The 56,819-nt window shown below is 64.6% G+C and carries 54 protein-coding genes (1 of these 54 running past the window's edge); 24 read left to right on the top strand and 30 right to left on the bottom strand.

Annotated elements, in window-relative coordinates:
• Together DID98_RS30670 and DID98_RS30665 are read right to left on the bottom strand one after the other, a co-directional pair.
• On the bottom strand, window positions 1–876 hold the 5' portion of the coding sequence (locus DID98_RS30670) for a GH3 auxin-responsive promoter family protein (protein ID WP_124524081.1). 705 nt of this gene lie to the left of the window's left edge; the window shows 876 of its 1,581 coding nt (coding positions 1–876); it begins with the start codon at window positions 874–876; its stop codon lies off the left edge, out of view.
• 13 nt (window positions 877–889) lie between these two features.
• Window positions 890–1,825, bottom strand: a complete 936-nt coding sequence (locus DID98_RS30665; protein WP_044846489.1) for a fatty acid desaturase — start codon at window positions 1,823–1,825, stop codon at window positions 890–892.
• Window positions 1,826–1,938: 113 nt separating this feature from the next.
• Between DID98_RS30665 and DID98_RS30660 the strand changes: the two genes are divergently transcribed.
• Together DID98_RS30660 and DID98_RS30655 are read left to right on the top strand one after the other, a co-directional pair.
• Window positions 1,939–2,823: a metal-dependent hydrolase gene (locus DID98_RS30660; protein WP_124524083.1), complete on the top strand. Its 885-nt coding sequence runs from the start codon at window positions 1,939–1,941 to the stop codon at window positions 2,821–2,823.
• On the top strand, window positions 2,820–3,740 hold the full coding sequence (locus tag DID98_RS30655) for a hypothetical protein (protein WP_124488991.1): 921 nt from the start codon (window positions 2,820–2,822) through the stop codon (window positions 3,738–3,740). The genes DID98_RS30660 and DID98_RS30655 overlap by 4 nt, the downstream gene beginning before the upstream one ends.
• Here the strand turns inward: DID98_RS30655 and DID98_RS30650 are convergent.
• Together DID98_RS30650 and DID98_RS30645 are read right to left on the bottom strand one after the other, a co-directional pair.
• Window positions 3,728–4,846, bottom strand: coding sequence for a hypothetical protein (locus DID98_RS30650; RefSeq protein ID WP_260426310.1), 1,119 nt, complete (start codon window positions 4,844–4,846; stop codon window positions 3,728–3,730). The two genes, DID98_RS30655 and DID98_RS30650, sit on opposite strands and share 13 nt — an antisense overlap.
• Window positions 4,839–5,528: a hypothetical protein gene (locus DID98_RS30645; RefSeq protein ID WP_235879180.1), complete on the bottom strand. Its 690-nt coding sequence runs from the start codon at window positions 5,526–5,528 to the stop codon at window positions 4,839–4,841. The genes DID98_RS30650 and DID98_RS30645 overlap by 8 nt, the downstream gene beginning before the upstream one ends.
• Between DID98_RS30645 and DID98_RS30640 the strand changes: the two genes are divergently transcribed.
• A complete protein-coding gene (locus DID98_RS30640; RefSeq protein WP_260426311.1) occupies window positions 5,527–7,086 on the top strand; it encodes a fatty acid desaturase family protein in 1,560 nt (519 codons plus the stop codon). The two genes, DID98_RS30645 and DID98_RS30640, sit on opposite strands and share 2 nt — an antisense overlap.
• A gap of 291 nt (window positions 7,087–7,377) precedes the next feature.
• Entirely contained in the window at window positions 7,378–7,782 is a 405-nt protein-coding gene (locus tag DID98_RS30635; RefSeq protein ID WP_260428124.1) for a cobalamin-dependent protein, read from the top strand.
• Window positions 7,783–7,947: 165 nt separating this feature from the next.
• Here the strand turns inward: DID98_RS30635 and DID98_RS30630 are convergent, their stop codons facing one another.
• The gene (locus DID98_RS30630) at window positions 7,948–8,895 is read right to left on the bottom strand and encodes a ketopantoate reductase family protein (protein WP_124488992.1); all 948 of its coding nucleotides are present in this window, start codon (window positions 8,893–8,895) and stop codon (window positions 7,948–7,950) included.
• Window positions 8,896–8,905: 10 nt separating this feature from the next.
• The gene (locus DID98_RS30625; protein WP_124488993.1) at window positions 8,906–9,151 is read right to left on the bottom strand and encodes a hypothetical protein; all 246 of its coding nucleotides are present in this window, start codon (window positions 9,149–9,151) and stop codon (window positions 8,906–8,908) included.
• Between the two features lie 264 nt (window positions 9,152–9,415).
• On the opposite strand from DID98_RS30625, the gene DID98_RS30620 reads away from it, so the two are divergent.
• The 3 genes from DID98_RS30620 (at window position 9,416) to DID98_RS30610 (ending at window position 12,382) form a co-directional block, all read left to right on the top strand.
• The gene (locus tag DID98_RS30620) at window positions 9,416–10,324 is read left to right on the top strand and encodes a LysR family transcriptional regulator (protein WP_124489030.1); all 909 of its coding nucleotides are present in this window, start codon (window positions 9,416–9,418) and stop codon (window positions 10,322–10,324) included.
• Between the two features lie 352 nt (window positions 10,325–10,676).
• Window positions 10,677–11,609 (top strand): MBL fold metallo-hydrolase, encoded by a 933-nt coding sequence (locus tag DID98_RS30615; protein ID WP_124524085.1) that lies wholly within the window; start codon window positions 10,677–10,679, stop codon window positions 11,607–11,609.
• Window positions 11,610–11,851: 242 nt separating this feature from the next.
• On the top strand, window positions 11,852–12,382 hold the full coding sequence (locus tag DID98_RS30610; protein WP_124489031.1) for a YbhB/YbcL family Raf kinase inhibitor-like protein: 531 nt from the start codon (window positions 11,852–11,854) through the stop codon (window positions 12,380–12,382).
• A gap of 16 nt (window positions 12,383–12,398) precedes the next feature.
• Here DID98_RS30610 and DID98_RS30605 read toward each other — a convergent pair whose 3' ends face one another.
• Window positions 12,399–13,148 carry an SDR family NAD(P)-dependent oxidoreductase gene (locus DID98_RS30605; protein ID WP_124524087.1) on the bottom strand — a complete coding sequence of 250 codons (750 nt, stop codon included), beginning with the start codon at window positions 13,146–13,148 and terminating at the stop codon, window positions 12,399–12,401.
• Window positions 13,149–13,258: 110 nt separating this feature from the next.
• Here DID98_RS30605 and DID98_RS30600 point away from each other — a divergent pair, with 110 nt between their 5' ends.
• Together DID98_RS30600 and DID98_RS30595 are read left to right on the top strand one after the other, a co-directional pair.
• Complete coding sequence (locus DID98_RS30600) at window positions 13,259–14,143, top strand: LysR family transcriptional regulator (RefSeq protein WP_124524089.1); 885 nt, start codon at window positions 13,259–13,261, stop codon at window positions 14,141–14,143.
• Window positions 14,144–14,578: 435 nt separating this feature from the next.
• Window positions 14,579–15,574 (top strand): alpha/beta fold hydrolase, encoded by a 996-nt coding sequence (locus tag DID98_RS30595; RefSeq protein ID WP_124524091.1) that lies wholly within the window; start codon window positions 14,579–14,581, stop codon window positions 15,572–15,574.
• Between the two features lie 224 nt (window positions 15,575–15,798).
• Here DID98_RS30595 and DID98_RS30590 read toward each other — a convergent pair whose 3' ends face one another.
• Window positions 15,799–17,523 (bottom strand): ATP-binding protein, encoded by a 1,725-nt coding sequence (locus DID98_RS30590; RefSeq protein WP_185500429.1) that lies wholly within the window; start codon window positions 17,521–17,523, stop codon window positions 15,799–15,801.
• Window positions 17,524–18,231: 708 nt separating this feature from the next.
• Window positions 18,232–19,182 carry a helix-turn-helix domain-containing protein gene (locus tag DID98_RS30585; protein ID WP_124524093.1) on the bottom strand — a complete coding sequence of 317 codons (951 nt, stop codon included), beginning with the start codon at window positions 19,180–19,182 and terminating at the stop codon, window positions 18,232–18,234.
• Window positions 19,183–19,447: 265 nt separating this feature from the next.
• Here DID98_RS30585 and DID98_RS30580 point away from each other — a divergent pair, with 265 nt between their 5' ends.
• Window positions 19,448–20,935, top strand: a complete 1,488-nt coding sequence (locus DID98_RS30580) for an NAD-dependent phenylacetaldehyde dehydrogenase (RefSeq protein WP_124524095.1) — start codon at window positions 19,448–19,450, stop codon at window positions 20,933–20,935.
• Between the two features lie 87 nt (window positions 20,936–21,022).
• Here the strand turns inward: DID98_RS30580 and DID98_RS30575 are convergent, their stop codons facing one another.
• The 5 genes from DID98_RS30575 to DID98_RS30555 form a co-directional block, all read right to left on the bottom strand.
• On the bottom strand, window positions 21,023–22,114 hold the full coding sequence (locus DID98_RS30575) for a porin (RefSeq protein ID WP_124524097.1): 1,092 nt from the start codon (window positions 22,112–22,114) through the stop codon (window positions 21,023–21,025).
• 220 nt (window positions 22,115–22,334) lie between these two features.
• Window positions 22,335–23,057: an SDR family NAD(P)-dependent oxidoreductase gene (locus DID98_RS30570; protein WP_124524098.1), complete on the bottom strand. Its 723-nt coding sequence runs from the start codon at window positions 23,055–23,057 to the stop codon at window positions 22,335–22,337.
• Window positions 23,035–24,156: a 2,3-butanediol dehydrogenase gene (locus DID98_RS30565; protein WP_124524100.1), complete on the bottom strand. Its 1,122-nt coding sequence runs from the start codon at window positions 24,154–24,156 to the stop codon at window positions 23,035–23,037. Before DID98_RS30565 ends, DID98_RS30570 begins: the two co-directional genes overlap by 23 nt.
• Window position 24,157: 1 nt before the next feature.
• Entirely contained in the window at window positions 24,158–25,468 is a 1,311-nt protein-coding gene (locus DID98_RS30560; RefSeq protein WP_124524102.1) for an MFS transporter, read from the bottom strand.
• A gap of 18 nt (window positions 25,469–25,486) precedes the next feature.
• On the bottom strand, window positions 25,487–26,020 hold the full coding sequence (locus DID98_RS30555) for a 2,4'-dihydroxyacetophenone dioxygenase family protein (RefSeq protein ID WP_124524104.1): 534 nt from the start codon (window positions 26,018–26,020) through the stop codon (window positions 25,487–25,489).
• Between the two features lie 177 nt (window positions 26,021–26,197).
• Between DID98_RS30555 and DID98_RS30550 the strand changes: the two genes are divergently transcribed.
• Complete coding sequence (locus tag DID98_RS30550) at window positions 26,198–27,160, top strand: helix-turn-helix domain-containing protein (RefSeq protein ID WP_124524106.1); 963 nt, start codon at window positions 26,198–26,200, stop codon at window positions 27,158–27,160.
• Window positions 27,161–27,252: 92 nt separating this feature from the next.
• On the opposite strand, the gene DID98_RS30545 is transcribed toward DID98_RS30550, so the two are convergent.
• From DID98_RS30545 to DID98_RS30530, 4 genes are all read right to left on the bottom strand, one after another.
• The gene (locus tag DID98_RS30545; protein WP_409333461.1) at window positions 27,253–28,842 is read right to left on the bottom strand and encodes a GMC family oxidoreductase; all 1,590 of its coding nucleotides are present in this window, start codon (window positions 28,840–28,842) and stop codon (window positions 27,253–27,255) included.
• A gap of 187 nt (window positions 28,843–29,029) precedes the next feature.
• Complete coding sequence (locus DID98_RS30540; protein ID WP_124524110.1) at window positions 29,030–29,998, bottom strand: helix-turn-helix domain-containing protein; 969 nt, start codon at window positions 29,996–29,998, stop codon at window positions 29,030–29,032.
• Between the two features lie 588 nt (window positions 29,999–30,586).
• Entirely contained in the window at window positions 30,587–31,534 is a 948-nt protein-coding gene (locus DID98_RS30535; protein ID WP_124489009.1) for an aldo/keto reductase, read from the bottom strand.
• A 359-nt stretch (window positions 31,535–31,893) separates the two neighbouring features.
• Window positions 31,894–32,514 carry a LysE/ArgO family amino acid transporter gene (locus tag DID98_RS30530; protein ID WP_124489010.1) on the bottom strand — a complete coding sequence of 207 codons (621 nt, stop codon included), beginning with the start codon at window positions 32,512–32,514 and terminating at the stop codon, window positions 31,894–31,896.
• A gap of 106 nt (window positions 32,515–32,620) precedes the next feature.
• Here DID98_RS30530 and DID98_RS30525 point away from each other — a divergent pair, with 106 nt between their 5' ends.
• Window positions 32,621–33,514, top strand: a complete 894-nt coding sequence (locus DID98_RS30525) for a LysR family transcriptional regulator ArgP (protein WP_124524112.1) — start codon at window positions 32,621–32,623, stop codon at window positions 33,512–33,514.
• A gap of 60 nt (window positions 33,515–33,574) precedes the next feature.
• Here the strand turns inward: DID98_RS30525 and fnr are convergent, their stop codons facing one another.
• The 3 genes from fnr to DID98_RS30510 all read right to left on the bottom strand — a co-directional run bounded on the left by fnr (window position 33,575) and on the right by DID98_RS30510 (window position 35,746).
• Entirely contained in the window at window positions 33,575–34,321 is a 747-nt protein-coding gene (fnr, locus tag DID98_RS30520) for a fumarate/nitrate reduction transcriptional regulator Fnr (protein ID WP_044846467.1), read from the bottom strand.
• A 178-nt stretch (window positions 34,322–34,499) separates the two neighbouring features.
• A complete protein-coding gene (locus DID98_RS30515; RefSeq protein WP_124524114.1) occupies window positions 34,500–34,967 on the bottom strand; it encodes a universal stress protein in 468 nt (155 codons plus the stop codon).
• 368 nt (window positions 34,968–35,335) lie between these two features.
• On the bottom strand, window positions 35,336–35,746 hold the full coding sequence (locus DID98_RS30510) for a DUF3005 domain-containing protein (protein WP_124524116.1): 411 nt from the start codon (window positions 35,744–35,746) through the stop codon (window positions 35,336–35,338).
• 279 nt (window positions 35,747–36,025) lie between these two features.
• Here DID98_RS30510 and DID98_RS30505 point away from each other — a divergent pair, with 279 nt between their 5' ends.
• Both DID98_RS30505 and epsC read left to right on the top strand, forming a co-directional pair.
• The gene (locus DID98_RS30505) at window positions 36,026–36,259 is read left to right on the top strand and encodes a hypothetical protein (RefSeq protein WP_044846464.1); all 234 of its coding nucleotides are present in this window, start codon (window positions 36,026–36,028) and stop codon (window positions 36,257–36,259) included.
• 137 nt (window positions 36,260–36,396) lie between these two features.
• The gene (gene epsC, locus DID98_RS30500) at window positions 36,397–37,317 is read left to right on the top strand and encodes a serine O-acetyltransferase EpsC (protein WP_124524118.1); all 921 of its coding nucleotides are present in this window, start codon (window positions 36,397–36,399) and stop codon (window positions 37,315–37,317) included.
• 131 nt (window positions 37,318–37,448) lie between these two features.
• On the opposite strand, the gene DID98_RS30495 is transcribed toward epsC, so the two are convergent.
• The 3 genes from DID98_RS30495 to DID98_RS30485 form a co-directional block, all read right to left on the bottom strand.
• Window positions 37,449–38,252: an SDR family oxidoreductase gene (locus DID98_RS30495; protein ID WP_124524120.1), complete on the bottom strand. Its 804-nt coding sequence runs from the start codon at window positions 38,250–38,252 to the stop codon at window positions 37,449–37,451.
• Entirely contained in the window at window positions 38,252–38,881 is a 630-nt protein-coding gene (gene folE / locus DID98_RS30490) for a GTP cyclohydrolase I FolE (RefSeq protein ID WP_044846461.1), read from the bottom strand. Before folE ends, DID98_RS30495 begins: the two co-directional genes overlap by 1 nt.
• Window positions 38,882–38,982: 101 nt before the next feature.
• On the bottom strand, window positions 38,983–39,909 hold the full coding sequence (locus tag DID98_RS30485; protein WP_044846460.1) for a LysR family transcriptional regulator: 927 nt from the start codon (window positions 39,907–39,909) through the stop codon (window positions 38,983–38,985).
• Window positions 39,910–40,026: 117 nt separating this feature from the next.
• Between DID98_RS30485 and pobA the strand changes: the two genes are divergently transcribed.
• From pobA to DID98_RS30450, 7 genes are all read left to right on the top strand, one after another.
• The gene (gene pobA, locus DID98_RS30480; protein ID WP_044846459.1) at window positions 40,027–41,259 is read left to right on the top strand and encodes a 4-hydroxybenzoate 3-monooxygenase; all 1,233 of its coding nucleotides are present in this window, start codon (window positions 40,027–40,029) and stop codon (window positions 41,257–41,259) included.
• A gap of 145 nt (window positions 41,260–41,404) precedes the next feature.
• Window positions 41,405–42,121 carry a 3-oxoacid CoA-transferase subunit A gene (locus DID98_RS30475; protein ID WP_124489018.1) on the top strand — a complete coding sequence of 239 codons (717 nt, stop codon included), beginning with the start codon at window positions 41,405–41,407 and terminating at the stop codon, window positions 42,119–42,121.
• A gap of 15 nt (window positions 42,122–42,136) precedes the next feature.
• Window positions 42,137–42,793, top strand: coding sequence for a CoA transferase subunit B (locus DID98_RS30470; RefSeq protein ID WP_012365076.1), 657 nt, complete (start codon window positions 42,137–42,139; stop codon window positions 42,791–42,793).
• Window positions 42,794–42,881: 88 nt separating this feature from the next.
• Window positions 42,882–44,255, top strand: a complete 1,374-nt coding sequence (locus DID98_RS30465) for a 3-carboxy-cis,cis-muconate cycloisomerase (RefSeq protein WP_124540754.1) — start codon at window positions 42,882–42,884, stop codon at window positions 44,253–44,255.
• Window positions 44,255–45,040, top strand: coding sequence for a 3-oxoadipate enol-lactonase (gene pcaD / locus DID98_RS30460; RefSeq protein ID WP_124489020.1), 786 nt, complete (start codon window positions 44,255–44,257; stop codon window positions 45,038–45,040). Before DID98_RS30465 ends, pcaD begins: the two co-directional genes overlap by 1 nt.
• Before the next feature lie 10 nt (window positions 45,041–45,050).
• Window positions 45,051–45,437, top strand: coding sequence for a 4-carboxymuconolactone decarboxylase (gene pcaC, locus DID98_RS30455; RefSeq protein WP_044846455.1), 387 nt, complete (start codon window positions 45,051–45,053; stop codon window positions 45,435–45,437).
• Between the two features lie 163 nt (window positions 45,438–45,600).
• Window positions 45,601–46,959: an MFS transporter gene (locus tag DID98_RS30450; RefSeq protein WP_044846454.1), complete on the top strand. Its 1,359-nt coding sequence runs from the start codon at window positions 45,601–45,603 to the stop codon at window positions 46,957–46,959.
• Between the two features lie 132 nt (window positions 46,960–47,091).
• On the opposite strand, the gene DID98_RS30445 is transcribed toward DID98_RS30450, so the two are convergent.
• The 6 genes from DID98_RS30445 to DID98_RS30420 all read right to left on the bottom strand — a co-directional run bounded on the left by DID98_RS30445 (window position 47,092) and on the right by DID98_RS30420 (window position 54,190).
• Window positions 47,092–47,340 (bottom strand): hypothetical protein, encoded by a 249-nt coding sequence (locus DID98_RS30445; RefSeq protein ID WP_124524124.1) that lies wholly within the window; start codon window positions 47,338–47,340, stop codon window positions 47,092–47,094.
• 108 nt (window positions 47,341–47,448) lie between these two features.
• A complete protein-coding gene (locus DID98_RS30440; RefSeq protein ID WP_124524126.1) occupies window positions 47,449–48,066 on the bottom strand; it encodes a LysE family translocator in 618 nt (205 codons plus the stop codon).
• A 597-nt stretch (window positions 48,067–48,663) separates the two neighbouring features.
• The gene (locus tag DID98_RS30435) at window positions 48,664–49,782 is read right to left on the bottom strand and encodes a tyramine oxidase subunit B (protein WP_124524128.1); all 1,119 of its coding nucleotides are present in this window, start codon (window positions 49,780–49,782) and stop codon (window positions 48,664–48,666) included.
• Window positions 49,783–49,843: 61 nt separating this feature from the next.
• A complete protein-coding gene (locus DID98_RS30430) occupies window positions 49,844–51,118 on the bottom strand; it encodes a phosphopyruvate hydratase (RefSeq protein ID WP_124524130.1) in 1,275 nt (424 codons plus the stop codon).
• Between the two features lies 1 nt (window position 51,119).
• Entirely contained in the window at window positions 51,120–52,529 is a 1,410-nt protein-coding gene (locus DID98_RS30425) for a glycerate kinase (RefSeq protein WP_124524132.1), read from the bottom strand.
• A 257-nt stretch (window positions 52,530–52,786) separates the two neighbouring features.
• Window positions 52,787–54,190 carry a PLP-dependent aminotransferase family protein gene (locus DID98_RS30420; RefSeq protein ID WP_042972937.1) on the bottom strand — a complete coding sequence of 468 codons (1,404 nt, stop codon included), beginning with the start codon at window positions 54,188–54,190 and terminating at the stop codon, window positions 52,787–52,789.
• A gap of 161 nt (window positions 54,191–54,351) precedes the next feature.
• Between DID98_RS30420 and DID98_RS30415 the strand changes: the two genes are divergently transcribed.
• From DID98_RS30415 to DID98_RS30405, 3 genes are all read left to right on the top strand, one after another.
• Window positions 54,352–55,125, top strand: a complete 774-nt coding sequence (locus DID98_RS30415) for an aldolase (protein WP_124524134.1) — start codon at window positions 54,352–54,354, stop codon at window positions 55,123–55,125.
• A 97-nt stretch (window positions 55,126–55,222) separates the two neighbouring features.
• Entirely contained in the window at window positions 55,223–56,359 is a 1,137-nt protein-coding gene (locus tag DID98_RS30410) for a branched-chain amino acid ABC transporter substrate-binding protein (protein WP_059620791.1), read from the top strand.
• A gap of 74 nt (window positions 56,360–56,433) precedes the next feature.
• The coding region (locus DID98_RS30405; RefSeq protein WP_148093546.1) for a branched-chain amino acid ABC transporter permease at window positions 56,434–56,819 on the top strand (386 nt) is incomplete at its 3' end.

Below are 56,819 nucleotides of genomic sequence, written 5' to 3'. Positions count from 1 at the left end.
GGTGCGGGCATGTGCGGCGTAGTGTTTGCTCGGACCGTCCATCCAGCAACTCACTGCCGCGAGCTGCGGCCACAGCCGGCTGCAGTGGCCATCGTCGAGTGCGCGCCGCAGCGCTGCCGTACGGTTCGACGGCAGCGAATCGAACAGGAAGGTGAGCGTATCGCCGCGTTGCGGTTCGGCTTCGTCGAACAGCGGACGAAGCAGACTGGTCAGGAAGGTCGGGCTCCATACGCTGATGAAGGCCAGATCTTCAGCGGCGATCAGCGCGCGCAACGTTTCGTTGCGCCACGCCCGACCGTCACCCGATAGCGATGGTGCGACGAGCGTCGGCAGCAGATCGACGAGCGGGCTGTCGGCCAGGTATTCGAGATCGCTGTCCGATCCGATCATGATGCCGTTGGGAGCGCGTTCGCGCGCGTGCATTGGAGGTGACATCGACCAGTACGCGCGCCCGGCCGCGACGCCGGGCACGGCGCGATGCAGATCGGAGAGCCAGACGATCAGCGCGAACTGCAATTCTTCGAGAAAGGCCGGCGTATAGGGAATGAGCTTTTGCTGCTCGCTGCCGCCGCTCGTGCGCTCGAAGAAGCGTGGCGCTTGCGCGGTCAGGATCGGAGCGGACTCCTTGAGTGCACGATCAATCCATCGGGACATGCCGGCGTAGGGGGCCACCGGCACGCGCTCGCGAAATTGTGCCGGATCTGCGATATCGGCAAACCCGTTGGCAATGCCGAACGTCGTGTTCCGATTCGCGGCGAGCAAGCGTGACAGATAGGCCGCCTGCGCGTCGCCCGGCGCATCGAGCGCGCTGAGCCACGCGCGACGGAAGGGTTCTGCTGCCGCGCCAAACGTGGCCCACGCATCCTGTGCACGCACGTGCGTCCTCTCGTCAGAAATAGGTCTTTTCGAGCTGTGTCGGATCGCTGGGCAAACGCCGGGGCGCCTCGAACACATGCAGCCAACCGTACCACAGCGGTCGCGTCTCCGCTGCGTCGGAGCATGCATGAAGCTCCTGCCAGCGCAGGCTCGGATGCCGGTGATGCGTCAGGTTGTAGTTGAAGTTGAGGAACGCCCAGCGGATCAGTGCGGGGGCACGCATGTTGTATGTGCCCTCGACAACGTCGAGCGGAGTGTGCATGTGATACACCCATTGGAGCGACGACCACGAAAACGCGAATGCGAGGTAGGCAATCGCGATGTCGAGCACGCGCCAGTCCAGCAATGCACCCAGTGCAATCCACGCGGCCACGGCTGCGAGGGTTTCGTATCGAATTCGTCGAAAGTCGGCCTGGTCGAAGTCCCTGAACGCAGCCGCATACGTGTTGTCGTGTCCGTACTTCGCCCAACCATGCGGGATGCGACTCGGAAGCACGGCCAGGACGAAGCTGCCCGCGAAACTCGCCAACCAAATGCCGCCGACGATCGCCACGTAGTATTCGATTCGCTTGCGCCACAGCGAAACGTCCGGCTCGACGAAGTCCACCCGCTCCGCAGGCGTTCGATTCCGCACGTGGTGACCGAGATGATTCACGTGGATCAGCGTTGCTGCGGCGCCGAACATCGTCGATGCCCACCACATCATCAAGTAGTTGATTTCCCCGCGCCGATGCCCGAAACCGTGGAATGTTTCGTGCATCATCGAAAACACACCTTGCATGATCAGGCAGAACGGTACGAGCGACACCCAGCGCAAGGGGCTCGTACCATGCGACAGCCACGTCAGGATGCCGGCCCATGCAACGCTCTGCAGCGCGAGCACGCAGAGATTCAGCCGATCGAACCGTCGCGAACGATTATCTATGGCGCTTGCATTGGCAACGAACATACAATTCGGACATGGATGGTGGCGGCGACGCAGAGCATACCTTCGATCGCCATCATCGAACAATACGCCCGCCTGCGCTGACCCTGCGCGTTACGCCACGATCGGCCACGACCATGTACGCCAAACGAACCGACGATTCAACGCATGAACGCCGCAACGACGCGGCAGACATCCGTCGGCGCAATCCGCGTTTTTGCTTCGCCGACCACATTCCGCGCTATTGGTATCGTGACAACCGCCGCGTGACGCGCTTTTTCGACGCGTTCTCGATCATGTTTCCGCTTGGCGAGAAGTTCTTTGTCGATAGCGTGAGGCAGTACTGCGACGCGCTGCCGGCCGACGGCACGCTCGCCGCGCAAGTGGATGCTTTCCTGTACCAGGAAGCCGCTCACATCCGCGAGCACCGCGCGTATAACCGGCGCCTGGCTCGCCAGGGCATGCCGGTCGACGCACTCGAGGCGCTCATGCGGAGACGGCAGCAACAATGCCGGCGTGTCGCTTCGCCGCTGCTTCAATTGACCTTCACGGCATGTCTTGAGCACTACACGGCCATTCTGGCCGATCTGCTATTGCGCGATCCGGCCATTCTCGACGGCGTCGACCCGTCGATGGCCGCGATCTGGCGGTGGCATGCGATAGAGGAAACCGAACACAAGGCCGTCGCGTTCGACGTATTTCGCGCTTGCGGCGGCGGCGCGATCAAGCGCTATTTCATGCGGACGGCGGCGATGCTCGGCGTTACGGCATGCTTCGTCGTCGATCTGGGCTATTTCATCGTCCGTCTCGCGTGTGCCGACCGCGACGCCGGCAATTGGCGAAGCTGGGCACAGCTTGGCTGGTGGCTGTTCGGCGCGCCGGGCATCGTTACCCGCGTGCTGCCTGCGTGGCTGGCATGGTTCTCGCCGCGTTTTCACCCTGCCCGAATCGGGAATCCAGCCACGCTGGCTGCTGCCCGCGCGGCGCTCGCTGCCGATGGCGTGACAACGGAGCCGGCATGAGCGCACGGTGTCCGGCATGGTCGCCGTCCGGCTTCGACGAGTGGCGGCAACACTACCCGTTGACGCCGTTCGAACCGGCGCCCGCAGCACTCGACTGGACCGGGCGCTTCATCGAATGTTGGCACGCACATGGCGCTCACGCATTCCCGGACACCGTCATCGTGCTGGTTGCGGGACTCTATTCCGAATGGATACCTGCCTGCTTCGGGCATGCTGCGCGGGCGTTGCGTGCCGCGCGGTACTCAGTCCTTCGTGTGCCGGTCCGCTCGTCGCGCGCCGTTGCCGAGCAGGGCGCGCATATCGCGCGCAACCTGTATGCGCGCTTGCCCGCTGATCGCCGTTTTATCGTCCTTACCCATAGCAAGGGCGGGCTCGATGCATTGGCGGCTCTGCATGCGGATTCAGGGCTTCGTGCTCGCTGCGACGGTATCGCACTCGTTCAGCCGCCCGTCGGCCCGAGTGCGATCGTCGATGGCCTGCTCGAGCAACGGGGGGCGCGCATCGATCCCGCATGGTTGGGTCGAGCCGCCGGGAGATTGCTGCGCACACGCTGGCTGCATGCAGGCTCGCGCGATATCGGCAGCGGGCGCGACGCGGGCATCGCGAATCTGTTGTCTGCGGTGCCCGGTGGCCTGCACTGTGTGCATGTCGTGAGCTGGTCGATAGAACGCACGTCCCGGTTCGACGCACATCACTCACGCCTCGACCGCTACCGTCCCGGTTGTGCGCATGACGGACAGTTCTACCTCGATCACCAGACGATTCGCGGCATGCCCCAAGTGTGCGTGCCGCATCTCGACCATGGCCAGCCTGTACTCGGCGGCGCCGGCTTCGATGCGGGGCGTTTCTGGCTTGCACTCGTTGCGCTCCTGAACGACACGCGAGCGGCTGCGGTCGCGAGCGGTCAGACGAGATAGATTTCGAATCCCGGGATCGCTTCGGTGCCGCCCGGATCAAGTGCGCTCGCGCCGGGCGTGGATAGCGTGTATAGATCCATCGGCAGTGCGGTGTACCGATAGCCGTGCAAGGCGGGCCATAGCGGGTCGTGATCGTACAGGCAAAGCTGCAGCAACGCATAGCGGCTCCGCTCTCGTTGCCAGACCGCATCGAGCAGTGCCTGTGCGATGTCCGGGTTGCGTCCGCTCACATGCAGATGAGTCAGGTAGATGTCCTGAAGCGGCTGGCCGGGTGCTGCGATGGGAGGGCGTCCGAGCAACGGCGCGATGGCGTTGAAGCCGTGACGCAGCGCACCGAGCGAGCGCGGCAGACGTTCCAACACGATGCGCTTGATACGTCCTGCATCCCACGGAGCAACGCAGCCCACGATACGCCGCTGCGCGTTACGTGCGACCAGAAAGCGCTCGATTCCAAAGTCGGGCCAGACGTTCAGGCGGCGCGCGAATTCGTCCGCCGTAAAGACGCAACCGAAGGGTTGGGAACGCGACTCCTGGTCCAGAAATGCGCGGAGCGCGTCGGCGTCGGCGGCCGACGCGTTCGTGATCCTGACGGAACTGGCGCTCCGCGCAGCGATACGCCGCGCATAGATCGACACGTTACTGTAGCCGCGCCAATGTCGAAATCCGAGCCGGGTCCGCTTGCCTGTCTTGAATAGCGATTGCGTTGCGATCCTGTTGTCGCGAATGACGCAGCAGTACGTATGCTGCACATCTTCGTGCCGGGCGAGATCAGCGAGGCGATCGACGACATAGTCGACCCACGTGTGCGCCAGTTCGCGATCGGGTGCGATGCGCAAGTCGCCGAGGTAAGCGATGCGCTGTTTCTCGCCGGCGATGTAGCCGTCGCGAACGACCATGCTGGCTATTCCTTTGACGCGCCCGGCGCTGTCCTCCGCGAGCCAGGTTCGATAGTCGTTCGAATGACACCGATGCAGTGCGGAGTAATCCGGCGAGCGATCGAAGCGAAGCGGCATCCCGCTTAGCATCGCGTAACGTGTTTGAAACGCGAGGAGCCGTTCGTTGTCGACCGCTGTGGCTAGCCGGATCCGCGTCATCGGCTCATTCACCGGTGAAGATTCGTCTTGCCATCGGGCGCAGGTTTTCCGGCGTCAGTTCACACAGGCAGGCGAGCTCGTTGCCGCATGCGTATTCTGGATTGCGCTCCAGAAAATAGGCGACATCCGGCAGCCGTCGATGCACGTCCGGCACTTCGGCGAGGGCTGGGGCGAGGCGGCCTTGCGGTACCGGAAACTTGAGCACGCCGGACGCGGCGTCGTATGCGTGCCCGAAGCGCTCAACTGCCAGATGATCGAGCAGTGCCTGATTCACGGGCTCAGTCGGTCGGTCGAATCGCGGAGTGAAGTCATGCGCGAACGCTCGCAAGTAGCGGTACGTACGATGCCCTTTGCAGATCAGAAACCAGTATAGTGCCACGTCGGGCGAGTTGCGTTTGAGCTCACCTGCGAGTCGAATCCAGCAAAACGCGAGTTGCTGGCTGCCCCAGCAGGCCGGATCCACGATCGTGTCGCCGGAAAACAGGATGCGCAGTGTGGTGTCGCACCACTGCTGTTCATATAGTTTCAATGTGGAGAAGCCGCGCAGCTTGCCGGTGTCATCGCGCATGATGACGCAATGTGTCTTGTCGTCGAGATCGTGTTCGAAACGTGCCTGTTCCGTATCCCGGTAACAGGTCGAGTAGAGCGCGTACATATGTGCAACGTCGACGTCGCGCAGCTGCGCACGTGTCATGGAACTGGCTCGAAGCGGCATAGCGTCGTTATTCATGCGAGCTGAAACGATTTATCATGATACGCGATTGAGCCGCTCCTTTTTTCACATGCGCGCCATACCTCCTGTTTCCGCCTCCTATATACCGTCAGCGTTCGACGCGTGGCGCTGGCTCGCAATCTATGTCGTCGTGTCGGGTGCGCTGTACTTCTGGGTCACACACGCGCCGATGGCACCCGTGGCGCTGTTGCGTCCGGGGCCGTACGATGCGGTCATTCCGCGCGTGTCCGCCAGCGTGCCGCTTTATTTGAGTTACGCGCTCGTGATGCCGTCGATCGTCTGGTTCGGCCGATGCCGAAATTGGCTGCTGCCCGCGTTTTTCGCAGGTGCGCTTGCCGCAGGCCTGTGCATCGTCAGTCATCTGCTATGGCCGACTGCCGTGAGCCGGTCGCCGGCTGCGACAGGATGGATCGCGTGGCTGTATCGGATCGACGCGCCACTCGCCGCGAGTCCATGCGGGCATGTTGCGCTGCCTGTGGCTGTAACCGTGGTATTGGCTGCGCTACGTGTCCGTGCAGCGCGCTATTACGCTGCGTGGAGCGCAATGCTGGCGCTCACGGTTTTGACGACCGGGCAGCATCTGATCGCGGACATGCTCGCGGGACTCGCACTCGGTATTGGCGTTGGCGGTGCGACGACCGTGCTCATTCGTCTCGACGTTGACCTGCGTACGGCCGCCGCATTGTTGCTTGAATGGCTATGTATCGTAGTTATGCTGCGAGTTGCGTTATCGGTGGGGCATTGGGGAGGCTACCTCGTCGCTGCCGTTGTTGTCGCGACCCGGCAACACGCGTTATTCATTCTGTATCACGACGCGACACACTATCATTTGACCCGCCGCCGTTTCGCGAACGACTTTCTGATCAACTTGGCAATCGGCGTACCGGGACTCGTGCCCATCGAGTTTTATCGCCCGCTGCATCTCGCACACCATCGTCACGTCGGGACTTCGGAAGATCCAGAGCGGAATTATCTGTACCACGCGCAGCCATGGAAATTCGAGCCACTCGACACACTCCCGCTCGTCCGGCAACTGCTCGGTGATTTGTTCCTGGTCAACATGGTGAAAAACATGCGCGCATACCGGCGTGCGAACGGGCGTGGTGCGTCCATGTCACTGCCGCTGCTTACGGCGATAGCGACTTGGGGCATCCTGCTCGTGCCGCTCCTGCATGCATGCACAGTACGCGAACTGTTGACGCTTGCGGCGCTTTGGTTCGTTCCTCTTGTGACAATTGGGGCGCTGGTGCAGAAGATCCGTAGTATTGCAGAGCACAGCGGCGGGCCGGGTGTCACGGCTGGCTGGAATGACTGGACTTATTCGTGGCGCGTCGGGTTACTGGGCCGCTTCTTTATCTGGCCGTACAACATCAACTATCACCAACAGCATCATCGCGAACCCGGCGTGGCGTGGCATCGCTTGCCCGGATTGCGCTCGTCTGACGAGCCGGTTCTGCCTTCGCGGCAATTGCTTGCATTGCTCTGGTCGGGTGCTTCGCGCCGTGGTAGTCAAAGATAGAAAAAATCCCTTCCACGACGCGATGAAGTTTCCTATCGGTCCTGGAGCGAAAGAACGGCTCGACCCGTCGCGATCCGTCTGACGCGTGCCGCGCAACCATTGCACACGGATTGCGTCATGAGGTCCCACCGCTGCCCGGCAGATAGTCGAAAGTGATCGACGTGTTGCACACATTCAATGCGGCGATCCGAGCGTCGTCAGCGACGCGCTGAAGCGCATTCCGAACCCGCCCGTACACGCGGCCGTGTCGGTCAGCTCGCTCGCCGGCATCACCGGTTCGGCGTCGACCGCCTGGCAAAACGCGCGGGACGCAGGCCGCGCATCGCGATCGCCAAGCTCGGCCAGGACGGACACGACCGCGGTGCGGCCGTCGTCGCAGCCGCGCTCGAGGACGCCGGATTCGACGTCCTGCGCCTGCCGCTGTTTCAGCAACCGGCGTCCGTGGCGGCAGCCGTGCAGGCGCATGGCGCCGATATCGTGGGCATTTCGTCGTTGTCCGGCGCCCACCTCGAGCTCGTCGAAGGGCTGCTCGACGAACTGGCATTGCATCGCGCCCGGATTCCGGTGGTGTTGGGTGGCATCTTTCCGGCCGCGGATATTCGCCATCTGAAGGCGAAGGGCGTCGCGGCGACGTTCGGGCCCGGCACACCGCTCGATGCGATCGCGCAAGCGCTGTGCGCATGTCTCGACGCATGAGTCGTTCCTCGAGAAGTTCAGGGCGCGGTTAGAACGAGGTCTAGAGGAACGGGTGATCGTCGCCGATGCGCCGATTTGCGTGACGCTCCGCACCGCGGCCAGCTGCGTGGATGGGTCGACGGACGGACGCTTCGACGAAGCGCCTGGCGGCAACCGCCACGCGCTTCAGTGTCGAGCCGTCGCGCCGCCCGACTGACGCGTACGCGCATCGACGAGCCTGACGAGGCAGGCCAGGCTGTTCGTATACGGCACCGCGACACCGGCCTTGCGAGCAGCCTCGACTACCGCGCCATTGATCGCTTCGATCTCGGTGCGCCGGCCGGCCAGCACGTCCTGCAGCATCGATGGCCGATGCGTACGATGATGGGCGAGCGCATCGCGCACATTCGACGCCACGTGCGCTTCACTTGCCGAAATGCCGAGCGCACGCGCGACGGCCATCACCTCTGAAACGATCTTCAGCGCCAGCTCTTCGCCGTCTGGAGTATTCGTCAATTCGCCGACCGTGCATTGCGTCACGGCACACAGACTGTTGAGGGCGGCGTTGAATGCAACCTTCTCCCAAATCGCGGCCCAGACGTCGGGATCGACATGGCACGAGAGGCCGGCGTCATTCAACGTATGCACGGTCTGTTCGAGCGCGCTCGTATGCGTGCCGTTCGCGTTCATCAGCCGGATCGTGCCCTGGCCATGCGAGCTGACGGCGCCAGGTTCCGACTTGTCGGCCGGCCACGTGGTGACGCCGACCATGACCCGGTCGGGCGAGACGGATCGGGCGAGCCGTTCGGCGTTCCCCAGGCCGTTCTGCAACGACAGGATGACGGTGTCGGGGCCGAGTACGGCGCTTGCGGCAGCGAGTGCGGCGGTCGTATGCATCGTCTTCGTGAAGACGATGACGAGGTCGACGGGCTCGCCGGCCTCCTCCGGCCTCAGTGCGACGAGATTGCGCACGATTTGCTCGCCGGAATCGGTCGAAAGCCGCAGGCCGTGGCTGCGAATCGATGCGAGATGAGCGTCGTCGATATCGAGCAGGCTGACCGAATGCCCCGCAAGCGCGAGGCGGCCGCCAAAGAACGAACCCATCGCACCGGCACCCAGAATGGCGATCTGCATGGCGTGCTCCTCAGAACGGATCGTGGTGGAGAGTGCTCTGCAGGGTAATCCCCCGCAAGTCGGTGAATTCCGCGACACCCGCGCGGCCGCCGAAGCACCGGAAGCCGCTGCCCGGCTTGAGCGGGCCGAATCCCGACCAGATCGGGAATGCGCGGGCCGCGGCGTCCACCGCTGCCTCGGCATCCTCGACGCCGGCGGCGGCGGCGGGCGCGCGTGACGCTACCTCACCGTCGATGAGCATCGACACTGTCTTCATCGTTTGTCTCCTGGATTTCTTCGACGCCGATGTCCTCGGCGAGACGGGCTTCACTCGGCGCGTGCAGCGCGAAGGCGACCGACATGCGCTCTCACCCGGACCGGGCGCAAGCGCGCGCGGCGGAAACTGCCGGGGCGCCTAGCGGCGGGAGGCTGAGCTCCATTGAAGTCTCCTGTCGTTCAGTACGGTTCAGGTGAACGCATTATCGAAACATCAGGAAGAATCCGAAATTGCCGATTTCACAAAAAGGCATTACCTTCAGGCATGACTTTCAATCTCCAGCAGCTTCACGCATTCGTCACGATCGCCTCGGCCGGTAGTCTCGGGCGCGCGGCCGAGACCTTGCACGTCACCCAACCGGCCTTGAGCCGCGCGATCCGCCGGCTCGAAGACGAGGTTGGCGCCCCTTTATTCGAGCGCCATACGCGCGGCATGCACCTGACGGCGGTGGGAGAGGCGCTGCTGCCGCACGCGATTCTGTTGCAGCGCGAGGCGGAGCAGGCGCGTGAAGAGATCGACGCGATGCGCGGGCTCGCACGCGGGACGATTCGCTGCGGTGCGGTAGGCAGCATCGCGAGCCTCGTGCTGCCGCTCGCCGTGAGCGGCGTGTTGCAGAAGTGGCCCAATTTGCGCGTTCACGTCATCGAAGGCGTCTGGGATCGTCTTGCCGAGGCGCTGGTGCAGCGCGAAATCGATCTCGCACTCAGCATGGTGATGCCCGACACCGAGGAGATCGTCGCGATCGAGGACTGTCGCTGGGAGGACAACAGCTACGTGGTGGCGGCGCTCGATCACCCGCTGCGGGCAAAGCCCGGGATCACGCTGGCCGATACGCTGGATCAGCAGTGGGCGATCCCGCCGCGCGGCACCGCGCCGTTCGAGCACATGCAGCAGGTGTTCGTCGCAAACGGGCTCGGCTTGCCGAACGTCGTGGTCGAAACCCGATCGATCACCGTGCTGAAGAGTCTCGTCGCCCGATCCGGTTTTCTGAGCTGGATGGCCGAACCGATGTACGTGACGGAGAGCAAGGCGGGGGTGTTCGATACGCTCGAATTGCCGGGGGTAGTCGGGCGGCGCACGTTGACCGCATTTCGGCGTCGGCACGGTTTGTTGCCGAGTCCTGCCGTCAAGCTGCTCGAACAGTTGCGGCAACTGACGGCTGAACCGCGCTAGCGCCAGCGGTTGGACACATGCACGTCGGCGTTGCCCTTCGAGAGAAAAAAGGTCGGCGCCGACGGTGAACTGATTTGCGCTGAAATCCACCTCCTGTCGAAGGATCCGGTCGAACGCTCAAACACGACGGGTGACGGATCGGCTCGTGTTGCCTGCCGGACGTCGATTGTTGCCGGTTGGACAACGCGGTGTGTGCATTCCCGACGCTACTGGCGTTTGCCTCCCCCTGACTACAATCCGTCTCACGTTCGGTTGAAATGCGAGCGAAACCAGGCGAGCGAAATTCGTGGCCGCGCTCGTGAATCGCGCCGCGCCGAGCGCCTCACCCACTTGACCAACAGGACAATCGAAGATGAGCGAAACGACCCGCAATGTGCAGCCGGTTACCTCCGGGCTCGGCAAAGAAGGATCGGGAGAACTCGTGCCTTCCCGTTACGCCGTGCGCGTGGGTAACGTCGACGTCGTGCTGATCAGCGACGGCGTTCTGCCGCTGCCGACTTCCACCATGTCCACCAACGTGAGCGAAGCAGACAGAAACGAGTGGTTCGACGGCCGTTTCCTGCAACGTGACATGTTCGACTGGGCACTGAACATCGCACTCGTGCGTAGCGGCGAACGCCTGATCCTGATCGACTCGGGTGTCGGCGACGGATTTGAGTACTTCACGCGTGCAGGGAAGTCGGTGATGCGACTGGAATCGGCCGGCATCGACCTGGCTGCGATCACCGATATCGTGATTACGCATATGCACATGGATCACGTCGGCGGGCTGAACGTCGACGGTATCAAGGCCAGGCTGCGTCCGGACGTGCGCATTCATGTATCGGCCGAGGAAGTGGCGTTCTGGAAAAATCCGGATTTCAGCAAGACGGTGATGCCGGAAACGGTTCCTCCCGCGCTCCGCAAGGCAGCTTCGAAGTTCGTGGAACTCTATCGCGAAAACATCGTGCAGTTCGATCGGGCCGTGGAAGTTGCAGCGGGTGTGTCGGCGCGCGTGACGGGGGGGCACACGCCGGGGCACTGCGTGGTGGATGTCGCATCGAACGGCGAGAAGCTGACGTTCGTGGGCGACGCGATTTTCGAAGTCAACTTCGACAATCCCGACTGGCAAAACGGCTTCGAGCACGATCCTGAAGCCGCTGTGGACGTACGTATCTCGCTGTTGAACGAAGCCGCCGAGACCGGCGCTCTGCTGGCCGCGGCACATGTCGCGTTCCCGTCCGTCGGCCACGTTGCAAAGAAGGGGAACGGTTTCAGCTTTGTGCCTGTTCTGTGGGACTACTGATTGATTTTTGAACGTCGGCGGCCGATGCGGGACGCGTCCGTACTTGGTCGGGCGAACGCACGCAAGCCTGCACGGTGATCTTGGGGCGGGCGGCATGCGCGTCAGCACCCTGGCAGCGCAAGTGTCGTCTCGTCCCGCCCCGCTCGGCCGGGTCGTTCTCGCCCCCTGCAGAAGCGCCCTCCTTTTCAACGGAGTACACCGTGCGATTCAACTTCTTTCCGCGCTCGACCCTCTGCTCTGCAATGCTCTTGTCGATCGTGCCGACGATCGCTGTCGCGGGTGCGTTCTCCGTTAAAGTCGATGGCCTGAACCGCGGCCGGTTCGAGAACGAACAGGTCTACGGCGGATTCGGCTGCCACGGCGACAACGTCTCGCCACGCATTTCGTGGTCCCATCTTCCTCATGGAACGAAGAGCGTCGTCGTGACCATTCACGACCCAGACGCCCCGACCGGCGGGCTGGGCTGGACGCATTGGGGCGTCGTCAATATACCGGCGTCGGAAGCGTCGATCGAAAAAGGCGCGTCCGGCAATCCGAAGCGGATGCCTGCCGGGGCCATCGAAACGCTGACCGACTTCGGGGCGGCGAAATACGGCGGCCCTTGCCCGCCTCAGGGGGAATCGCACCGATACATCGTCACGGCATCGGCGCTCGCCGTGCCAAGTATCGACGTGAACGCCACATCGAGCCCGGCCCTCGTTGCCTATCAGATGCACGGAAAAGTGCTTGCACGGGCACGCTACGTTGCGATGTATCGCCGAGCGGCAGAGTGAGCGCCCTGGCGGGAGGTCAGCGCAGCGACATCCCGCCGTCGACATTCAGGTTCACGCCGTTGACGAAGCTCCCTTCGCTGCTGACGAGAAACAGTGCGGCGCGAGCCAGTTCTTCCGGGCGGCCGAAACGGCCGAGCGGGATGCTGTCAGAGACGGCAGCCTCGAATGCCGGTCGGTCAGCGGATTCGATACCGAGCTTGGAAAGAATGGGGGTGTCGGTGGGACCGGGACTGATTACGTTGACCCGGATGCCGCGGGTATTGAATTCGAGCACCCAGCTGCGGGCAAATGCTTCGATGGCGGCCTTCGTTCCCGCATAAACGGCATGTCCGTCGAACACTTTGGAACTGGCGATCGAACTCGTCAACAGGATCGCTCCGCCGTCGCGCACGTGGGGCGCGATCTTTTGCACGCCGAAGAACACGGCTCTGGTATTGGTGGCGAAATGTTCGTCATACGACTCGACGCCCACCTGGCTCGACGGTGCGATCGTATTGACGCCGGCATTCGCGACGTATATGTCGGCGCCGCCGAACCGTTCGGCTACCAGGGTTGCGACGCGATCGTGCGTTCGAAGATCGGCGAGATCTCCTGTCAGTCCCGTCGCGCGATTTCCGAGTTCCGCCACGGCCGCGGTCACGGCCTCGGAGCGACGGCCCACGATGACGACGTTTGCACCTTCCTCGACGAACAGCCTTGCCGTGGCATACCCGATTCCACTGTTGCCACCCGTAATGACGGCAACCTTGTTTGCGAGTCGATTCATTGAAATCTCCGTTGTTTCGCGCCGATCTGGCGTACGGCGCCAATATAGTCCGGGGACTTCGAGTGCTGTAGTCATGCAACGGAACTATCAATTTTGCCGAAGAGTCACGAATGGCATTCGAGAAATTCAGCGGTCTTCCAGCGTTCGTGAGGTCGGTCGAGGCAGGATCGTTCACGGCCGCGGCACGGTCGCTCGAAACGACACCGTCCGCCGTGTCGAGGAGCGTCGCAAGGCTGGAGAAGCGGCTCGGCGTAACGCTGTTTCAGCGGTCGACGCGGGCGTTCGTCCTGACGAGCGAAGGGCAAACATACTATGAGCGCGTTGCGCCGCTCATGCGAGGTCTCGAGGATGCGAGCGACGTTCTGACGACGCCTGAAAAAGCGGTAGGAAAGTTGCGCGTGAGCCTTCCAGTCGATCTGGGGCGGACCCTGCTCGAGCCGATCACGCGGGAATTGATGGGCAGCAATCCCGAATTGTCACTCGAAGTCAACATCAGCGATCGTCACGTCGATGTGATCCGTGAGGGCTTCGATATCGCCATCAGAGCCGGGCGCGCCGTCGATAGCAGACTCTATGCGCACACGCTGATGAGCTTGCCGCTGGTGCTCGTGGCTTCCCCGAACTATCTGCTCAAGCATGGCATGCCCAAGGGAAAGGACGATCTCGTTGCGCATCTTCATGTGCGTTACAAACTCGACGGACGCGTCGTACCGATCGTTTTTGCCGACGGAACGAGCATCCCCATCGATGGCATGTTCGATGCCGACAATGGTGATGCGATGAGAGTGGCTGCATTGAACGGACTCGGTATCGCCCAGATTCTGAGAACGGCAGTACAGCCTGATCTCGATTCCGGCCGGTTGACAGAGGTGCTGCCTGACGTGAAGTTGAGTGCGGTGCCGGTCATTGCGCTGCACGCATTCGGAAAAGGTTTGCCCGCCCGCGCGAGAATATTCATCGATTTCGTCTCGCAACAGCTCGCTCGATCCAGATAGCGCGAGAAGGAACATGGGCCGACATGAATGAGACGCTCAAATTTGGCCGGCGAGACAAAATCGTCGAGTGATTCCTGTCGATATGCGTGAGGTGCGGATATTCGGCCCGGCGTCTGCTCCGGCGTCGAAATCTCGATGGCCGACCGCGTTCATCTTCACGCCGCAATCCCCCACATGTCCTGAGTTGGTCCGGGCGAGGGCATGTTGAGACGCGCGGATTGGTGCTGTTTGAACAACACCGTGAGCACTTCTACGTAGCTACCGCCGGGTTAATGGCCGTCCTACGATTCCCGCCATATCGAGCAAACATGATCGCGAGTTCCAATCGCCTCGTGAGCGCGTGCTTGTATCTGAAATTCGCCAACGGCGCGGCGGGTTCGTCTGGCCGATCGATCGGCCGGCATGACGATTTCTTCCACAACAGGAGCATATTGCATGAAGCCTGATTCTCACCTGTCTCCCGACGATGCCAGCCGTCGAGGTCTGATGCTGGGCGGTGTTCTGGCAACCGTCGCTGCCGTTGTACCGGCTGCAGCGGACGCAACCACCGGGCGCTTGTCGAAGTCCACTGCGGTTTCCGGCGCGAGGAGAAATCAATCGGCGGACAGGATCATCACCAGGGACGGCGTGGAAATTTTCTACAAGGACTGGGGACCGAAGGACGCTCCGGTAGTCACACTCAGCCACGGCTGGCCCCTTAGTTCTGATAGTTGGGACAACCAGGCATTTTTCCTTGCGTCGAACGGCTTCAGGGTGATTGCTCATGACCGGCGTGGGCATGGAAGATCAAGCCAGCCGTGGGACGGCAACGACATGGACCACTACGCCGACGACCTGGCTGCCGTCATTGACAGGCTGAACCTCAAGAACGTGACGGCGATCGGCTTTTCGACCGGAGGGGGCGAAGTCACGCGCTATATCGGCCGCCATGGTGGCTCGCGCGTGACGAAAGTCGGGCTGATTTCGGCCGTTCCGCCGTTGATGCTCAAGACTCCCGCCAATCCGCAGGGGGTACCGATAGAGGTTTTTGATGCCATCCGTTCCGGGATGGTTGCTGACCGGTCACAGTTGTTCAGGGAGATTGCCAGCGGCCCGTTCTATGGCTTCAACCGTCCCGGCGCCAAGGTGTCTCAGGGGATGATCGACTCGTGGTGGAGCCAGGGAATGATGGGGGGCTTCAAGAACACTTACGACTCGGTGCGGGCATTCTCGGAAACGGACTTTTCTTCGGATCTGAGCAAGTTCGACATGCCGACGTTGATCGTGCACGGGGACGACGATCAAGTCGTGCCGGTCGACGTCGGCGGGCGCGCCACGAAGAAACTGGTTCCGCACGCCATTCTGAAGATTTACAAGGGGGCGCCGCACGGTTTGACCGAAACGCACAAGGCTCAGCTCAACCAGGACCTTCTTGCGTTCCTGCGTAGTTGACCGGTACACGGACCTGTCGACCAGGGACCGCCCGCCGCATTGATGTCGCAATGAAGCCGGTGACGGGCGTTCCTAATGACTGGTCGGAAACCGGGAACCGCGAATGAGGCGTCGGTGGTCGATCGTTTCAATATCCAAAGCGCGAGCCCGCATGGACTGACACCGCTTCAGAGTACGTGGCATCTTGCGGGCGCGTGGCGGGGCGACGCTTCAAGGAACCGGCATCAGGCACCGTCCTGTATCGACGAGACACCCGGCAACGTCAGGATGAACGTGCAGCCTTCGCCCGGGCGGGTATGCAAATCGATGTTGCCGCCATAGCGCTTGGCGATCGTCTTCACGAAAGCCAGCCCGAGACCGGCGCCCGAAGGGTAACGAGGCGGTTCGACTTGCAGCCGTTGAAATGGCTCGAACAGACGTTGTTGGGCTTCGGCCGATATGCCGGGCCCGTGGTCTGCAACGGAAATGGCGTAGCCATGTTCGACGCCGGTCAGGCGCACGGTTACCGTCGCATTGCCAGGACTGAACTTGATGGCATTGCTCACGAGATTGACGACCGCGCGCATCAGCAGGAAGGGTTCCACGCGTGCGATGCAGATCTCGTCCCCGACGTTCACGTCGAGCCGGATGCCGCGCGCTTGAGCGAGTGCCCACAGTTCGTCGATCGCATCGAGTACCACGCTGCCGATATCCGTTTCCACCAGTGACCAGGTCGGTGCTTCGGCGCGCGCCAGCAGAACGAAGTCGTCGGCCAGTGCCAGCGTACGGCGCGCGTACGCGGCAATTCGATCGAGCAGGTCCTTGGCGGGCGGGGCCGGTTCAGCGGCTCGCTGAAGATCGATCAACGCGAGAATCGATGCCTGAGGCGAGCGCATGTCGTGGGAAATGAAGTGCAGCCATGCCTCCCGGCGCCGCTCCGCCAGACGAATCTTCGTCACGTCGAGCACGAACCCGATCGTTCGCTGGGTCACGCCGTCTTCATGCTGCGGATAGGCGGTGGACTGAACCCATCGAATCTCGCCGTTGGGCTGAATGACGCGATACTCGACGCGATAATCCCTGCCGAACGAATTGAATTCCTCCGCGGTCCGAGTGACCTTCATCGCCTTGTCGACGTCGTCCGGATGAATCAACGCGCGAAACTGGTCGATCGAGGTAATCGCCGTCCCGGGAGCGTGGCCCATGATTCGATGCCAGTTCTCGTCGCAGTGCAGTGTGTCCGATGCGATGTCGTAGTCCCAGATTCCCAGTCCGCCGACGCGGGCCGCGATGGCCAGCCTTTCTTCGCTTCGCCGAAGCAGATCGAGCGCCACGCGCTCGCGCGTCACGTCTCTCGAAACACACAGAATGGCGGTCGTTTTTCCATCGGCGTCCAAGATCGGCGTCAGCATGTTGTCCCAGTATTGAACGTCGCGCCCCGGACGCTCGCTGCGCCCGGGAAACCTGCCGAACACACCGTTCCTGGCGGATTCGAGCGCGACATTTCCGTCGGGCCACACGTCTTCGGGCAGGAGCGGCAGCCACGGCATACCGAATCCCGAGTCTTCGTCGACGCCCAGCGCCTGGCATCCGGCGCGGTTCATGTGCAGCACGTTGCCTGTCGGCGAAATCAGTTTGATGCAGTCGATGCTGATATTCAGCATGTCTGTCTGTATCGACGTGTGACTCTTCAGTTCGATTTCCTTGGCCTTCAGGTCGTGGATATTCGTGCAGGTGCAGAGCCATCCGTCGTCGACACGGTGAAGGTCGACGGTGAACCACTGGTCGATGCCGTGGGAACCCGCCAGCCGGCACTCCAGCGTTTCGTGTACCGAGCCGGGTTGCGCCGCGTGAAGTGTCGACTCGGCGGTGCATCGGTGCTCCGGATGGATCAACTCCGTCCATTGGAGTCGATACGTGGCCTCGGCGGAGCGATCCGCGTAGGCAAGCCATGCATCGTTGATGCTCACGACCCGCCCGTTCTCGTCGAAATGGCATGCCGGTGTCCGAAGGACATCGATCAGGCGGGCAATCCTGAGACAGTCGGGGCGTGCGGGGGCTGTTTCGTCGGGCGAAACAACAGGAGATTCCGTCTTCGAACGTGTGCGGGGCGCAAGGTCCGGGCCGTCTACGTTGCATGCGCAAGAAATTTCATTTTCAAGACGAAATCCATTCATGTTTGTTACATTCCATGCATCGCTGACACGCTTCCAGAATGTCAGACATCAAATGATGCATCAATGGGTAGTCAGCACTATGGATTGGCACCGTAGTAGTGCATATTATTTTCGAGTGATCGAATCAGGTGAAGATGCGGAGCTCGTCGAGTGGAAGTTGGGCCTGATTGAATCTCATGTTGCACATAGTGTCGGCCTCAAGCGTCGCATTGAATGCTGATCATGTTGAATGACTTGTGCGGAGGCCGGACGGGGCGATACGCGTGGTGTCGCCGATTTTTTGCAGTAACGGACCGTCGAGCCGACACGCCGGAATCGCAAGTGGACGATCGCATGTGCGTTGGCCGACGTCGTCGAACCGTGCCGGGATGACACGAATGCACGTGTGGTCGACACCGGGCGGCGATGCGAGGCTGCTGATGATGCATATTTCCCCGGAGCACGCGAGCGTCGACCCCGGGATCGTTCATCGAAATCGCTGCAGTTCGCGGCGATCCCGCTTCACGCCTCCGAAATACCGCGACATGCGATGCGATACGCGCCCGGGCTGCATCCGAACCGTGCCTTGAACGCGCGCCCGAAATGCGTGATGTCCGAGAAGCCGCACGCGATCGCCAGCTCCAGCAGGTTGCGGTTGGGATCCGCCGGATCCTCCAGCGCGCGCTTGCTCGCCTGCAGCCGGTATTCCTGGATTAGGCTCTGCGGCGTCCGCCCGGTCGCGGCCAGCGCGCTGTACAACGTGCGCCGCGACACGTTCAGCGCGCTCGCGAGCTTGTCCGGCGACAGGTCGGGATCGCTGTAGTGGTGCGACAGGTGGATTTCCGCATTCATCCGCAGCGTCGCGCTGCGCGCATCGGCGCCGCTCAGCGAATCGCTCGCCTCGCGGCGGATCACCGAATCGAGCAGCATCAGCGTCGACTGCTCGAAGCCGAACAGGCTTTCCGGATCGTTCGGCACCTGTCCGTCCATCAGGTAATGGATCGATTGAAGCGCCAATTGCGCATTGCCGACGGTTCGACGGACCTGCACGCCCGCGCGCTCCACGAACCAGCGCCACATCGTGCCGCTTCTCGGCGGCGTCAACGCCGCGACGAAGCGCGACGCGTTCGCCGATTCGATCATGTACGGCTGCGTCGCATCGTAGATCACCCACTCGCCGGGATTGACCGTCGACGCCGCGTTGCGCTGCGTGACGCGGCTTTGTCCGGCGATCTGGAACAGGATCTTGTAGCAGTCGCTGTCGGCGCGCGACGCGAGCGAGCGGTCGCGATCGACGCGGATCGCGGTGGTGTCGACCTCCGCCATCCGCAGGCCGCCGACCGTGGCAACCCGCACCGACATCCGGAACTGCGGGCCGGTGTCGTGAAAGAGCAGCGGCAGGAAGCTGTCCGCGATCAGGTCGCGCAGATTCGCGTTGCTGTTGCTGGCGTCGACGACGAGTTCGTGTGCCATTGCCGGAAGAGGGAGAGGGCCGGGGAATGCGTCGAGCTTAATGCATTCGGCTTGGACGCGGGGGCGAAACGCAATCATCGTCGGCAGCAGCGACTTTCAGCGTCAATGGCGGTTTCCACAGGGAAACCGCTGCATCGCACCGATCTGCACGCTGAAGCCAAAAGTGTGCACGCAACGCCGATCCGAGTGCGCGACGCGTCCCTAGAATCGAAGAGCGGCCGGCAAGTCGGGCCTTTCACTCAATTCGAATTCCGGAGGGATACAGATGGCACGGGTACGGATGCTGGACGAAGTCAGCGCGTTTCTCGCGCGCGAACACGGTCACTACATCGACGGCCGGGCGGTAGCCGGCCGCGGCGAGCGGATCGACGTGCGCGATCCGTCGACGCGCGCGGTGATCGGCTCCGTCGCGCAGGCGACCGACGACGACGTCGAGGCCGCGGTCGCGTCGTCGCATCGCGCGTTCCGCGGCGAGTGGGCCAGCCTGACGCCGGCCGATCGCGAGCGCATCCTGCTGCGTTTCGCCGACCTGATCGACGCGCACGGCGAAGAGATCGCGCAGATCGAAACCGCGCAGTCGGGCAAGCTGATCGGGCTGTCGCGCGTGATCGAAGTCGGCTGGTCGGCTCGCTGGCTGCGCTATTACGCGGGCTGGGCGACGAAGATCGCGGGCGAAACGCTCGCCCCGTCGTTCCCGAGCATGAACGGCGAGCGCTACACGTCGTTCACGCTGCGCGAACCGCTGGGCGTCGTGTTCGGGATCATTCCGTGGAATTTCCCGGTGATGATCCCGGTATGGAAATTCGGCGCGGCGCTCGCGACCGGCAACACGGTGCTCATCAAGTCGTCGGAGTTCACGCCGCTCACGATGCTGCGCATCGCCGAACTGGCGACCGAAGCCGGCCTGCCGCCCGGCACGCTCAACGTGATCAACGGCACGGGCCAGGTCGGCGCGAAGGTGATCCGCGATCCGCGCGTGGCGAAGGTGTCGTTCACGGGGTCGGTGCCGACCGGCCGCATCATCGGCGCGGAGGCCGTCAACGCGAACTTCACGCGCTTCACGCTCGAACTGGGCGGCAAGAACGCGGCGGCGTTCCTGCCGGATACGCCGGTCGACAAGATCCTCGACGGCATCGTCGAAGCCGGGTTCCTGCATAGCGGGCAGGTGTGCGCGTCGGCGGAACGCTTCTTCGTGCATCGCGCGAAGTTCGACGAAGTGGTCGAGAAGATGAAGGCGCGCCTGGACAGCTTCCAGCCGGCCGACCCGATGGACGACGCCGGGATGATCGGCCCCGTCTGCAACGAGCCGCAGTTCCGCAAGTGTCTCGACGCGTTCGAGCTCGCGCGCATGGAGGGCGATACGATCGTCACCGGCGGCGGTGCGTATGCGCGTGACGGCTTCTACGTGAAGCCGACGATCGTGCTGCCGCGCTCGCTGGAATCGGCTTCGTATCGCAAGGAGATCTTCGGGCCGGTCGGCGCGTTCGTGCCGTTCGACGACGAGGAAGAACTGATCGCGATGATGAACGACACGCCGTTCGGGCTGACCGCGAGCCTGTGGACGAACGACCTGTCGAAGGCGCTGCGCTACGTGCCGCGGATCGAAGCCGGCACCGTGTGGGTGAACATGCACACGCTGGTCGACCCGGCCGTGCCGTTCGGCGGCGCGAAGGGCTCCGGTATCGGACGCGAGTATGGCTCGTCGTTCATCGACGCTTATACCGAGCCGAAATCGGTGACCATTCGCTTCTGACGGCTTCGCTTCTGACGACATGACCCGCCAACGGAAACCCGCCCGGCATCGACCGGGCGGGCGTTTTCCGTTCAACGCCGACGTCGATCAGAACCGCGTACTGAACCCGATCCGCGCGACCGACTGCAGCGCGCCGCTCGACGCGCCGTTCGCATCCATCACGCCGTTGATCTGCGCGTTGCTGCCGTGGCTTGCACGCTGATGCACGCCCGCGACATACACCATCGTGCGTTTCGACAGCCAGTACTGGACGCCGGCCAGGAACTGGTGCGCATGCGCGTTGTCGAGCGTGTCGTTGCCCTTCATGTACGTGTAGCTCGCCCCGATCACCCAGACCGGCGACGGATGCCACGCGGCGCCGGCTTCCGCCGACCACGCGCCCGCGCCGTTCCACGCGTTGTGCACGGTCGTGAAGAGCGCCTTCGCCGTGACCGTGCCGAGCGTGTAGTGCGCGCCCGCGCCCCAGTTGCGCACGGTGGTGGCCGGCAGCCCGCCCGCCGCGCCGTACTTCTGGTTCGTATAGGCCGCGCCGGCGCCGAACGGGCCGTTGTCGTAGCTCGCGCCGACGCTGACCGTATTGTTCGCGCCGACCGATCCCGCGACGTTGCCGAAGCCGTACAGCGCGCCGAAGGTCAGGCCCGAGATCGACGCGCTCGTGTACTTCACGGAATTCGCGACGCGGTTGCTGCCCGCGACGCGATCCCAGTCGAATGCGCCGGTCGGGTTGTTCGGCAGCGCGAGCTTGTCGAACGGGCCGTTGCGAAAGCCGTACAGCCCGACGAGATCCTGCGCGATCTCGTTGCCGCTCGCGGCCAGCGCGTCGACCATGAACTCGTACTGGTTGCCGAGCGTGAGCGTGCCGTAGCGGTCGTTCTGCAGCCCGACATAGGCCGTGCGCGCGAACAGGCCGCCGCCGATCATCGATCCGTTCGCGAGCGAGAACTGATCGACGAGCCGGAAGATCGCGCACGTGCCGGCGCCGAGGTCCTCCTTGCCCTCGAAACCAAGCAGGTTCGGGAAGAAGATGTTGTCGTCGAATTTCGCGTTGCCGTGGCCGCCTTCGTTGCTCACGTAGCTGAGGCCGGCGTCCAGCAGCCCGAACATCGTCACGCTGCTCTGCGCGAACGAGGCGGCCGGAATCGTGCAGGCCGCGAGGGCCAGCAAGGTCTTTTTCGTCATCTCCAAAGTGCTCCTCACATGTCCGGTCACGCCGGAATATTTTTGATTGGACTACTGATTGATATGAAGATAGTGAAACGTGCAACGGTCGATCGGGTCGCGCCCGGAAACAGGAGCCGAAAGCAGGAGCCGAAAACGTAAGCCGAAAACGGCACGCCGGCATTCCGGCACGCGGACACCGACGCACACCTCCTGCGCCGATGCCCTCGCGCGCCCGGCGCTAGACCGTCGAATACCCGCCATCCACCGGCACGATCGCGCCGGTGACGAACGATGCGCCGGGCGAGCACAGGAACAGGATCACGTCCGCGACCTCGTCGGCCGTGCCCCAGCGCGCGAGCGGCGTGCGATCGAGAATCCGCCGCGACGCCTGCGCGTCGGCCATCAGCCCGCTGCTGAGCGGCGTGTCGATCCAGCCGGGCGCCACGGCGTTCACGCGGATGCCGCGCTCGGCCCACGCCTGCGCGAGCGAGCGCGTCAGTTGCGCGATGCCGCCCTTGCTCGCGCTGTATGCCGGGCGATCCTTGCTGCCGAAGTACGTGTACATCGACGCGACGTTGACGATGCTGCCGCCGTTCGCCGAGAGTGCCGGCAGCGCGGCGTCGGACGCCCGCATCACCGACGTCAGGTTCACGTTCAGCACGAGTTCGAACTGGTCCATCCGGTATTCGTCCGCGTGCCGGCTGATGCCGACGCCGTTGACGAGCACGTCGACGCGCTGCAGCGAGCGGATCTGCCGCGTCAATGCTGCGTCGTCGGTCACGTCGAGCTCGACGCAGCCGATGCCGGGATGCACCGGCGCATGCGGGCCGGCGGCATCGAGCCCGAGCGCGACGACCGACGCGCCCGCTTCCGCGAAACGCCACGCGGTGCGCGCGCCGATGCCCGACGTGCCGCCCGTGACAACGACGGTCTTGCCGTCAAACGACCAGGGGCGGCTCATGTTCGATGCTCCCGACGGTGTGAACAGGGCGCGCATGCCGGCGCGATGGTGCAACCAGGATCTTGATCTGCGCGCGATCGGCGAGCAGCGCGTCGAAGCCGTCGCCGACGGCGTCCTCGAGCGAGACGGTGCGCGTGACGATCGACGTGAGATCGAGCGCGCCCGACCCGATCAGCCGCAGCAGGTCTTCGTACACGTGCCGGTAGCCGACGCTCGCCGTGAAGGTCAGCTCGTCGTTGACCGCGCGGAACGCATCGAAGCCCGCATGCGGCATCAGGCCGACCATCACGAGGCGGCCGCCCTTGCGCAGCCCCTGCATCGCCGCCTCGAACGTGGCCGGCAGGCCGGCCGCCTCGAAGCTCACGTCGACGCCGAGCCCGCCCGCCGCTTCGCGGATCGCGTCGCGCAGCACCGGGGCGTCGAGCGAGCGCGCGTCGAACGCGTGCGTCGCGCCGAAGCGCGCGGCCGCCGCGAGCCGCTCGGGCGACACGTCGACCGCGACGATGGTCGTCGCGCCCTGCAGTCTCGCGAGCATGACCAGCAGCAGGCCGATCGGCCCGAGCCCGAACACCGCGCAGGTGTCGCCGAGCCGCAGTTCGCCGCGCCGCAGCGCGTGCAGCGCGACGGCCGCCGGTTCCATCACCGCGGCCTGTTCGAGACTGACGTCGTCGGGCAGGCGGTGCAGCATGTAGGCCGGCACGACCGCGAAATCGGCCATCCCGCCGTCGCCCATCAGGCCGGCGAAGCCCATCGACACGCACAGGTTGTACGACCCTGCGCGGCAATACGCGCACTGGTGGCAGTGATACTCGGGCTCGACCGCCACGCGGTCGCCGGGGACCAGCGTCGTGACGCCCGCACCGACTTCGACGACGGTGCCGCAGAACTCATGACCGAGCGTCAGCGGCGCGGTGCGGCCGGACAGCGGATGCGGCGCGTCGATGGGAATCGCGTGCGGGCCGTCCGCGTATTCGTGCAGGTCGCTGCCGCAGATGCCGCAATACGCGACCGCGATGCGAACCTCGCCGGGCCCGGCGCGCGGCGTGTCGAGATCGACCAGGCGGATGTCGCGCGGGCCGTGCCATTGAAGTGCGCGCATGTCAGCGTCCTCCGAGGTTTTGCGTATCGAGACGGGGAGCGGCATCGGCGCGCGCGCGCTTGCGCAGCACCGCGGGCGCGGTTTCGACCAGGCCGAACGACAGCACGCACGCGAGGATCGCGCCGGCGGCCGACGTCCACATCGCGAACTGCAGGCCGTACTTGTCGGCCGCGAAGCCCGCGACGGTCGGCGCGACGAAGCCGCCGATCAGCTCGCCCGCGCCCATGATCAGGCCGAGCGCGCTGGCGATCGCGCGGGGCGGCACCGTTTCGGCCGGGATCGTCGCCATGAACAGCGTGAAGCAGCCGAGGCCGGTGTACGTGACGAACACGAGCGCGCCGAGCGCCCAGAGCGAATCGACGTGGATCATCACGACCGGGCAGGCGGCGGCGATCAGCGCGAACGCGATCATCGTCGGCTTGCGACCGATCCGGTCGGAGATCGCCGGCACCGCGAAGCCCCAGAACACCCACGCGGCGCCGAGGCACGTCATCACGACGCCCATGTCGGCCGGGGACAGGTGGCGGCTCTCGACGAGGAAGACCGGCGCGAACGAGATGATCACGATGAACCACGTGAGGAAGAAGCAGCTGATCAGCACGCAGAGCAGGATGTTGCGCTCCTTCAGCAGCGCCCAGCGGTCGATCGCGGTGCCGCCGGCCGTCTGCGTACCGTGCGTGGCCGCGTCTTCGGCCTGTGCGTGCCGTACGCCGCCGGGCGGCACCTCGCGCACCCAGCGCCAGATGCAGAACGCGATCAGGAAGCCGGGCACGCACGACACGTAGAACGCCTCGCGCCAGCCGTAGGCGGTCGCGATGCCGATCACGACGGGCGGGCCGATCATCGCGCCGAGCAGGCCGGCGGCCGAGCCCTGCAGCAGGCCCATGTTCAGCCCGCGGCGGCTCGGCGTCGAGCTCTCGACCATCAGCGATTGCGACAGCGGCAGCACGGGGCCCTCGGCGATGCCCATCAGCGCGCGGAACGCGATCAGGCTCGCGAAGCCGCCGACGAGCCCCGACAGCGCCGAGCATACGGAAAAGCCGAGCACGGCCGCGATCAACAGCGGCTTGCGCGTGCCGCGCGCATCGGACCACGCGCCGGTCGCGGCGCCCGACAGCGCCCACGTGAGCGCGAGCGCGGACGAAACCATGCCGAGCTGCGTATTCGACAGGTGCAGTTCGGCCGACATGAACGGGAACAGGAACGACAGCGCGAGGCGGTCGAAGAACACGAAGCCGAACGTCATGAACAGGATCAGCAGCAGCCTGTTCTCGTACGTCCATGCGAGTTTGGGGGAAGGGCGGGATGTCATGGGCGGCCTCGTCGCGCGTCAGCGGAACAGCTTCTCGATCGCGTGCGCGCCGAGGCCGACCTTCTCGTAATGCGCCTTGCACATCGCGATGTACGAATGCACGTCGAAGTAGCCGTCGGGGTTGCCTTCGTCGTCGAGCCAGATCAGCGGGCCCTTGACGATGAAGAACGCGCGCATCGGTTCCGGATGATCGAACGCGACGAGCGTGTGGCCTTCGCCGGGCGTTTCATACACGAAATCGCCGCGCGTCGCGGTCCATTCGTGCTCCAGGTAGCCCCACTTGCCGGACAGCGTGTAAGCGAACACCTCGTGCGGGTGGTAGTGCCGGTTCACGAGCCCGGCTTCCTTCGCCATCAGGATGTCGCACCATTTGTTCTGCGACGGCGAGATCCACAGCGGCCGCGACGAAACCGTTTCGGTGAACGGAACGTAATAGCGCGTGTCCTCGGTGGCCGCGTTCGGGATGTACGCTTCCGGCAGCGCATCGGGCTTGAACGGATTGGCAATCGGCGCGATGTTTTGCCAGAATTCGGATACGGCTTGGTCGACCACGGTTCGTCTCCTTGTGGTTAGGTGTCGTGGGGTCGACTTTAGCCAGCCGGTGCGCGCCGCTCTTGACTGGGCTGGACGAATTGCTTGATCCGGCCGGACATCGCACCGCAACAACAACCAGACGCACCATCCCCCAATCCGTGCCGCTCCGCACGACGGGCGCCCGCAGGAGGCGACGTGACGAATTCGACCGTTCTTTCATGCACGCGCGGCTCGACAGCCGACGTGCCGGTGCGCGACCGGATGGCCTACTGGGATGCGTTCAACGCCGCGACGCTGGTCGGCCTGCGCTGCTCGTCGCTGTCGCCGGCCGGGCTCGAGGTCGAGAAGACCGATCTCGCGCTGCCGGGGCTCGGCGTGGCCGACATCAGCGGGCGCGATCACGTGATCGAGCGCAGCCCCGCGCTGGTGCGCCAGTTGCCGAAGGAGTCGCTGTTTGCGTGCCAGATCCTGAGCGGTCGCGCGTATTTCATCCAGCGCGAGCGCTGCCTGCTCGCGGAAGCCGGCGACATCGTCGTGTACGATACGCGCGTGCCCTATCTGTTCGGATTCCTGACGCCGATGCGGCAATTGCTGATCGATATCCCGATTGCCACGTTCGACGATCGATTCGACGCGGAGCTGGCGGCGCTGCCGTTGCGGATCGCGCCGAAACCGGGTGCGGGCGCGATGCTCGGCGCGACACTGCGCGCGAGCGTCGAGCGCTTCATGAAGGCGCCGGTCGAAGACGACGCCGCGCGCTTCGTCGAACACACGCGCATGCTGGTCGCGGAACTCATCGACGCCGAAGTGAACGGCGCACGCGCATCGCGCGCGTCGCTGTCGTACCTGCTGACCGCGAAGCAGTACATCGCGACCCATCTCGGCGATCCGGAGCTCGGGCCACAGGCGGTGGCCGATGCGGTCGGGCTGTCGTTGCGGCACCTGGGCCGGCTCTTCGCGGCCGAAGGCGAGTCGATCACGCAGCACATCTGGTCCGAGCGGCTGACGCATGCGCATCGCGAGCTGACCGACGCGCGCCTGCGCAAGACGAGCATCGGCGAGATCGCGTTTCGGTGGGGCTTCTCCAGCCAGGCGCACTTCAGCCGTGCGATTCGCGAGCGCTACGGTGCGTCGCCGATGGCGCTGCGCAGCGCTTGACGTTGAAGCAGCGGAACCGATGCCGACGCGGCGCGTGGCTCACGCGCCGCTTTCGTTTTCATTGCATGCCGGTCGCGGCGTGAGTCGCCGCGTCACTCCGCGAGCATGAACTCGGCACAGCGTTCCGCGATCATGATCGTCGGCGCGTTCGTGTTGCCCGATACGATGCGCGGCATCACCGATGCGTCGCAGATCCGCAATCCGTCGATCCCTTGCACCGCGAGACGCGGCGTCACGACCGCGGTTTCGTCGCTCCCCATCCGGCAGGTGCCGGCCGGGTGATAGACGGTTTTCGCGCGGCACCGCACGTAGTCGGCCAGCGCGTCGTCGGTCAGCGCTTCGGCTTCGCGGACGATGCGGGCGAGCGACGGCGCGCGGATGATCTTCCGGGCGAGCGCGACGCCGCGCACGAGGCCGTCGACGTCCGCCGGATCCGACAGTGCGCCGCTGTCGAACCGGATCGGCACGGCCGGATCGTTGCCGCGCAGTTGCACCGAGCCGCGCGAACGCGGCCGCAACAGGCACGGATTGATCGACAGGCCGTGGCCCGGCAGCGGTGCGCGATCGACGTCGCCGACGAGCGTCGGCAGCACGTGGAACTGGATGTCGGGGCGGCCGCTGCCGGTCGTATCGACGAACGCGCCGGATTCGACGACGTTCGACGTCAGCAGGCCCGTGCGGGTCAGCATCCATTGCAGCCCGTGCCGCAGCGCCTTCAGCCCGCGATCCTCGCCGAACAGGCTGATCGGCGAGTGGCTGTAGCCGTAGATCGAGACCTCGAGATGGTCCTGGAAATTCGCGCCGACTTCCGGGCTGTCGTGCAGCACGTCGATGCCGTGCGCGCGCAGGTGCGCGCCGGGTCCGATGCCCGACAGCATCAGCAGCTTCGGCGTACTGAGCGCGCCGGCGGCGAGTACGACGTCGGCGCGGGAGGTGGCCGAGCCGGTCGCGCCGTTCTCCATCCGCCATTCGACGCCGGTCGCGCGCCGGCCGTCGAAACGCACGCGGGTCACGCGGCAGCCGGTCAGCACGCGCAGGTTCGGGTCGCCGAGCGCGTCGGCGAGATAGGTCGCCGCGGTGCTGCCGCGCTGCCCGTCGAAAATCGTCGTGTGGTAGAAGCCGGCGCCGTGCTGCGCGGCGCCGTTGAAATCGTCGTTGTACGCGATGCCGGTTTCCTGCGCGGCCTTCACGAACGCCAGGCTCAGCGGATGCCGGAAGCGCGTGTCGCCGACCTTCAGCGGCCCGTCGGTGCCGTGGAACGGCTCGGACAGCCGCAGGTGCGACTCGGCGCGCTTGAACACCGGCAGCACGTCGCTCCAGCGCCAGCCCGTGCAGCCGAGCGCGGCCCATTCGTCGTAGTCGGCGCGCGTGCCGCGCACGTACAGCATCGCGTTGACCGAACTGCCGCCGCCGAGCGTGCGGCCCTGCGGCACGTAGGTCCTGCGTCCCGCCGCGCCGGCCTGCGGCTCGCTTTCGAACGTGACCGTGCGCTGCGTGCCGAGCACGCGGATGAACGTCGCCGGAATCCGGATGAACAGGCTGTCGTCCTTCGGGCCGTCCTCGAGCAGCAGCACGCGCCTGCCGGCCTTCACCAGTCGATGTGCCACCGTGCAGCCGGCCGAACCGCCGCCGACGACGATATGGTCGTACGTCTCCATCCCGCTTTGTCTCCTCGCTGTCAGGCGGCGGAACGAGCACCGCCGCGCAGGAAGCCAGCTTAGCGACGGGCGCGTGTCCCCGTTTGACCGGGGCGGACGCCGGGCTTGCTTCGCGCGGACACGGCGGCGCGCCGCGGCGGCTCATGCAGCGATCTCGTTGCGCTGACCATTGGCCGTGGATTGCGCAGCGGGAGAACCCGGCGACGAGTGGCTAGCGCGGGTTGCCCGGCGCGCGCGTGTCGCTCGGCGTCTCGCCGAAGCGCGCGCGATAGCTGCGGCTGAAGTGCGCGCTGTTGTTGAAGCCCCAGCGGAACGCGATTTCGCTGACCGTCAGGTGTTTCAGCGATCGGTCGCGCAGGTCGGCGCGGCAGCGTTCGAGACGCCGCGCGAGGATGTAGCGCGTGAGCGGCATCCCTTCGATTTCGAAGATGCGCGCGAGTTGGCGCGGCGACAGGTTGATCGCGCGGCTGACCGACCGGGTATCGAGATCGTCGTCGGCGAGATGGCTGTCGATGAATGCCTTCGCGCGCGACAGCGTGTGGACGGTCGACTTGGTCGGCGACGCGTCGCCTTCGCGCAGCCGCAGCATCGACTGCATCAGGTCGAGCATCGCGGCGGCGCGCCGTTCGCGCGCGGTGGGCATCGATTCGTGCGGTTCGGCGAGCAGTGCGTAGAGCTGCCGCGCGGCCCACGACGTGACGCCGTCGTCGCGGTCGATCTTGACGACGCTGCGATGGCGCCACGGGCCCACGTGCGCTTCGAACACGTCGCGCGGCACGTCGAGCACGGTCATCGCCATATTCGCGGGAAAGCCGTGACCGTACGGCATCGACGTGTCGTACAGCACGATGTCGCCGGGCGCATGCTGGATGCACTCGACGTCCTGGAACGTATAGCCCTGCCCTTCGTGCATCAGGCACACGAACACGGCGTCGCGCGGGTCCGCGTGGATGTTGTGCGGCGTGCGCACGACCGCATGCCGGTTCGCGACGATGTCGCACACCCCCAGCAGCCCCAGGTCGCGCTTGCGCAGCGACGCGTCGATGCCTTCGGACGATTTGCCGCTGCATTCGATGCGCACGAGCGAGCGGGCGACATGGTCGACCCAGAAGTCGACGCGTTCGTCGCCGCGTACGGCGCGCGTCGAGATCGACACGATTCCCGTGCTGATGTCCGGCATGACGTCCTCCCAATGACCGCCCGAGCGGCGCAGTCTCGGATACGCCGGCGGGCGCGGTCAATCGGTGAAAGACCCGGGGCGGGCCCGGGATGCGCTTGCGGCGGCGCGTTGCGGCCGGATGTCCGTGTGAGTCAACGAATATGGCCGGGAAAGGCAAAACGTGCGGGCGTGTGCGGGGTATGTTGTTCGGTTCGGTTCGGTTCGAACGGTGAGACGCGCAGCTGCTTCGTTATACGGAATAAAAGTCGCGTGCCGCCGGATCGTCTCGTTGAAGCTGCGCGGTGGTCGCGTGATTCGTCGAGCTCGCATCTCGCGCGCTGGCCAAGCGATGGCGGTATGCATGTTTGCGTGCCGCCGAAGACCTGGGGCAGCGGTGTGTCGTGGACTTTTTTCGTTGAGTTGGAACAGAAGCGCGTGTTGTCGGATCGCATTGCCGAAACCGCGCGCCGGTCGAGTGATTCGCGGCGCTCTTCCCGCGCGCGCGGCGTGAGCGATGCCGACGTCCCTGTTCGCGTCACCCGCGCCTCGCACCGGCGGCTTGAAGCGCGAAACGCCGCGATTCAAGCCGTCATCTGCTTGTACGCGACGTCAGACCGCGCTGGCCGCGTCGATCTTCCGAATGTCCTCATCGTCGAGCCGCACGCGAATCGCCTCGCCGAGCAGCGCGAGCTGTTCGAGCGACGTCGCGCTCGCGATCGGCGCGGTGATCGTCGGCCGCGCGATCTGCCATGCGAGCGCGATCGCGGCCGGCTGCGTGCCGTGCTTCGCCGACACATCGTCGAGCGCCGCGAGAATGCGCAGGCCGCGCGCATCGAGATAGCGGGCGACGCGATCGCCGCGCACGCTCTTCTTCAGGTCGGCCTCGCTGCGGTACTTGCCCGACAGGAAGCCGCTCGCGAGCGCGTAGTAGTTGACGACGCCGAGCTGCAGGTCGCGCACGACCGGTTCGAGATCGCGCTCGTAGTCGGCGCGGTTGATCAGGTTGTATTCCGGCTGGATCACCTGGTACGCGGGCAGGCCGTCGCGCTTGCTGATGTCGGCGGCTTCGCGCAGGCGCGCGCCGCTGTAGTTCGACGCGCCGATGATGCGCACCTTGCCCGCGTCGATCAGCGTCTGGTATGCGGCGAGCGTTTCTTCGAGCGGGGCCGTGTCGGCCAGATCGCGGTGCGAAAAGTACAGGTCGATGTAGTCGGTCTGCAGGCGGCGCAGCGAATCGTCGGCGGCCTTCAGGATGTTGTCTTTCGTGAGGCCCGCACGCGCGTCTAGCAGGCCGACCTTGGTCGCGATCACGACCTGGTCGCGCTTGCCGGAACGCTTCAGCCACTTGCCGATGATCGTCTCCGATTCGCCGCCGCGGTTGCCGGGCACCCAGGCCGAATAGACGTCGGCCGTGTCGATGAAGTTGATGCCGGTGTCGGCGAGCGCGTCGAGCAGCGCAAACGATGCGTTTTCGTCGACGGTCCAGCCGAAGACGTTGCCGCCGAAGGCGAGCGGGGAAACCTGGATGTCCGAGGTGCCGAGGGTGCGTAGTGCCATGTTGCTCTCCGGAATCTGAAGGGTGACGGGTTGGAGCGACGGGATTGGCCGCGATGAATGCGACGGGACGGCGGTCGGGTGAAGCACGTTCGCCGTTGTCGCGGGACGCTGGAACATTCTCGCCGATCGACCGGATTCGTGCAGCGGGCGCGCGGCCGTGAAGACGGAGGAATTGCAGCGGACGGCGGACGCATCGTCTGCTGCGTGGGTCATTCGTGCCGCCGCGTTCGATCGGGAACCGAATTTTGTTGCGGCCGGGCGCGGCAACGGGAGAGACGGGCGGAGCTGGCCGCTTCGCCGCAGCGGAACGAAAAGCGGGCGGCAAGTTGCCGCCCGCGATCGATCATTCACCGAGGCCGTTATCGCAACTGCACGGCCGCCAGGAACAGCACCATGCTGCCGATCGCGCCGTCCAGCACGCGCCACGCGACGGCCTTGCGGAACCACGGCGCGAGCAGTCGCGCACCGTATCCGAGCCCGAGGAACCACACGACGCTGACCGACATCGCGCCGATCGCGAACGCCAGCCGCGTGCCTTCCGGCTCTCGCGCACCGGCCGTGCCGATCAGCAGGAACGTATCGAGATACACGTGCGGGTTGAGCCACGTGAACGCGAGCGTCATCAGCACGATCGCGACCGCGCTCTGCGGCGGCGGCGCGACGGCGTCGCCGCGCACGTCGAGCGTTGCGTGTCCCGGCTTGAACGCGCGACGCAGCGCGTTGAAGCCGAACCATGCGAGATACGCGAGGCCGACGTACAGCACCATGTGGACGAAGGTCGGATAGCGTTCGACGAGGACCGACGCGCCGCCGACGCCCGCGCCGATCAGGATCATGTCGGACAGCGCGCACAGCAGCACGATCTTGCCGACATGCGAGCGCATGATGCCTTGCCGGAGCACGAATGCGTTCTGCGCGCCGATGGTGACGATGAGCGACCCGCACAGAGCGGCGCCGTGGGAAAAAGCGATCCAGTTCATGATGGGGAGCGGTGACGCAGTAGACGGGTGAATCGGTTGGCGCTAGTCTGCGGTGAGCTGAGACATAAGAGAAGCTAATTCACCTAATGCAGATTAAGGAAATCTAATGCTCGACTACGCATTGCTCGATGCCCTCGCGGCGGTGATCCGGCACGGTTCGTTCGAGCGGGCGGCCAAGGAGCTGAACGTCACGCCGTCGGCGGTATCGCAGCGCGTGAAACTGCTGGAGGAGCGTGTCGGCAGCGTGCTCGTCAAGCGCGGGCAGCCGTGCGTCGCGACGACGTCGGGTGCGCTGCTGTGCCGGCATACCGAGCGCGTGCAATTGCTCGAGGCCGAACTGGGCGGCCGGATGCCCGCCTTGCCGGGCCAGATCGCGAGCGCATGGCCGACGTTGCGTGTCGCCGTCAACGACGACAGCGTCGCGACCTGGTTCATCGATGCGGTCGGGCCGTTCTGCACCGAGCGCGAGACCTTGCTCGACCTCGTGATCGACGACCAGGACCATACGGCCGCGCGAATTCGCGATGGCAGCGTGCAGGGCGCGGTGACCGCGCAGGCCGAGCCGATCCAGGGATGCCGGTCGACGCGGCTCGGGCGTATCCGCTATCGCGCGGTGTGTTCGCCGGCGTTTTACGCGCGCTATTTTGGTGCGGGCATCACGCGCGATGCGCTGCGCCGCGCGCCGTGCGTGATGTTCAATTCGAAGGACGGCTTGCAGGCGCGCTTCGTCCGGCGCGTGACGCGCGCGGATCTCGATCCGCCGCAACACTGGATCCCGCACGTCGCGGGCTACCTGCGCGCTTGCGAAACGGGGCTGGGATGGGGGATGTGCCCGGACCGGATGGTCGATCGCCAACTGGCGGCGGGCGAACTGGTCGACATGTCGCGCGGGCGGACCGTCGATATCGATCTGTACTGGCAGAGCTGGCGCCTGTCGATCGGCTGGCTCGACGACTTCAGCGCGGCACTGAAGGCGCGCGCCGCGCTGTTTCTCGACTGATCGAGGCGGGCGCGGCGAATGGCGGCCGGCGTCGGCGCGCAGGTCACGCGCCGCGCGGGGTCAGACGTGGTGCAGGCCGTCGAAGTCGACGATCTGCACGAGGCGGCCGTGCATTTCGATCAGGCCGCGCTTCTGGAACTTCGACAGTGTGCGGCTGACCGTTTCGAGCGTCATGCCGAGGTAGCTGCCGATGTCTTCGCGCGTCATCCGCAGGTTGAATTCCGACGGCGAGTAACCGCGCTTCAGGTAACGCGCCGACACGTCGAGCAGGAATGCGGCGACGCGCTCTTCGGCGTTCAGCGAACCGAGCAGCATGGTCTGCGACGTTTCGCGCACGATCTGTTCGCTCATCAGCTTGTGCATCCGCAGCTGCATCGTGCCGGCTTCCGAGCACAGCGACTTGAGCGCGCTGTACGGAATCACGCAGACCGAGCTGTCTTCCAGCGCGACCGCGGTGCGCGGGTGCGTGTCGTCGCAGATGCCGTCGAGGCCGAGCGCCTCGCCCGCGAGGTGCAGGCCGGTGACCTGCTCGCGGCCGTCGTGGCGCGTGGCGACGGTTTTCAGCGAACCCGAGCGCACGGCGTACAGGTTGTCGAAGGTGTCGCCTTCGCGGAACAGCGCTTCGCCGCGCTTGACCGGGCGTGCCGCGCAGATGACCGATTCGAGGCGGCTGAGCGCGTCGGGTGCGAGGCCCTGCGGCATGCACAGGTGCCGCATTGCGCACGACGAGCAGTGCGGGGCCTGGCGGGGCGCCCAGGTGCCTGCATGGGACGGTACGGCGGGGCGTGTGGCGACGGGCGTCAACATGATCGTTTACTCCGGCATTGAATCGACGGAATCATTGTCCCACCGCAAGTTGCCGCTGTCGGGCGACAAAACGTCGCGACCGCGCGCACATGCCGCGGGCATTGCAGCGGCCTGCGTGCAGGCACGCCGCTGCGCGTGCGCGCCGCGCCGCGCACGCCGATGCCGATGCCGACACCGCTCAGCCTTCCTGATCGTCCGTATGCGCGGCGGCCGGGATCAGCAGCACGGGCAGCGTCGCATGCCGCACGCACTGTTCGGCGATGCTGCCGAGCACGAGGCGACGGAACCCGCGGCGGCCGTGCGTGCCGAGCACGAGGAGGTCGGCGCCGAATGCTCTCGCACCGTCGAGGATCAGCGTCGACACGTCGTTGAGCGACGACGCCTCGCTCGTCAGCGTCTCGCCCTTCACGCCGGCCGCCTGCATCAGCTTCGTGAAATCCGCCGCGAGCGCATTGCCTTGCGCGATGAGCTGATCGCGCAGCACGGACGGGTCGTAGCCCGGCACGTTGTAGTAGATCGCGGCGTTTTCGACGACGTAGAACGGCTGCAGTTCGGCACCGTGCTCCTTTGCGAGCGCGAGGGCGGCGTCGAACGCGTGGCGTGCGGTGTCGCTGCCGTCGATGGCAACCAGAATGCGCTTGTACATAGTGTCTCCGAGTGGCGGATTGAACGGAAGTCGGCCGAACGGCCGGGCCGGCCGTGCGTCGCTGCGAGGCAGGGTAAACCAACGGCGGGGACTTTGCAGCGACGTGCCGGCGGTCGCGAATGGGCATTGAAGCGCATCCGTATCGCGATGACGTGACTTCGATCAATGCCGATGCATCGGCGTCGTGAAATCCCGCGTGCCGAACCCGAACCGGGCGCCGATATCGATTCCGGCGCCGATTCGGAAGATCGCACCGCCTGCGCACCGAGCGACCGGCCGGCGCGCGAACGCGCACGCCGGTCCGCCGCCATCGGCCGTCGGCGCTCTTCAACCCGCCGATCGAACGATCGATTCAAACGCTGCGTGCGTTACCGCGGCACCGCGGTGATTTCGATCACCCGTTCCGGCCGGCGTCCGTGGCCGGGCCAGTGCGCGCTGCCGTACATCCGGTGAACCGGGCCGTACGGCGTGTCGCCCGCGTGCGACGGCGCGTCGAACCCCTTCTCGATCACCATGTAGCCGGCCCGCAGCGCGAACGCCGGATGATTGCCGCCCGGCCGGCTGTCGAAGCCGGCGAAGCCGTCACCAGCCTCGGGCATCGCGTTGACGAGCGACGCGTTGCTGCCCGTGATCTGGTCGGGCGGGAAGGGGCTGCCGCTCGCGAGACGCGCCGCCTCGCGATTCTTGCCGTCGGTGTCGACGGTGCTGTCGTGCGTGTCGTCGTTGTCGAGTTCGATGCTGCGCGGATGCGCGGCGTGCGCTTGAGCTGACGTTTCCATCACGGCTCTCCTGGCGGCGTAGCGCTCCGGATCGAAGCAAATCCCGTTCCGGGCAAGACGGGAAAATGGTGCGCGGGCGATCGCCGCAGTCGCGTGGCGCGCACTGATTTGTCATGATTTATTTCAGCTAGAACACCCGTTTTCTACAGAGTATGATTCTTTTCCTGCGAAGCGGCGACAGGGGATGCAGTACGCGCCGACTCTGCCCGCACCGGGCGCCGCAGCACCCTTAGAGACGGGTAGCGAACAACAAGCAAAGGGACTAGAGGTGGCGGATTCATGCAAGCGACTACTGCCTTCACGCACCGCGGTTATCTGTTGAATTGCGCGCCCGCGCGCGCCACTGACGGATCGTTCAAGCCCTACGTCGTGATCTCCCGATCGAGTGACGGGGAACTCGTCGCGAACCGTTTTTTCCCGAGCGAGCTCCAGTTCAACGACGAAGGCGACGCGATCGCGCATGCGCGCGACTGGGCCGTGCGCTGGATCGACGCGAGCAGCGTCACGATCTGACGCCGTCGCGCGGCGGCAGCGGCGGCCGTCCGGCCGATCCCCCGGCGTGCCGCCGCCCGGCGAAAACGCGGTAATCTTGCGGAACCCGTCACTTTATTAGCGGCCGTGCGATCGCGCGCGGCTGCCTGCATTGGCATATGTCGACATCACCCGCCCGTCAGTGGGGCCTCGAAGAAATCGTTGCCGGCTTGCGCGAATCGCGCGAGGAACTTCACCGCACGCGTCATCCGCGCGGCATCCGCGAGCTGCCGTCGCGCGACGCGATCTGCAAGATCGTCACCGGCCTGCGTGCGTCGATGTTCCCGACGCACTACGGCGCGCCGGATCTGACCGACGAAAGCGTCGACTACTACGTCGGCCACACGCTAGAAAGCACGCTGCGGATCCTGTCCGAACAGATCCGCCGCGCGCTGCCGTTCCTGCCTGAGCATGCGGACACGCCATTCGCGGAACTCGACGAACGCGCGTTCGAGATCGCGCGCGAGTTCGGCCGGCAGTTGCCGGCGGTTCGCGCGCTGCTGGTCAGCGACATCCAGGCTGCCTACGCGGGCGATCCGGCCGCGCAGCACATCACCGAGATCCTGCTGTGCTATCCCGGCGTGTTCGCGATGATGCACCATCGGCTCGCGCATGCGCTGCACCAACTCGGTGTGCCGCTGCTCGCCCGCTTCATCAATGAAATCGCGCACTCGGCCACCGGCATCGACATTCACCCGGGCGCGCAGATCGGCCCGAGCTTCTTCATCGATCACGGCACCGGTGTCGTGATCGGCGAAACCGCGATCATCGGCGAGCGCGTGCGCGTGTACCAGGCCGTCACGCTCGGCGCGAAGAGCTTCCCGGCCGATGGGGACGGCACGCTGGTGAAGGGCAACGCGCGGCATCCGATCGTCGAGGACGACGTGGTGATCTATGCGGGCGCGACCATTCTCGGCCGCGTGACGATCGGGCGCGGCTCGGTGATCGGCGGCAACGTGTGGCTTACGCACAGCGTGCCGCCCGGCACGAGCGTCGCGCAGGGCAAGGTCCGCGAAGGCGGCAGCGGCGAGAAGCCGTAACGCGGCGCGCGAACGGCGAAACTGTCGTTCGCGCGGCGCAGGCGCAGGCGCAGCGAAGGCGAAGGCGCGCGCCGACACCCGCATACCGGTGTGCCAAGAGGGTGCACGGCTGCCGCCGCACCCCCGCTTCGTCAGTGCTTGCCGGCCGGCGAGCGATGCTTGTAGAGCACGTCCTGGTCGACGCGGATCAGGTTCTGCCCCGCATCGACGACGAAATCCACGCCGTTGTACGCGCTGCCCGTCAGCAGCAGGATCGCGCTCGCGACGTCGTCGGGGCCGGCGATGCGCGCGAGCGGCGTCGACGCGCGGCTCGCGTGTTCGAAGTCGGCCTGCGTCTGGTCGTCGCTCGGCAGCATCAGCCCCGGGAACACCGCATTCACGCGCAGCACCGGCGACGACGACAGCGCGAGCATCTGCGTGAGGTTGCCGAGCGCGGCCTTCGCGACCGTGTAGCTGAAATGGTCGCGGTGGAAGTTTTCCTTGATCTTCTGGTCGACCACGTTGACGACGACGCCCTGCGTGCCGGCCGCGCGGGCCCGTTCGTAGAACGCGCGCGTGAGCAGGATCGGCGCGCGGCAGTTGACGGCCCAGGCCTGGTCGAATGCCGCAAGGTCGAAGCTCGGGAAATGGTCCTGCCAGAACACCGACGCGTTGTTGACCAGCACGTCGAGGCGGCCGAAGCGCGCATAGACCTGGTCGATCAGTGCGGTGATCTGCACGGCATCCGACAGGTCGGCCTGCAACGCGACCGAATCATGCCCGCGTTCGGCGATCGTGCGGGCGGCCGCCTGCGCGGCATCGGCGGAGCGGTCGTAATGGACCGCGGTGCGATAGCCGTGCGCGGCGAAATACTCGGCGAACGCGCGCCCGGCCCGGCGCGCGGCGCCGGTCACGAGCACGACCGGCGCGTGTGCCGCTTGCTTCGTGGACTGCATTACGTATTCGTCAGGTTGACTGAAGAAGGATTGGCGACGATCGACAGGAATTCGCGCCGCGTCGACGGATCGGTGCGGAACGTGCCGAGCATGCGCGACGTGACCATTTCGACGCCCGGCTTGTGAATGCCGCGCGTCGAGATGCACTGGTGCGCGGCTTCGAGGATCACGCCGACGCCCTTCGGCTGCAGCACGTCGAACAGCGTGTCGGCGATCTGCACGGTCATCTTTTCCTGGATCTGCAGGCGCTTCGCAAACGCGTCGACGAGACGCGCGAGCTTCGAGATGCCGACGACGCGATGGTTCGGCAGATACGCGACGTGCGCGCGGCCGATGATCGGCACCATGTGGTGCTCGCAGTAGCTCTCGAAGCGGATGTCCTTCAGCACGATCATCTCGTCGTAGCCGTCGACTTCGCTGAACGTGCGCGCGAGGATGTCGCGCGGTTCCAGCGCATAGCCGGCGAAGAACTCTTCGTATGCGCGCACGACGCGCGCCGGCGTGTCGAGCAGCCCTTCGCGGGCGGGATCGTCGCCGGCCCAGCGCAGCAGCACGCGAACGGCATCCTCCGCTTCTTCGCGGCTCGGCCGGGATGCGGCCGGCTCGGGCCGCGCGTTCTTTTTACCCATCTAGTCGCTCCATCGAATGCGGCCGCCTGCGGCGGCGCGGATATCCGGTCATTGTTTCATGCTTTCGCGGGTCGTGCGTGCGGCCTGCCGCACACCCCGCGTCACTTCGGCCACTCGTCCTGCTCGTCGTTGAACAGCGACGCGACGACGCCGCGCAGCCACGCGGTGCGCGGATCGTTGTGGAACTTGCGATGCCAGTGCTGCTTCAGGTCGAAGCGCGGCAGCGGCACCGGCGGCTCGACCGGCACGATGAACGCGTGCTCCGCCGCATACGCATAGCCGATCGCGTGCGGCACCGTCGCGATCAGGTCGGTGCGGCTCAGGATGAACGGCAGGCTCATGAAGTGCGGCGTCTCGAGCACCGCGCGGCGCTGCATGCGCTGCTTCGCGAGGTATTTCTCGAGCACCTCCTGGCTGCGCCCTTCGGCGCGCACCACCGCATGCCCGCATGCGAGGAACTGCTCGGCCGTGAACGGGCGCGCCTGTTCGAGCGGATGGCCGCGCCGCATCAGGCAGACGAACCGGTGTGTAAACAGACGCTGCTGGAAGAAGTTGTTGCCGTCGAGATCGGGGAAATAGCCGACCGCGAGATCGATCGAGCCGGCTTCGAGGCCGCGGCCGACTTCGTCGTGTGCGAGCGAGACCGAGCGCAGGTTCGCGTGCGGCGCGCGCGTCGCGAACGCCTGCAGCAGCTTCGGCAGGAACACGATCTCGCCGACGTCCGACAGCGCGATCGAGAACGTATGCGTGCTCGCCGCCGGATCGAAGTCGTGCGGCGCGACGAGGCCGCGCTCGATCTGCGCGAGCGCATCGCGCGCGGCCGGCAGCAGCGCGAGCGCGCGTGGCGTCGGCTCCATCCCGCGCGACGTGCGCACGAACAGCGGATCGCCGAAATACTCGCGCAGGCGGCCGAGCGCGGTGCTCACGCGCGGCTGGCTCACGCCGAGCAGGTCGCCAGCGCGGCTGACGTTGCGCGTGTCGTCCAGCGCGACGAGGTACGGAATCAGGTTCAGATCGAGCGTGTCCATCACGGGAGCCAGTATCTTCAAAGCGTATACAACATATCTCCTGAATCGCGTTGCTGCATAGTCGGGAAAGCGCTCAAATGGGTTCCATTACTCGAACCAATGTTCAGGAGACGAACAATGCGCACCCAGGTCGCCATCATCGGCGCCGGTCCGTCCGGCCTTTTGCTTTCCCATCTGCTGCGCCTGCAAGGCGTGGATTCCATCCTCGTCGAGGCGCGTTCGCGCGAATATTGCGAGAACCGCATCCGCGCCGGCGTGCTGGAGCAGGGCACGGTCGACACGCTCAACGAAGCCGGCCTCGGCGACCGGATGCGCCGCGAAGGGCTCGAACACCACGGCATCGAGCTGCTGTTCTCGGGCCAGCGCCATCGCATCGACCTGAGCGCGCTCACCGGCGGGCGCGCGATCACCGTCTACAGCCAGCACGAAGTGGTGCGCGACCTGATCGCGGCCGGCGTCGAGCACGGCCACGCGATGCATTTCGAAGTGAGCGACGTTGCGCTGCACGATGTCGAGAGCGAGCGCCCATTCGTCACGTTCAAGCATGCCGACGGCCGCGAAGACCGCATCGACTGCGACTACATCGCCGGCTGCGACGGCTTTCACGGCATCGCGCGCCAGACGATTCCGGCCGAGCGGCTGAACACGTTCGAGCGCGTCTATCCGTTCGCGTGGCTCGGCATCCTCGCCGACGCGGCACCGTCGCTCGACGAACTCGTCTACGCGCATCACGACAACGGTTTCGCACTGTTCTCGATGCGCTCGCCGACGGTCACGCGCCTCTACCTGCAGTGCAAGCCCGACGAAGACCTCGCCGAATGGTCCGACGCGCGGATCTGGGACGAACTGCACACGCGCTTCTCGAACGACACCGGCTGGACGCCGACCGAGGGCCGGATCACGCAGAAGAGCGTGACGCCGATGCGCAGCTTCGTGTCGGAGACGATGCAGCACGGCCGCCTGTTCCTCGCCGGCGACGCCGCGCACATCGTGCCGCCGACCGGCGCGAAGGGGATGAACCTCGCGGTGGCCGACGTCCGCGCGCTGTCCCGCGCGCTCGGCGCCCGCTACCGCAACGGCGACGCGACGCCGCTCGAGCGCTACTCGGCGACCTGTCTCGAACGCGTGTGGCGCGCCGAACATTTCTCGTACTTCATGACGAACATGCTGCATGCGTCACCGGAGGACTCGCCGTTCGTCAATCGCCTGAAGTTTGCCGAGCTGAAGTACGTGACGCGCTCGCGGGCCGCCGCGCAGTCGCTCGCCGAAAACTACGTCGGCCTGCCGTTCGACGACCAGACGCCCCCCGAGGGATCCCGCCTTGACAACGCGCTGTGCGCGACTCTATGATCGGCCAATCGTTCGCTAATCGAATCTCGGTTCGACTATCGAACAAATGCCGAAGGTCGACGACGGCCTTCGACGCGGCACGCGACACGCGCGTGTCCCCTCGACAGGCCGCGCATCGAGCCGCGGGTTCGTATCAGGAAGAGACATGGTCAACAAGATTTTCGAATCGCTTCAATCGGCGGTCGCGGACGTCCACGACGGCGCGACCATCATGATCGGCGGGTTCGGCACGGCAGGCATGCCGTCCGAGCTGATCGACGCGCTGATCGAGCAGGGCGCGCGCGGCCTGACGATCGTCAACAACAACGCGGGCAACGGCGAGACCGGCCTCGCGGCGCTGCTCAAGGCGAAGCGGGTGCGCAAGATCATCTGTTCGTTCCCGCGCCAGAGCGACTCGCAGGTGTTCGACGCGCTGTATCGCGCGGGCGAGATCGAGCTGGAGCTCGTGCCGCAGGGCAACCTCGCGGAGCGGATTCGCGCGGCGGGCGCCGGCATCGGCGGCTTCTTCACGCCGACCGGCTTCGGCACGAAGCTCGCGGAAGGCAAGGAAACGCGTGTGATCGACGGCAAGTCGTACGTGTTCGAGACGCCGATCCACGCCGATTTCGCGCTGGTCAAGGCGTACAAGGGCGATCGCTGGGGCAACCTCGTCTATCGCAAGACCGCGCGCAACTTCGGGCCGATCATGGCGAGCGCCGCGAAGGTCGCGATCGTGCAGGTGTCGGAAGTCGTGCCGCTCGGCGGGCTGAACCCGGAACACATCGTGACGCCGGGCATTTTCGTGCAGCGCGTCGTCGAAGTGCCGCAGGCCGCGCACGCGGCCGAGCTGGCTGCCGAACATGCTGCATCGCAAGCTGCCTGACCGAGGAGACCCGACATGAAACGACTGACCCGCGATGAAATGGCCAAGCGCGTCGCCCAGGACATCCCCGAAGGCGCGTACGTGAACCTCGGCATCGGCGTGCCGACGCTGGTGGCGAACCACCTCGACCCGAGCAAGGAGATCTTCCTGCACAGCGAGAACGGCCTGCTCGGCATGGGCCCGGCGCCCGCGCCCGGCGAGGAAGACGACGAGCTGATCAACGCCGGCAAGCAGCACGTGACGCTGCTCACCGGCGGCGCGTATTTCCACCACTCGGATTCGTTCGCGATGATGCGCGGCGGCCACCTCGACTACTGCGTGCTCGGCGCATTCCAGGTGTCGGCGAACGGCGACCTCGCGAACTGGCATACGGGCGCGCCGGATGCGATTCCGGCCGTCGGCGGCGCGATGGACCTCGCGATCGGCGCGAAGCAGGTGTTCGTGATGATGGAGCACCTGACGAAGCAGGGCGAGAGCAAGATCGTCGCGCAGTGCTCGTATCCGGTCACCGGCGTGCAATGCGTGAGCCGCATCTACACCGATCTCGCGGTGCTCGACGTGACGGCCGACGGCCTCGCGGTGAGCGAGATCTTCACCGACCTGTCGTTCGACGAACTGCAGAAGCTGACCGGCGTGCCGCTGATCGACGCGACGCGCAAGGCCGCGGCCTGACCGGCAAGCGTGCCGGCGCGCGCGATCCCGCGCACGCCGGCACGCTTGGGTAGACAATAAGCGCACGCCGTTTCCCCAATCTGATGCCATGCTCGAAGACAGCGCCCGCCTGACCTCCCTCATTTGCGGCACCGAGTCGCTCAACCGGATCTGGTCGCCCCGCGCGACGATCCAGCGGATGCTCGACGTCGAGGCCGCGCTCGCGCGCGCGCTCGCCGCGCAGCAGGTGATTCCCGCCACCGCGGTCGCGCCGATCGAACGCGCGTGCGACGCCGGCCGGCTCGACGCCGACGCGCTCGCGCACGGCGCGGCGCTCGGCGGCAATCTCGCGATCCCGCTCGTCAAGCAGCTCACCGCGCAAGTGAAGGCCGACGACCCGGAGGCCGCGAAGTTCGTGCACTGGGGCGCGACGAGCCAGGACATCATCGATACCGCGACCGTGCTGCAGCTGCGCGACACGCTCGACGTGCTCGAGCCGCTGCTCGACGAAGCGTGCGCGTCGCTCGCGACGCTCGCGCGCACGCATCGTGCGACGCCGATGATCGGCCGCACGTGGCTGCAGCAGGCGCTGCCGATCACGCTCGGCCTCAAATTCGCGCAATGGCTCGACGCGCTGCTGCGCCATCGCGCGCGCTTCGCCGAATTGCGTGCGCGCGCACTGGTGCTGCAGTTCGGCGGCGCCGCCGGCACGCTGGCGAGCCTGCGCGAGCACGCGGCCGGCGTGAGCGCCGCGCTCGCGGCCGACCTGCGGCTCGCGCTGCCGGCCGTGCCGTGGCATACGCAGCGCGACCGCATCGCGGAAGCCGCGTCCTGCTTCGGGATGCTGACCGGCACGCTCGGCAAGATCGCGCGCGACGTGTCGCTGCAAATGCAGACCGAAGTCGGCGAACTCGGCGAACCGGCGGCCGCCGGCAAGGGCGGCTCGTCGACGATGCCGCACAAGCGCAACCCGGTCGGTTGCGCGGCCGTGCTGACCGCCGCGGTGCGCGCGCCGAACCTCGTCGCGACCGTGTTCGCGGGGATGGTTCAGGAGCACGAGCGCGCGCTCGGCGGCTGGCAGGCCGAATGGGATGCGCTGCCCGACCTCGCGCGTCTGACCGGCGGCGCGCTCGCGCAGATCGCGCAGATCGTCGCGGGCCTCGACGTGAACACCGAGCGCCTTGCCGCGAACCTCGAGCTGACGCACGGGCTGATCCTAGGCGAAGCCGTGATGCTCGCCCTTGGCGACCGGATCGGCCGGCTCGATGCGCATCATGTCGTCGAGCATGCGTCGAAGGAAGCAGTGCGCACCGGTGCGACGCTGTTCGACGTGCTTGCCGCCGATGCGACCGTATCGGCCCACCTGTCGCGCGACGCGCTCGCGCGGCTGCTCGATCCCGCACATTACGTCGGCGAGGCGCAGGCCTGCGTCGACGCCGTGCTCGCGCTGCACGCGGGCACGACACAACCAGGAGAACACTGATGCCTTTCGCCACTGTCAACGGCGTGAAACTGCATTACCGGATCGACCGTGCCGCGCGCGACGACGCGCCGTGGCTCGTCTTCTCGAACTCGCTCGGCGCCGACCTGCAGATGTGGGCGCCGCAGATCCGCCCGCTCACGCAGCACTTCAACATCCTGCGCTACGACACGCGCGGCCACGGCCATTCCGAAGCACCGGCCGGCTCGTACACGGTCGACCAGCTCGCGGGCGACGTGATCGGCCTGCTCGACCACGTCGGCATCGAGCGCGCGCACTTCTGCGGGATCTCGATGGGCGGCCTGACCGGCGCCGCGCTCGCCGCGCGTTTCCCGTCGCGCATCGTGCGCGCCGTGCTGTCGAACACCGCCGCGAAGATCGGCTCGCCGGAAGTGTGGGCGCCGCGTGCGCAGAAGGCGCGTGCCGAAGGGATGGCCGCGCTGGCCGACGCCGTGCTGCCGCGCTGGTTCACCGACGCATTCGTCGAACGCGAGCCGCGCCTGTTCGACGCGATCCGCGACACCTTCGTGCATACCGACAAGGACGGTTACGCCGCGAACTGCGACGCGCTGAACGCGGCCGACCTGCGCGAGGAAGTGAAGGGCATCGCGCTGCCGGTGCTCGTCGTGACCGGTGCGAAGGACATGTCGACGCCGCCCGACCAGGGCCGTGCGCTGGCTGCTGCAATTCCGGGCGCGCGTCACGTCGAATTCGACGCCGCGCACATTTCGAACATCGAGTGCACCGACGGCTTCAACCGCGCGCTGCTCGACTTCCTGACCGCGTGAGGCACCGACGATGGACGACCAGCAACGTTATGAAGCAGGGATGAAGGTGCGTCGCGCGGTGCTCGGCGACGCGCACGTCGACCGTTCGATCGAGAACCGCACCGAAGTGACCGACGAATTCCAGAACCTGATCACGCGCTATGCGTGGGGCGAGATCTGGACGCGAGACGGCCTGCCGCGCCATACGCGCAGCCTGCTGACCATCGCGATGATGGTCGCGCTGAACCGCGGCGAGGAACTCGCGCTGCACCTGCGCGCCGCGCGCAACAACGGCGTGACGCGCGACGAGATCAAGGAAGTGCTGCTGCAGACCGCGATCTATTGCGGCGTGCCGGCCGCGAATTCCGCGTTCCATCTCGCGGACAAGATCTTCAAGGAACAGGATGCGGCCGCCTAGATGCGGCTGAATCACACGGCCGGCGCGCGCCGGCCGTGACCCGATCGCGACGCCTGCCACTGCCGGCCGGTGTCGACGATGCATGACGCGTCGGCGACGAATCGGCGCGCGTACAAGGAAAGGCGCGGCCATCAAGCTGCGTTGCTTACATAGGAGACACGCGATGAATCGCACACCCGTGGTCGATGTCCAGACCTTCATCAACGAGCAGCCGTTCGGCGGCTTCCAGTGGCTCGTATTCCTGATGTGTTTCGTGATCGTGCTGCTCGACGGCTTCGATACGGCCGCGATCGGCTTCATCGCACCTTCGCTACTGGGCGAATGGAACCTCACCAAACCCGATCTCGCACCCGTGCTGAGCGCCGCGCTGTTCGGCCTCGCGTGCGGCGCACTCGTGTCGGGCCCGCTGTCCGATCGCCTCGGGCGCCGCTCGCTGCTGCTCGGCTCGGTGTTCCTGTTCGGCGTCGCGTGCTTCGTGTCCGCGTTCTCGAACACCATCGGACACCTGACGATCCTGCGTTTCATTACCGGCGTCGGGTTGGGCGCCGCGATGCCGAACGCGGTCACGATGATGGGCGAGTTCTGCCCGGACAAGCGCCGCGCGACCGTGATCAACCTGATGTTCTGCGGCTTCCCGCTCGGCGCCGCGTTCGGCGGTTTTCTCGCCGCGTGGATGATCCCGCATTTCGGCTGGCGCAGCGTGCTGATGCTCGGCGGCGTGACGCCGCTGCTGCTCGGCGTGCTGTTGCTGCTGAAGATGCCGGAATCGGTGCGCTTCATGGTCGCGCAAGGTCAGGGCGTCGACCGGATCCGCGCGACGCTCGCACGGATCTCGCGCGACGCGCTGAACGCCGGCTCGTTCGCGATGACCGAAGCCGCGCCGCAGACGGGCGGCAAGGGGATCGGCGTCGTGGTGTCGCGCTCGTACATCGTCGGCTCGGTGATGCTGTGGATCGCGTATTTCATGGGCCTCGTGATCTTCTACGCGTCGATCAACTGGATGCCGATCCTGCTGAAGGATGCCGGTCTGACGCCGAAGAGCGCGACGCTGATCTCCGCGCTGTTCCCGCTCGGCGGCGTCGGCGCGGTGCTGTGCGGCGTGCTGATGGACCGTTTCAACGCGAACCGCGTGATTGCCGTGTGTTACGCGCTGACCGCGATCAGCGTGTATGCGATCGGGCAGGCGGCAGGCAATGTGGGGATGCTCGTGCTGGTCGTGTTCATCGCCGGCGTGCTGATGAACACCGCGCAATCGTCGATGCCGGCGCTTGCCGCCGCGTTCTATCCGACCGAAGGGCGCGGTACGGGCGTGGCATGGATGCTGGGTGTCGGCCGCTTCGGCGGGATCGCCGGGTCGTTCCTCGTCGCCGAACTGACGCGCCGGCACTTCTCGTTCGCGGGCGTGTTCGCGACGATCGCGGTCGCGGGCTTGCTCGCGTGCCTCGCGTTGCTGATCAAGCAGGCGGCGCGGCCGCACGGTGTCGCGCAGCCGTCCGGCAAGATCGAGTCGCTCGGGCATTGAGCGGATTCGGGGCCGGGGCGATGCGCTGGCCCTGCGTGTGTTCGGCATGCCGCGGCGGGTCGCAAGACGGCTCACACGCAACGACAGACCGGGCCGCTTCGGCAGCCCGTCGCCATTCCGGCCGCCGCGCCGCTACTCCTCCGCGTCGTGTTCCTTGACGAAGTTGCGCAGATACGCGCGCAGTGCGGCCTCCTGGCTGCGATGATCGGCAAGGTTCGCGGCGCCCAGCGCTTCCTCGTCGCCGAACAGCGTGGGCGGCGCGCAGTACGTACCCACCTCGATGTTCTCGCGCAGCACGCGAATCTCGTGCGTGAGCGGGTGGTACTCGGCGACCCAGTGCATGCCCTCGATGTGCTCGCCGGTCTTCAGCATTGGCTTCATCGGCCACCTCCATGCAGATGCGGCGCAACCGCCGCAGCGATTGCGCGCGCCCGTACCAAAAGGGTACGCCTGCACGGCGTGAAGCTCAACGGCTGTGCTCGTGAGCGCTTACTGCGGCAGCAGATGCGCGACGAGCGGATACAGCGACAGGATCAGCAGCACGGCCATCGTCACGTTGAAGATGCGCAGTGCGCGGCGGTTCGACAGGAAGCGGCGCAGGCCCTGGCCGAACGCGGCCCACAGGCTGATGCACGGAAAGCCGATCAGGATGAACACGACGGCCATCCACGCGGCGTTCATCCCGTAGTCGGCGGACAGGCGGATCGTCGTCGCGGCGGTCAGCACCATCATCCACGCCTTCGGATTGACCCACTGGAACGCGGCGGCTTCGAGGAACGTCATCGGCCGCGGTTTGGCGCCTTGCGCCTTCACTTCGCCGGACGTGCCGATGCGCCAGGCGAGGTACAGCAGGTACACGACGCTCGCGACTTCGAGGGTCGTGTACAGGACCGGCACGCGGCGGAATGCTTCGCCGAGGCCGAAGCCGACGCACAGCATCAGGATCGCGACGCCGATGCTGATGCCGAACAGGTGCGGCATCGTGCGGCGGAAACCGAAATTGACGCCGGACGCGAGCAGCATCGTGTTGTTCGGGCCGGGCGTGATCGACGTGACGAGCGCGAACAGCATGCCGGCGGGCAATGCGCTGAGGGTGAGGAAGTCCATCGCGGATTCTCCATTCGTGTTCGGGACTGGGATGGAGTCAGTGTAGCGACGGTTTTCTGTACAGTACCGGTACAGTTAGCCTGGTGGTTGCCGGTACGGGGTGGGAGGGTGGTGCGCGGGCATGTTGTCTCTCAGAAAAGATGTCCGCAGTCTCAATAAGTTGTCTTTGAATAAAAATTCATATCAATGTGGAATTTTCGTCGTATTCGCTAATTCACGCTGGTCCTGAGCTTTTTATTCTGAAATTCAATGAGATGTGCAAACTTATCATTGCGTCGAAGTGGAAAAAGTGCGTCGCGAGCGATGTAAATGACGAGGGGTGGCTAACACCTGAATGCTCAAAATCAACCTCTCACAGCTTGTCATTCAACACGGTTACTCAGATCAACGTGACCAATCGAGGCGGTCCGCTGCACGCAGCTTTGCCAAGAGTACTTGGTGCAAGCGGTCCCAAACCTCGACGCTCGCCAACATTCGCCCGGCATGAGCCTTCGGCCTATGGCCGAAGGCTCAGGAAAGCCCCGACACTGGCGCTCGGCACTTTCCAGGGGGATCCAGGCGGCTCAATTGCCGGGAGTGCGATTCACGGCGACCCGATCAGAGAGCCGGCTTTTCCCACAAATTGAGGGGCGTGCCGATCTTCTTTTCCCGCGCGTTGTTATAGAGCTCCGTCCCCCAGCTGATGTCGAAAACCGCCATCCCGCATGCTATGAAGATGACACGCTCCTTCGTGCTCTCCCGGCCCGGCTTGTCGCCATTCACGACATGACCGAGGCTGGTCGAGTCAGGCAGGGCGGGCAGCTTGCCTGCATCGATCAGACGGAAGAACGGGCCGCCAATGACGCTGCTGTAGTAGCTTTCCTTATTGCCCGATGCGATTGCGTCCTCGACATAGGCTTCCTGCAGCGGGGTATGGTCGTATACGATCCTGGCGCCGGTCAGGAACGACTCGTCGGTATTGAACGGGCCCGAGACGAGAATGGTCGCGCCCTCCTTGATCCATTCGTCCTTGAAATAAAGCGGCTTAAGACGCGACGCTGCCACGGTGATGACATCTGCATCGCGGAAGCCTTGCTCGGCCTCATCGGTACCGACGGCGGTAATCCCGTACGTTTGCTGAACCCAACCGGCGAACTCGTTCGCCTTGTCGAGGAAGACGTCGAAACAGACGACGTGCTGGATCGAGCCGAGCTGGGTCATGATCGCGGTGAAGCACGCCTTGTTGATCGGGCCGCAACCGATAACAGACATACTTCTCGCATCTTGGTTGGCCAGATACTTTGCCGCCACTCCCGGCACGGCTCCGGTTCGGGCCGCGCTCAACAAGTTCGCCGACATCAGCGCCAGCGGCGCGCCCGTGTCCTTGTCATTGAGCATCATGGTCAAGATCGAGCGCGGCAGGCCTTTCTCGGCATTGGCGTGATTCGATCCGTACCATTTGTTGCCGCACACGTCGAAGCGACCGCCCAGATAACCGGGCATTGCAGCAAAGCGGCGGTCCGGACCGGCAACCGGCATGTTCGGGAACTTCGTCTCTTTCGGGAAGACGATGTTCATTCCGTGGTTATTGTGATTGGCGCCACCCATCAGATAGTCGCCTCTGCCGAGGAGTCCGAATGTCTCCTCGCATACGGACACGCAGCGCGCGGCATCCAGCACGCCAGCTGCGATCATGTCCGGCTCGGAAAGGTACAGAAAGTCGATTTTGGGATACATGGTGCAGACCTCGTCGAAAAAGGAAGATGTCGGGTGTCAAGCGTCGATCCCGACTCAGTGGTCAGAATCGGAGAAGTGGTGAAATGTCGTAGAGGCGGCAACCCGGGCTTCGCGCATTTGCCCGCAACAGAAAGTTGAGCTTTTCGATCCGCTCGCCGGAACGGGGGGCGCCATTCTTCTGGAGCGGAACTTCGAGGCCGACCGAAAAATCCATCACGACGTCATCCACGACACCACCGGAGCGGCCCGAGGGCACCGCGATCATTCCGTGTTGCAGCGCAAATCGATAGGCGTCCATCGCCTCCGTGATCGTTCCGACCTGGTTCGGCTTCAACACGAACCCGTCCACGGCACGAGTCTCGAAAGCCCGCTCAAGTAACGGGAGACTGGTGACCGTGAGATCGTCGCCCAGAATGATCGATCGTCGAATTTCTCGAACCGCCGTGCTGTAACCTTCCCAGTCGTTTTCATCGAGCAAATCCTCGATGAAGACCAAATTGAATTTCTCGGTCAGGAAGCGGGCATAGGCAATGAGTTCGGAGGTGGACACCCGTTTGCCTTTCAGCAGATACGTGCGGGTTTCCTTGTCGTACATCTCGCTTGACGCGCAATCGAGCGCAAACGCGATCCGGCCTGTACAGCCACAGGCATCGATGGCCTTTTGCATCAGCGTCAACACGACTTCCGGGTCATCCGAAGGGGCGGCGTAGCCATAGGAACTGGCGACTTGAGGTTTGTGGCCCAGATATTCGGTCAGTACATGGCCAAGCTTCTGAAACACGGCCACCGCCATTTCGATGGCGAAGTCGACACTGTCAGTGCCGTACGGCACGATCAGAAACTCGTTGAACGGCTGGGTGAGCCCATCGTATCGTCCGCCGTTGATCACGTTGAAGCATGGGACCGGCACGGTCCGGATGTCGCGGCCGGCGATGTGAGCGTACAGCGGAATCGATCGGGCATTCGCCGCCGTACGGAATGCCGCGATGGATACCGAGTAAATCGTGTTTCCGCCGAGGCGGGACTTGTTGGGTGTGCCATCGAGCGCGATCATTTTTTCGTCGATCGCTCGCTGATCAAACACGTTCATGCCGATCAGCGCCGGACCAATTACATTGACCGCGTTGTCGACGGCGTTATGAACACTGAGCCCGTCGTAGGTCGCTGGATCGCCGTCCCTCAGGACGAACGATTCGTGCGTCCCGACGGAAGTGCCGGTGGGTGCCGCACCTCGACCAACCGCACCGCTTTGGGTGCGCACCTCGACTTCGACTGCGGGCCGGCACTTGCAATCGATGATCTGAAGTGCCCGGACGGATGTGATCTTGTCTTCCATGTCACTTGCTCCCGTTCGGTTCAGGAACATAAAGGATGTTCAAGTCACACAGGTTGGTACCGGTGTTGCCGGTGAAAACGGCGGAGTCGATCGACTCGAGTGCTTCGAAGCAGCTGTGCTCGCGCAGTGCCTGATAGAGGTTGACTCCCTTTACGGCAGCCGCGGTGAAGCTGGTCGAGTCCGTCATGCCTCCCGCCACCGTCGCCGTGCCGTCCGTGCCTTCGCTGTCGATCGACAGCAGGCAGGCACCCGTGGTTTTGGCCGCCGCGATAGCGAAACTTGCGGCCATTTCCTGGCCAGGCCCGCCGTGCCCCTTGATCACGCTGTTATCGTCGATAAGCGTCGTCACCTCACCGGAGCTGAGAAGCACGCAAGGGGGCTTGATCGGGTTGCCGTACGTCTGGATTTCGCGCGCCATCGACGCGAAGAAGGTGCCGGCGTCGCGACTTTCTCCTTCAAGGAACGACGACACGATCATTGCGGGGATACCCATCTCCTCGCAGACTGCCTTGGCGTAAATGCAGGAGTCGGGCAGCGTGTTGAGCAGGAAGTAGGTATTGTCCGGAAAGGCCTTCGGGGTCTCCGCGTCGGGGCCTGCGTTCATCAGATAGTCGACAACGCTCTTGGGCAGGCGATCGGCCACGTTGCGATTGATGATCGTGGCGCGAGCGTCGTCCAGGGTCGTCATGTCGGGACCGATCGGCGTGCTTTTGTAGGCTGCGTAGGGCACTGAAATGTCGCCCGTGGCAGGCGATCCGACCGCGTCGCTGATGCCGAAGCCGATCAGTTCGGCACCCGTGCGCTGGATGCGCTGCGCCAACATCCCGCCGTTCAAGGCCGAGATGTGCCGGCGCACGGCATTGATCTCGTAAATGCCTGCACCGGATTTCAGCAGCACGTCCGTGGTATCGATCTCGTCCTGCAGGCTGATGCCTTCGATCGGACAGGACATGAGCGCCGAACTTCCGCCGCTGATCACCGCGATGAACAAGTCGTCTGGTCCGGCCTGATCGACGAGTTCGATGATTTGCTTCGATGCCCGATGGCCTTCTTCGTTCGGGAGGGGATGGCCGCCGACGAACACCTCGGTCTTGTTGAAACGGTCCGATTCTTCCCGGATTTTCACGATGGCAATACCGTGCGTCAGGTGATCGCCCAACACATGGTCGACTGCCATTGCCATGTGGTTGCATGCCTTGCCGGCGCCGACCAGATAGACGTTTCGCTTGCGCGAAAGGTCCCACGAGCGCGTTCCGATATGCAGTACGCTACCTTCCATGCGCATGATGCTGCGAATTCGCTGGTAGCTGTCGAGCCTGTCGAGTGTCCGGTCCGCGATCTCGAGTACGATCCGCCGTGACGAAACGACGCCATTCGAGAGGAGTGCTTCGTAATTTCGTATCTTTTTCATGCTGAAAATTGATCGGAGTTACCGCCGCATCGAAATCATGGGCGACGTGTTGTCCGTCAATTTATGCAATCGAGCTGAACAGATACATGCACACCGCGGTGGATCGCTAGATAACTGTAGAGGCCTTGTTGCCTGCACAGTTGGATCCGCGCACGGCGTGGACGCTAGCTCATGCGCGTACCGACTCGAGCGGGTTCGAGAGATCACGGGTTCGTTGCGCGACGCCGATTCCCTGGCGGCTTGGTGACGAGACCGGGTCAGTGTGCAATGGCATGCGCCAGAAACGCATAAAGACGATCGAAGTTGCAGTGCGCAACATTGAATCGCAGCCAACTACTGGTTGGATTGGTGGCGTAGAAAAGATTGCCTGGCGCCAGAAGAATCTTGTGGTCGACAGCACGTACAGCGAGTTCGGCCGAATCGCAATTGATTCCCGCGGGCCGTGCCCATACGAACATTCCGGATCGAGGTTCGCAGAACACTTCAAAACCGATCGATTCAAGCCGGCGACAGGTCCGTTCCTGCGCGGTAGCGAGACGATCGCGCAATTGCTCGGCCTGCTTCCTGAAGTGTCCTTCGGACAGCACTGCATGTGCCAGTTGCTCCGTGATCGTCGGCGTCGACATTCCGGACACCAGCTTCTGGTAAAGCAAACCCTCGAGAAGCGCGGGCTCCGCGGCCACGAATCCCACGCGCAGGCCGGCACCGATGGTCTTTGAAAAGCTGCCGACATAGACCACTCGTTTCAATTGATCCATGGACGCGAGCGCGACTGAATTTCCGGACACCAGACCGGCAGAGACGTCGTCCTCGACGATGATGCAGTCGTAGCGCTCGGCAAGCTTCAGGACCTTGAATGCCGATGCCGAGCTGTAGCTCGCACCGGTCGGATTATGCAACCGCGTATTGGTGAAGAACACTTTGGGGCGATGAGTCTCGAACGCCTGCTCCATCGAAACGACGTCCGGACCGGTGGGTGTCATCGGAATCCCGACTGCCTTGATCCTGCGCAATCGCAATGCAACGAGCAGATCGCTGTAGCAGGGCTCGTCTACCAGCACGGTATCGCCCTCGCGCGTAAGGTGACGAATGGCGAGATCCAGCGCCTGGTTTGCGCCCAGCGTAGTGACGATGCCCGTGGAACTTGCCTCGATCTCGTGTTCCGCAAGTTGCCGCACGATTTGCTCACGCAACGGCTCATACCCCTTTGCGTGCCCGTACCCCAATAGCGATCGCGGCTGCGCCGCTACCTGTCTTAGCGCCCGCCCAAGGCCGTCCGCGTCGAACCATGCCTCTGGAATCCATCCCGAGCCCGCGTGAATCGTGCCTTCCGTTCCCTCCAGAACGTTACGCAGCGACCATCCGTTCGTGAATTCCTCGTTGAGTTTCTCGATGGTCGGAGGTATCTCGCTACGGCTTCGATCCGCGACATAAAAGCCGGATCCACGCCGTGCCATCAAGACGCCTTGCGCCACCAGGCGATCGTATGCTTCGACGACCGTAAATGTCGACACGCCGTGTGCCTCGGCGAATACGCGGATGCTCGGAACCTTGGCCCCGGACCGCCAGGTTCTTTCGTTCACCGTTGCCGTCAGCCCGGCCACGATCTGTTGAACCAGGGACGATTCCCCCTGGGGATCGAGCGTCAGTATCGGTTTCATCGCCGCACCTATCACATCAAAAATACCGGCCCATATAACCGTGCAGGCGACGAACCCAATACAGTTAGTCACCCTCGTTTTAAAGTGTACATGTATCCGTGCAGGTTTGATTCACTACATTGAAGGGGAATCGCATACGCATACTTGCACTGGACGACCCCATGGCACACGCCACCGATTTTTTTCCTGGATCGAAGACCGATGAGCTCGCGAATGCTCGCGACGATCTGGCCGCGGCATTTCGCATCGCCGCGCGCCTCGGCTTCCACGAGGGCACATGCAACCATTTCAGTCTCTTGCTCCCGGGCAGTCGGGAAACGTATCTGATCAATCCGTTCGGACTCAGCTTCGAAGAGATCCGACCGGCTGATTTGCTGCTCGTCGATTCCGCCGGCTCGGTAATCGACGGAGTCGGACGAGTCGAGAAAACCGCGCTCAACATCCATTCCCGAGTTCATCGCGCCTCGCCTGATGCCGCATGCGTACTTCATACGCACATGCCTTATGCCACGGCACTGACGACGCTCGACGGCTTTCGCCTCGAAATGTGCCATCAGAACAGCCTTCGCTTTTTCGATCGCATTGCATACGACCGTGATCATTCGGAATACGGAGGACTTGCACTCAGCGAACAGGAAGGAGACCGGATTGCCGCCGCGTTGTCTTCCAGGCGTGTCCTGATGCTCGAGCACCACGGCGTGATAGTCACGGGCCCTTCGATTGCCGCGGCACTCGACGATCTCTACTACCTCGAACGAGCCGCCCAGGTCCAAATCCTCGCGATGTCGAGCGGGCGTCCGCTGAAACGCGTGAGCGACGAACTGGCTCGCCGGACTTCTCGTGAATTCGCCCGTGATCGAGATGAATATGCACGACTTCATTTTCGCTCGCTCAAGCGGCTTCTGGAATCTGCACAACCGCACTGGCGGGACTGACTATCCCACGTCAAGCGCAATCGGTCATCTCGTGCCCGCGCTCCTGACGCTGCAACCATGTCGACTACCCAATTTGCCCACGCCACGGAGGTTTCACATGAAGTACTGTCACAAACTCACCATCGCCACCCTGTTGCTCGGGGGAATCAGCCCCGCATTGATTTCTGCCGCGCATGCGGATCAGACTGTCAGGATCGGTGTCGCGGGCCCGTTGACGGGCGGCCAATCGAATTTCGGCAAGGACGATGAGCGAGGCGTGCGGCTGGCGATTGAAGAGCTGAATCGGACGCCGATCGTCGTCGACGGTCAATCCATCAAGTTCGAAATGCTGTCCGAGGACGATGCTGCAGATCCCAAAACGGGCGTCTCTGTCGCTCAGAAGCTCGTCGATTCGGGTGTGAAGGCGGTCATCGGCCACTACAACTCCGGCGTGACCATTCCCGCGTCCCGCATCTACAACAATGCGCGTGTTCCGATGATTACCGGCGCCGCTTCAAATCCGGCGATCACGCAGCAGAGCTTCCCGTATGTCTTCCGGCTTGCGGCCAATGACAACGTGATGGGCGCACGCATGGCCGAATATGCGGCAAAGGTATTGCATGCAAAACGCGTGGCGGTGATCGACGATCGCACGGCATACGGATCAGGCGTAGCTGACGTGTTTGCCGCGACGGCGAAGAAGAACGGTATCGACGTCGTCGCCAGGGAATATTCCAACGACAAGGCAACGGACTTCAACGCGATTCTGACGCACATCAAGGCTCAGCGCCCGGACGCGATCTTCTACGGCGGGTACTACGCGCAAGCAGCCGCCATCGGGCGACAGTCCAAGCAGTTGGGTCTTGCGGTTCCGGTGCTAGGCGGGGACGGGATCTGCTCGGTCGATATGCCGAAGCTGGCTGCCGGAACGCTGAATGGGCGGGGGTATTGCGCCGAAGGCGGCGCACCGCTCGCGACGTTGCCCGGTGGTCCGGAATTCGCGGCGCGGTATGAAAAGCAATTCGGTGTGAAGAACGATGTTTACTCGCCGGCATTCTATTCGGCCACGATGGTGGTCGCGCAGGCGATGAAGGCGGCGAATTCGACGGACCCCGAAAAGTTCGTTCCGATGCTCAAGCAAATCCAGTTCTCGACGCTGGTCGGAAAGGTCGCGTTCGACAAGAACGGTGAATGGATTGATGCGCCGGTGACCGTGTACAAAGTGTCGGGCGATAACCTCAGTCCGACGCAGTGATACTTCGAGCGAGAACGACGAGTAATCGGCGTTCTCGCATGCCGATCCAATAGTAATCAACTCTTGGGAGTGACATGGACATTTTTGTCCAACAAATTCTGAACGGGCTGGTGCTCGGCAGTGCGTACGCCATCATCGCGTTGGGTTACACGATGGTGTACGGCATTCTCGGCATCATCAACTTCGCGCACGGTGACGTGCTGATGGTCGGCGCGATGGTCGCCCTGTCGGCCATCACCGTGCTGCAGAACCATTTCCCCGGACTCGGCAACGTCGCGACGCTGACGATCGGCCTGGGCATCGCCGCGATCGTCTGCGCGTGCGTGGGCTACACGATCGAGCGGGTCGCATACCGGCCGCTGCGCCGCGCGCCGCGTCTCGCGCCGCTGATCACCGCGATCGGCGTGTCGATCCTGCTGCAGACGGCCGCGATGATCATCTGGTCGCGCAACCCGCTGCC

This window comes from Burkholderia sp. Bp8984 (assembly GCF_003853755.1).
Taxonomy (GTDB): Bacteria; Pseudomonadota; Gammaproteobacteria; order Burkholderiales; family Burkholderiaceae; genus Burkholderia.
The sequence above is the reverse complement of the archived record's forward strand: the minus strand, read 5'-3'. Positions and strand labels throughout refer to the sequence as shown.

Coding starts and splice junctions, on each gene's coding strand:
- DID98_RS30665 (WP_044846489.1), bottom strand. CDS start 1,825: ATGTTCGTTGCCAATGCAAGCGCCATAGATAATCGTTCGCGACGGTTC.
- DID98_RS30470 (WP_012365076.1), top strand. CDS start 42,137: ATGAAACGACTGACCCGCGATGAAATGGCCAAGCGCGTCGCCCAGGAC.
- DID98_RS30565 (WP_124524100.1), bottom strand. CDS start 24,156: ATGCGCGCACTTCAATGGCACGGCCCGCGCGACATCCGCCTGGTCGAT.
- DID98_RS30435 (WP_124524128.1), bottom strand. CDS start 49,782: ATGTATCCCAAAATCGACTTTCTGTACCTTTCCGAGCCGGACATGATC.
- DID98_RS30445 (WP_124524124.1), bottom strand. CDS start 47,340: ATGAAGCCAATGCTGAAGACCGGCGAGCACATCGAGGGCATGCACTGG.
- DID98_RS30425 (WP_124524132.1), bottom strand. CDS start 52,529: ATGAAAAAGATACGAAATTACGAAGCACTCCTCTCGAATGGCGTCGTT.
- DID98_RS30615 (WP_124524085.1), top strand. CDS start 10,677: ATGAGCGAAACGACCCGCAATGTGCAGCCGGTTACCTCCGGGCTCGGC.
- DID98_RS30530 (WP_124489010.1), bottom strand. CDS start 32,514: ATGAACTGGATCGCTTTTTCCCACGGCGCCGCTCTGTGCGGGTCGCTC.
- DID98_RS30595 (WP_124524091.1), top strand. CDS start 14,579: ATGAAGCCTGATTCTCACCTGTCTCCCGACGATGCCAGCCGTCGAGGT.
- DID98_RS30410 (WP_059620791.1), top strand. CDS start 55,223: ATGAAGTACTGTCACAAACTCACCATCGCCACCCTGTTGCTCGGGGGA.
- folE (WP_044846461.1), bottom strand. CDS start 38,881: ATGGGTAAAAAGAACGCGCGGCCCGAGCCGGCCGCATCCCGGCCGAGC.
- DID98_RS30535 (WP_124489009.1), bottom strand. CDS start 31,534: ATGGCACTACGCACCCTCGGCACCTCGGACATCCAGGTTTCCCCGCTC.
- DID98_RS30620 (WP_124489030.1), top strand. CDS start 9,416: ATGACTTTCAATCTCCAGCAGCTTCACGCATTCGTCACGATCGCCTCG.
- DID98_RS30515 (WP_124524114.1), bottom strand. CDS start 34,967: ATGTACAAGCGCATTCTGGTTGCCATCGACGGCAGCGACACCGCACGC.
- pcaC (WP_044846455.1), top strand. CDS start 45,051: ATGGACGACCAGCAACGTTATGAAGCAGGGATGAAGGTGCGTCGCGCG.
- DID98_RS30420 (WP_042972937.1), bottom strand. CDS start 54,190: ATGAAACCGATACTGACGCTCGATCCCCAGGGGGAATCGTCCCTGGTT.
- DID98_RS30605 (WP_124524087.1), bottom strand. CDS start 13,148: ATGAATCGACTCGCAAACAAGGTTGCCGTCATTACGGGTGGCAACAGT.
- DID98_RS30580 (WP_124524095.1), top strand. CDS start 19,448: ATGGCACGGGTACGGATGCTGGACGAAGTCAGCGCGTTTCTCGCGCGC.
- DID98_RS30440 (WP_124524126.1), bottom strand. CDS start 48,066: ATGGACTTCCTCACCCTCAGCGCATTGCCCGCCGGCATGCTGTTCGCG.
- DID98_RS30610 (WP_124489031.1), top strand. CDS start 11,852: ATGCTCTTGTCGATCGTGCCGACGATCGCTGTCGCGGGTGCGTTCTCC.
- epsC (WP_124524118.1), top strand. CDS start 36,397: ATGTCGACATCACCCGCCCGTCAGTGGGGCCTCGAAGAAATCGTTGCC.
- DID98_RS30655 (WP_124488991.1), top strand. CDS start 2,820: ATGAGCGCACGGTGTCCGGCATGGTCGCCGTCCGGCTTCGACGAGTGG.
- fnr (WP_044846467.1), bottom strand. CDS start 34,321: ATGTTGACGCCCGTCGCCACACGCCCCGCCGTACCGTCCCATGCAGGC.
- DID98_RS30525 (WP_124524112.1), top strand. CDS start 32,621: ATGCTCGACTACGCATTGCTCGATGCCCTCGCGGCGGTGATCCGGCAC.
- DID98_RS30485 (WP_044846460.1), bottom strand. CDS start 39,909: ATGGACACGCTCGATCTGAACCTGATTCCGTACCTCGTCGCGCTGGAC.
- DID98_RS30510 (WP_124524116.1), bottom strand. CDS start 35,746: ATGGAAACGTCAGCTCAAGCGCACGCCGCGCATCCGCGCAGCATCGAA.
- DID98_RS30630 (WP_124488992.1), bottom strand. CDS start 8,895: ATGCAGATCGCCATTCTGGGTGCCGGTGCGATGGGTTCGTTCTTTGGC.
- DID98_RS30475 (WP_124489018.1), top strand. CDS start 41,405: ATGGTCAACAAGATTTTCGAATCGCTTCAATCGGCGGTCGCGGACGTC.
- pcaD (WP_124489020.1), top strand. CDS start 44,255: ATGCCTTTCGCCACTGTCAACGGCGTGAAACTGCATTACCGGATCGAC.
- DID98_RS30660 (WP_124524083.1), top strand. CDS start 1,939: ATGTACGCCAAACGAACCGACGATTCAACGCATGAACGCCGCAACGAC.
- DID98_RS30645 (WP_235879180.1), bottom strand. CDS start 5,528: ATGACACGTGCGCAGCTGCGCGACGTCGACGTTGCACATATGTACGCG.
- DID98_RS30465 (WP_124540754.1), top strand. CDS start 42,882: ATGCTCGAAGACAGCGCCCGCCTGACCTCCCTCATTTGCGGCACCGAG.
- DID98_RS30505 (WP_044846464.1), top strand. CDS start 36,026: ATGCAAGCGACTACTGCCTTCACGCACCGCGGTTATCTGTTGAATTGC.
- DID98_RS30585 (WP_124524093.1), bottom strand. CDS start 19,182: ATGGCACACGAACTCGTCGTCGACGCCAGCAACAGCAACGCGAATCTG.
- DID98_RS30600 (WP_124524089.1), top strand. CDS start 13,259: ATGGCATTCGAGAAATTCAGCGGTCTTCCAGCGTTCGTGAGGTCGGTC.
- DID98_RS30430 (WP_124524130.1), bottom strand. CDS start 51,118: ATGGAAGACAAGATCACATCCGTCCGGGCACTTCAGATCATCGATTGC.
- DID98_RS30560 (WP_124524102.1), bottom strand. CDS start 25,468: ATGACATCCCGCCCTTCCCCCAAACTCGCATGGACGTACGAGAACAGG.
- DID98_RS30575 (WP_124524097.1), bottom strand. CDS start 22,114: ATGACGAAAAAGACCTTGCTGGCCCTCGCGGCCTGCACGATTCCGGCC.
- pobA (WP_044846459.1), top strand. CDS start 40,027: ATGCGCACCCAGGTCGCCATCATCGGCGCCGGTCCGTCCGGCCTTTTG.
- DID98_RS30625 (WP_124488993.1), bottom strand. CDS start 9,151: ATGAAGACAGTGTCGATGCTCATCGACGGTGAGGTAGCGTCACGCGCG.
- DID98_RS30640 (WP_260426311.1), top strand. CDS start 5,527: ATGGAACTGGCTCGAAGCGGCATAGCGTCGTTATTCATGCGAGCTGAA.
- DID98_RS30450 (WP_044846454.1), top strand. CDS start 45,601: ATGAATCGCACACCCGTGGTCGATGTCCAGACCTTCATCAACGAGCAG.
- DID98_RS30540 (WP_124524110.1), bottom strand. CDS start 29,998: ATGCCGGACATCAGCACGGGAATCGTGTCGATCTCGACGCGCGCCGTA.
- DID98_RS30415 (WP_124524134.1), top strand. CDS start 54,352: ATGGCACACGCCACCGATTTTTTTCCTGGATCGAAGACCGATGAGCTC.
- DID98_RS30495 (WP_124524120.1), bottom strand. CDS start 38,252: ATGCAGTCCACGAAGCAAGCGGCACACGCGCCGGTCGTGCTCGTGACC.
- DID98_RS30570 (WP_124524098.1), bottom strand. CDS start 23,057: ATGAGCCGCCCCTGGTCGTTTGACGGCAAGACCGTCGTTGTCACGGGC.